Below are 56,491 nucleotides of genomic sequence, written 5' to 3' on the forward strand. Positions count from 1 at the left end.
GATTGGTCGCGGCACCTGCCATATAGCGGCGATGCGAGAACAGGTTTGCCGTGCCCCACAGCAGCTTGACGCCGGTTTCTTCCTGCTTGCGCGCAAAGATGTCGACGATCTCGTCGAGCCGCTTGGCGCTTTCCGCAAAGGTCTCGCCTTCCGGCCGAACATCAGCATCGTGGAAGCAATAGAACGGCGCGCCAAGCGCCGAGAACATCTCGAACGCAACATCGGCCTTCAGCCGCGCGCCGGCCATATCCGTCGTGAACCACGGCCGCTCGAACGTCTGCCCGCCAAACGGATCGCTGCCCTCCCAGGCAAAGGAGTGCCAGTAGGCCACGGCAAAGCGCAGATGGTCCTCCATCCGCTTGCCGGCGACCATCTCGTCCTTGTTGTAGTGGCGATAAGCCAGCGGATTGGTGCTGTCCGTTCCCTCGAAGCGCACCGGCGCAATGTCGCCGAAAAAGCCTGTCGTCATCGAAATTCCCTCAAATTATGCCCGCGATCAGCAACAAGAAAAAGGCAGCGCGTCAGGCCCCATCGACCCGCTGCAAGAAGATGTCCAGTTCAGCCGGATCCATCCGCACGACATGGCGGTCTTCTGGATAGGCAGTGCTGTTTACATCGGCGACGAACTCGGAAAAGGCGGCGATGCGCTCGGTCTGCAAGCGGTCATACTCCGCCGCGAAGTTGCGGTAGACCTTGGAGTGCCGGGGCATGTGACCGCGGTTGGCGCCTAGCACATCCTCCGCAAACAAATATTGCGCGTCGCACCCCGTGCCCGAGCCCATGGAGATCATGAACAGTGATGTCCGCTGCGAGATCGCCTCGGCAACCTCCACCGGCACGACCTCTATCTCGGCACCGACCGCGCCGGCCGCTTCGAGCTGGCGAACTTGTTCCAGCATGGCAAGCGCGCTGTCCGCTGTCTTACCCACAGCCTTCCATCCTCCGGTCCAGGTTCGTCGTGACGGGATCAGCCCGACATGGCCAATGACTGGAATGGCCTCGTCCGCCATGCGCTTGATCGTGGCGATACTCGCGCTGCAATAAACGGCGTCGGCGCTTGCCTTCACCATCTTGAACGACCAGCGCACGAAATCGTCCGCCGTGCCGATGTCGAAGAAGTTCTCGCCCGGCATGGAAAACAGGCTTGGCGCGGCGTCGCGATAGCGCGGATCGAGCATCAACTCCGGCGGGATAGACACGATGTCGACGTCGGCCCGTTCAGCGGCCTCGGCTTCCTCCAGCGTCATGACGCGCAGCATGGTGAGCTGCCGTTTGCCCTTGATGGCGCGCAGATCCGCAACGGTCGGCCTTGAACGGCTCATGAAATCCATCCCCTTCTTAGATCAGCTTTATGCGGCAAGCAGCGCCTTGAGCTTCGTGTCGGCGGCCGCAAGCTTGTCGACCGGCGGACAGGCTCGCTTGGCAATCAGCATTTCGGCCAAGCGTATATCGCGAGCGATCGCGTTACCCGGCCCGATACCCGACGCGGCCACCAGCCGACCATCTTCGGCGAGGTGGAACAGGATGAAAGCGACCTCGCCGACATCGCGCCGCACGGTCTGAGGGCCCTCATCACAAAGCCCTGCAATCTGCAGGCCAAGTCCATACTGATCCGACCAGAACCACGGCACGGCCTTGTGCCCCTCATGCCCACCCAGCATGTTGGCAGCTGCCAAGGCGCCTTGTTCCTGCGCATTGCGCCAGGCTTCCAGCCTGATGCGGCGGCCGCCATAAAGATCGAGCGGAAAGGAACAGCAGTCCCCGGCCGCAAAGATATGCGGATCATCCGTTCGCAACTCGGCATCCACTGCAATCCCATTGTCTACGCTGAGACCAGCCTCTTGGGCAAGGCCGACATGCGGCACGGCACCGATGCCGATGATGCAAAGGTCGGCCTCAACCGACGCACCATCCGCTAAGGCGATGCTGAGACCGTCCGGACCTTCCTCCATCGAAGCCAAACCCGTACCCGTGCGAATATCGACGCCATGCGCGACATGCTCCGCATGGATGATCGCCGCGATCTCGGCCGGGACCGCACGCGCCAGAATGCGTGGGAGACTTTCGATCACCGTCACCGGGCAGCCAAGCCGCCGCGCCGCGGCTGCCAGTTCCAGCCCAATGAAGCCGCCGCCGATCACCGCCACACGTATGCCGCGGGTAAGATGCGAACGGATCGCCAAAGCATCGTCAAAGGTTCGCAGGGTGACGCAGCGGCTCAAGCCTTCCGCCATTGGCAGACGCCGTGGCTCCGCACCGGTCGCAAGCAACAGCTTGTCATAAGGGATGCTCTCACCGGTCGAAAGCCGCACGAACCTGCCAGCGCGGTCGATCGCTCTCACCGTCACGCCGCTGATCAGGCTGATCCCCTGTGCATCAAGCACGTCACGGCTGGTGATCGTCTTCGGCGTTGGCAAAGTCTCGCCCGCCATGGCGTCTTTCGACAGTGGCGGTCGCTCATAAGGCAGATGGACTTCGGCGCCAATCAGCGTGACACGACCGTGGTATCCCTGTTCGCGCAAGCTCATCGCAGCGCGGAGACCGCATTCGCCAGCACCAACGATCACCATGCCCGCGTCCTGCATCACCCGAGCCTCAGCCGATATCGATCATGACGCGGCCGGCTTCCACCTTCACCGGATAAGTCTTCAGGTTTACGCAGACGGGCGCACCCTTGGCCTGACCGGTCTTGTAGTTGAAGCGGCCGTTGTGCTTGGGGCACTCGATAATGTCGTCCATCACCAGACCATCGGCCAGGTGGATCTTCTCATGCGTGCAAAGACCGTCGGTGGCGAAGTAGTCGTCGTCAGGCGACCGATAGATCGCGAAGGTGCGGCCCTCGTGGTCGAAGCGGATTACATCCTCCTCGTCCACGTCGTCGGCGCCGCAGGCGTCAACCCAACCGGCCATGAAAGTCCTCCAGAAGATGCAAGTTGCCTTGCGCGTCGCGTGAGGGCACGCGCGGGGTTGAAGGCGCGGCAGTACCGCCACGCCGGCTGGCGCGCCCCTACTCGGCAGCGGCCAGTTCGAAGTCGTGATACTCGCCGCGATAAGGCCGCGCCGTCGCCGGCAGGTCGCGCTTGAGATAATGATCCTCGTAGCGCAGCTGCTGGAGGAGCACGGGCCAGATTTCCTTGTAGGCGTGCCACATGGAGGGGTTCGGCGTCGGCAGATCGTGCTTGATCATCTCATGCAGCCTGGGCAGCGCATGATAAGGCACCATCGGGTACATGTGGTGTTCGACGTGGTAGTTCATGTTCCAATAGATGAAGCGGCTCACCGGGTTCATGTAGACGGTGCGCGTGTTCAGGCGATGATCTGTGACATTGTCGGCCAGGCCGAGATGCTGCAACAGACCGGTCAGTATCATGTGCCAGCTGCCGTAAAGGCGCGGCAGGCCCACCAGCATCAGCGGCAGGAACGACCAGGTGGCAACCGCAACGGCGATCGTCACGACATAGATCGCGACATGCCACTGAGCGGCCGTCTGCGCCTTGGCGAACTCCATTTCCGGCACATAGGACTTCTCTTCCGCGTTGAGGCCGAGGATCGCCTGGCGGAACAGCGTCGGCAGCGAATAGCGGAAGTCGAGCAGGCCGGTGAACATCAAACCAGCCTTCAGCAGATCCGGCGGGCGCATCACCGCGATCTCGGCGTCACGACCGACGATAATCGTATCGGTGTGATGGCGCGCATGGCTCCAGCGCCACGTCACCGGATTGCGCATCAGCATGAAGGAGGCGATCTGGTAAACGACATCGTTCATCCAGCGCGTCTTGAACGCCGTGCCATGGCTGCATTCATGCCAGCGCGAGTCGCTCGCCGAGCCATACAGCACGCCGTAAACAAGGAATAACGGCACGCACCACCAGCTGCCCCATGTCGCAATCGCGCCCGCTGCAGCCAGCACCATTACGCCTAGCCAGATGATCGTGTCGCGGATCGCAGGCTGATCGGAACGCTGCATCAGCGCCTTCATTTCCTTGCGGGAAACATCGGTATGGTACCACTCGGCGGCAGCCAGACCGTTCTCGACAGCTTCGCGGGCGCTGAGGCCAGTCAGGCTATAATCGCGAACAGTCTTCTTGGGCTGAAAGCCCTCAACAATGCTCATTCAAGCCTCCCGGATGATGCGGCCTGGCTCACAAAGCAAGCCAGTCTCCTCCGCATGTCGCACGCTTCAGCATATAGCATTCGCCTTGTTAAACATCAAGATAACAAAGCATTTTATCTCTTTTTACCTCATTTTCCGTCATTTCGTTACAGCGATCTGAAATGGCCGGAGGGCGTGGGGTAATCATCGGCAGGCTGAATGGCGATGCTGCGGATCGCGGCTTCGGCATCCGCAAGCGCTTCCCCGCCGTCCAGAACGCGGAATGAAACCTCGTATGCGCGGCTTTCGTCATGGTCGAGCCAGATCATCTCGCCGCGTTCGCGTGCTACGAGGTCGCCCAGCACATGGTGGGTCGAAGGCTCGATACCCAGCGCATAGTGTCCGGCCTGAAAGTTCTGCCATTGATAGGCGCAAGGCAGCTGATTTTTTCGGGTCGTGACCTGGAAGCCGAGGCCGAGAGCGTCGTTGAGCACGGCAACGGGAACATCGCCTTTCGCATCCGCCGCCATTTCGTGCTGCCAGACCTGCTCGCGAAAGCCGAGCTGTGGTTTGGGCAGCGTGCGGTAGCCGACCCCTTGCGCGCGATAGGCATCCCCCGCATGCGCCGCCCACACCACATCGGCGATCGGCGCAACGTAGCGCGCGCCTTCATCCACCAGGGGATGGCTGACATTGACGTGGTAGAAGAGCATATGCGGCGTGCGAACAAAGCCGTGATTGATCACCCGATCGCGGATGCGGATCTCGTTGCCGCCGACATCGGCTTCGATGCGGCGGATGAGATGCAGGTCCTCCCCGAACACGGCCGACTGCTGCACGATCCCTTCCGCCCACAACACGCATTCGTCGCCATCCCAGCTTTCGCCATAGCCTGTCAGCCGCGCAGGGATCGTACCGACGCGGCCGTGCAGGGAATGCGTGATGCCCTGCTTGCCGGGGTAGTTGTATTCGTCAGCCGGCACCTCGCCGGGCCCAAGGATATGGTCGAGCCCGCAAGTCACGAGCAGCCCGGAAAAGGACCGCGCCCAAGCCAGCCCTTTCTCGCCCTCATATTCATGCAGTCCGGGGTGCCGAAAGCCAGTCGGCGAATGCCACCCAATCGCCTGCCCCTTGTAGTCGCAATCCGCAATATCGAGCGCCCGATCCACCAGCGCCGTGAACCGCAGACCGGAGCCCGTACGAAACTCCAGCATCCGCACGCCACGCTCGACGCCATCGCCCAAGGTCATCAAGCGGACGCCAGCGAATTGCGACAGCATGCCCGACCGCTCCGCCACATCGCGGCGGGTGAGGGTTTGGCCGTAGAGCTTTACCATTGGGCCTTCCTCAATGCGCCCCGCCGTCTTGCGCGAGATCGGCCACATCGACACCCATGATCAGCGCTTCCACGGACAGAAGATCGGTATCGGCAACAGCACGCTCGGCCACTACTTCACCGCGCCGCATCACCACTAGGCGGTCGGCAACCTGAAAGACGTGATGGATGTTATGCGTGATGAAGAGCACGCTATGCCCGGCAGCCTTCACATCCCTCACGAAGCGCAGCACGCCGTGCGTTTCTTCCACGCCGAGATTGTTAGTCGGTTCGTCCAGAATAATCAGCTTGGCGGCGAACTGCATGGCGCGCGAAATGGCGATCGACTGCCGTTCACCGCCCGACAGCGTGTTGACCAGCACATCCGCGTCCAGTTTCTTTGATATGCCGACGCGCTTCAGAAGCGTTGTTGCGGCTTGGTTTAGGGCGCCGAAATCGAGCGGCGCGAAGACGCCGAGCCATGGCATCTTCACCGGCTCGCGACCGAGAAACAGGTTCCGCGCTATGGAAAGATCGGGAGCAAGCGACGTGTCCTGATGGATCGTCTCGATGCCGAGATCCATCGCATCGCGCGCAGTGCGGATCTCCGCCTTTTCCCCGCGCACACGGATCTCGCCACCATCGAAGGGATGCACGCCGGAGATTGCCTTGATCAAGGTGGACTTGCCGGCGCCATTATCGCCGAGCAGCGCGACTACCTCGCCTTCGCGCACGACCATCGAGGCGTTGCGTAGAGCATGAACATTGCCGAAGCTCTTGCGAACACGGTCGAGCCGCAGGATTTCCTGAGCCTCGTTCATCGCCGCCCGCCTCCCTTCTGGATCGTGGCATGGACGATGAGCATCACCAGGATGATCGCGCCGACGAAGATGTTGAAGGCGAGGCCCGGCACGCCGATGAGGACGATGCCGTTGCGGATCGCACGCAACATGAGGGCGCCGATGATCGTGCCCAGCACCGTTCCTCGTCCGCCCGTCAGAGCCGTTCCGCCGACCACCACCATCGCAATGACTTCCAGCTCATAACCGGTACCCGCCACAGGCGAGGCGTTGGAGATGCGAAACGCGCTGATCATGCCGGCAAGTCCGGCCAGAACCGAGGTCAGGATGAACAGGCCGATCTTGACCCGGTCAGCCGGCACGCCGCGCGCCACGGCCGCATTGCGGTTGGAGCCGATCGCGCTGATCCAGTTGCCAAGCTTGGAGTAGTTGAGAACATAGGCGGTGAGGATCGTCAGGCCGATGAACCACCAGAGCGAGGTGTAAAGCCGAAAGCCGCCGAGCGTGAAGCTCCCCGCCAGCATCGTCACGAACACGCCCGGTTCGTTCCACGCCTTCAGCGGAAAGCCCTGCGTGATATAGAGTGCCACGCCGCGCACGATCATCAGCATCGACAGCGTCACCAGAAAAGACGAGATGCCGATCTTGGTAACGATCAACCCGTTGATCGTGCCGATGGCAATGCAGACCAGAAGCCCGATCGCCAGCGCCGTGCCGATATCGACAACGCCGTTTTGCGCGAGCAGCATTACGATCACCGGCCCGAGCGCAAAGGTTGCGCCGACCGACAAATCGAACTCGCCTGCGGTGAGCAGCAGCGTCATGCCGAGCGCGATGATGCCGAGCTCCGGCAGAAACGCCATCATGTTGGAGACATTGAGCGGCGAAAGGAAAGCTGGCCGCGCAAGCGAGAAGCCGATCAGGACGATCGCCAGGATGATCAGCGAGGCAACTTCAGGTGATGCAGCGATCCCGCGCCAGCGGCGGCGAGGCAGCACATCAGGTTCGGTAACAACGGACATTTCGTCTTCCAGCAAGCGGCCGCCGACCTTCATGGCCAACGAAAGTTGGTCTACTTGGAATAAAGCTTGAGGATTGGATCGACGCTTGCCTGGTCGTAGAGGCTGAAGGTCTGGACATCATAGCCGATGGGCTCGCCCGATGCGGCGAGATTGAGTAGCGCCACCGGCATGAAACCCTGCGCCGACGGATATTGCCAGGCGGCGGCCTTGAAGTAGCCGTCGCGCACGGCTTCCGCCGTTTCCTTCGCGTTGCCCCAGCCCACCACCGGTAGAGAACCGGGCGCGATGCCCGCATTGTCGAACACCGGCTTGATGGCAGCGGCAACCGAGTCGCCTAGCGCGATGATCGCAGGCGGGTTGTTGGCGAGCATGTAATCGCTCATCTTGGCAATAATGCCGGCCGGATCGGTGCCGGCATCCACCACGTCATAGGTAATCCCCAGCGGGTCGAAGACCGAGGCAATGCCTGAAGTTTCCAGCTGCTGATAGCTTGCGCCCGGCACTTCCACCGGCAGGAAGACCTTATCCCCTTGCTTCACGAGCTTGTTTTCGACGAGGTATTTGGCCCATGTGACGCCAGCTTGCGTGAGATCGGCGCCGACATAGGCTTGCCGGCCGGTGTCGGGATCGTCGGTGTTGAAGAAGACGATCGGGATGCCAGCATCCTTGGCAGCCTTCACTTCTTGCGTCCAAAGGCCAGCCTGCGCTGACGTGGTGGCGATCCCATCCGGTGCAGCAGCGATGGCCGAGTTGAGGGCTTCCTTCTGGGCCGCCATATCGCCGCCCGAGAAAGAGATCTGGCAGGTCACGTTGAGCTGCTCGCAGGCGCTTTGCGCGCCCGCGTTCCAATCCAGCCAGAAAGCATCGGACGGGCCGCCATGCGACAGAAGGTAGAAAGTCTTCTTGCCTTCCTGCGCATGACCCTGCGCGACAAACCCGGCGCAGGCAATCAGCGTGACCCCAGCCAGTTTCAGGACCGTCTTCATCATCCGTGCCTCCCTCGGCCTCGTTCTTACAACCCGTTGTCGCGCAGCTTGCCGTCGAGGAATTTCTTGGCGCGCGGCACGTCGTCTTCCGATAGGTGCTCAATGATCATCGGGATGTTGGGGTGCTTTTCGGCGAGGCGCTGGAGGTAGAGGTCGTAGTTCAGCGAACCGAGACCCGGTGCCGGCAGTTCGATCTCGCCAACGCCGCGGAAAGTATGGCTTTCGGACGCCGTCTCATCTCCGATATCGGCGTGCTTTTCGGACTTGTCGTCGCCTGAACGCTTCACGTCCTTGGCGTGGGCAATCTTGATCTTGTCCGTGAGCGTGTCGAAGACCTGATTGAGGATCTGGTCCATCTTGTCGATGTTGTGGGTCTCGAAATAGTTGGTTGGATCCATCAGCAGACCCAGGCCGGGATGGTCGACCTGCGCGAACATCTTCACGGTTTCTTCCACCGAACCGACTACGTTGTTCACATAGGTTTCGAGCAGGAACACCGAACCGTGGTCGTAAGCAGTCTGGGCGAGGTCGGAGATCACCTTGCGGCATTCCTCAAAGCCCTCTTCCGTCTTGTTCTTCTCGTGGTGAACCCAGTCGGAATCGGTGTTGTAGGTGCCGGTTTCCGAGATAACGTAAGGCGTGCCGAAGTGGCGGGCGTTGCGGATGATCTCCTTGAGATAGCCGACGCGCTTTTCGCGCTCGCTCTTATCGGGATGGATGATGTTGGTATAGGCGGAGATGCAGGAGATCGGCAGGTGATGGTCGCGGAACGTGTCGCGCACCTTCTTTGCCTTCTCGGTCGTGATCTGGCCGGCCGAGAGATCGACATCCTTGAAATGCAGGTCGAGCTGGACCGTGTTGAAGTCCAACGCCCTGATTTTCTTGGCCGTTTCTTCAAGGCCGTACGGGAAATAGCCCGTGAAAATGCCGGCTTGCATCATGATTGTAATCCTCCCTGGATCTTCAATGCGTCGGTATTTCGGAAAGCTTGACCGTGCGCTCCTCCGTGATCGAGCGGTAACCCGCCTCGATCAGCGCCATGGTCTCGACATTGTCGGCAACGGACAAAGCGGGTGCTTCGCCGGTTTTGATGGCATGCTGCAACTGCTCCATGACGCCGATAAAGGCATGCGGGAACCACATCGTGTCCCAGGTCGGCGTCACCCACTCGCCCCCGGTCGTCTCGGTCGACGCATAGGTCAGCGTGGAGGCCGCACCGGTTGGCCAGCCGATCGTGCCCTTGGCGACACCCTTCGTACCGTCGACCCGCCAGTTGATGTGCTGGTCGTCTTTATAACCATCCTGCCGCGGACCAGACCACACATCCTCCAGCGAGACGGCCAAAGCGCCGGATGCAAAGCGCAGGGTCGAGACGGTGATGCCGTCGGAATGCTCGAATGTCGTGCGTGGGTCTTTGCGTGTTTGCGTTGTAATTTCAGTGGGTTGGCCGAGCAGGAAGCGCAGCACGTCGAGGTGGTGCACGCTCATGTTGGAGAGCGTCAGGCGGTCATAGTTTTCCAGGAACGGCTGCCAGTGCGGGATGGCGTGCATGTCGATCTGCGCGAAGACGATCTCGCCCAGCGCACCGCTGTCGATAATCTGCTTCAGCACGCGCATGGATTGGTCGTAGCGCATGTTCTGGTTGACGGAGAGGATCTTGCCGGCAGCCTTTGCCTCGTCGCGCAGCTTGATCGCTTCTTCGAGCGAAAGGGCGAGCGGCTTCTGCGCCAGGATACCTTTGATGTGTTGTTGCTGCAGCGCTTTGCGGATCAGATCAGGCTGCTGATCCGGCGGATAAGCCAGGTCGATGATCTCGATGCTGGAATCTTCGATCAGGGCATCCGGCGTGTCGTGAACAGTCGTAATCTCCCAGCGCTCAGCCACCTTCTGCGCATTGGCTTTGGTGCGAGAAGTGATGGCGGCAACGGTGAAGCCGGCTTGCTTGTAGGCGGCGAGATGGCACTCGGACATGATCATGCCGGCACCAATTGCGCCGATCCGATAGTCTTTCGTCCGAACAGTCACATCCGGTTCAAACTGTGTCACGGACAAACTCCCTTCCCGCTTCAAACTGGCTGCATCACCCATGACGCCTCACGCGGATTGCGCGTTTAACAGCGCAGAACGGGCAAATGGCAGCGCGCTTTGGGCGTCTTTCAGCAATATGGTGGAAGGAAATGGATGGCTAACAAACGTGCGGCGGCACGACTTCGCGGATCCGAAGGCAATGCCCCGGAGAACGCAATGGGTCAGACATGAGGTTCCTCCCTCAAACCGGCTCCTCAACCGATCCGCGATAATACTGACTTGCGATCGCTTCCGCTGTCAACATCATTTATAAGCATAAAACATCATTTTCAGTCAGACGACTTTTGCAGCTGTTTGATCGTCGATTTAAGGCTTGGTGTAAAAACCGTCGTGCTTGCGTTGCGATTACCAAGCGTTCATCAAATCCCATCGACAGGCCGCCACTTCGATACGATTCGCGGTATGAACGAGCCTGCAGGTTGGGGAGTGCTCTTGTTGCGCGCGACGTTGATCGATGTGGCCAGGGAAGCCGGCGTATCACCGGCCACGGTCGACCGCGTCCTGAACAACCGCTCCGGCGTACGATCGCGCACCCGCCAGATCGTCTTGGAAACGGCACAACGCCTTGGCTATATCGGAGACGAGGACGCAACTTCGCCCGCTGTACCGCGCTCCGCCGAAGCGCTCAACCTGCATTTTGCCCTGCCGGCCGGCACGAACCCCTTCATGAAGGCCCTGCGCCTGGAACTCGAAACACAGGCGAAAAGCCGGGCCGGCTTGACCGTCCATGTTGAAGCCATCGAGGGCTTCGATCCCGATGCGCTGGCGCGAACCCTTCACAGCCTCAATGGCAAGACGCAGGGCGTCGGCGTGATTGCGCTCGATCACCCCACGGTGCGCGAAGCGATCCGCTCGCTGTCGGCCAGCGGGGTCAAGGTCGTGACCATTGCGTCCGACATTCTCCATGTCCCACGCATCGCTTATGTCGGCATCGACAATCGCGCGGCGGGCAGGCTCGCAGGCTTTCTCGTGAAGCGCTTCGTCGGCAAGGGTGAGGCCAAGGTCGCGCTGTTTGCCGGCTCGCTGGCGTATCGCGGCCATGAAGAGCGCGAGATGGGCTTTCGCCACATCCTCAACGAGGAAGCGCAGAACCTCCACATCGTCGAAATGCGGGAAATGCTGGATGACCGCGAGAAGGCCTATGCGGAAGCCTGCGCGCTGCTCGACCGCCACCCGGATCTGGCCGCGATCTACAATGTCGGCGCGGGCAATACAGGTATCGCCAAGGCGCTGAAGGAACGCGGCCGCAGCGGCGACGTCATCTTCGTCGCCCATGATGTCACCGCCGGCACGCGCGAATTGCTGCTCGACGGCACGCTCGACGCGGTGATCGACCAGAACCCGCGCGTCGAAGCCCGCGAAGCCCTGAACATCCTCACCCACGCCATCCAGGGCACGGCCTACGAAGGCCACCTGCCGCGCTTGCAGGTGATCTTCAAGGAGAACATTCCCGAGCAGTAAGGTTCAGCGCTGAACCAGCACGTCGCGGTTCAGTTCGGCCGGCGACGAGCAGCCGAGATGGCCGAGCGTCGTCCAGAACTCGCGCTTCAGCAGTTCCAGTGTGCGGCGCACGCCATATTCCCCATCGGCAGCAAGGCCGAGCGCGATGAGGCGGCCGAGCGCTACGGCATTTGCGCCGAGCGCCAAGGCGGTCGCGATGTCGCTGCCGCGGCGGATGCCGGAATCTAGGATAATCGGCATATCAGGCCCGGCCGCTTCGCGCACGGCCGGCAAAACGTCGATCGTGGTCGGCGTCCGGTCGATGGTGCGCGCGCCGTAGTTCGAGACGTAAAGCGCGACGGCACCGGCATCGATCGAAGCCTTAGCATCGCGCACGCTCATCACGCCCTTGATCATGCAGGGCAGCGGCGATTTGGCGATGACGCGCGCGGCCTGTTCCCAGGTCCAGCGCGGTTGCGTGAAGTCGAGCAGCTCGCGCAGCATGGCGGGGTCGGACTTGCCCTCGCCGAAGTTCGACGGCGCTTTTTCGCCGCGCACGCTGAAGCGGTCTTCCATCATGCGCTCGCGCCATTGCCGGATCGGCGAATATGTGACGCAGATATATCGGTAGCCGGCATCCTTGGCGCGCGCGATCATGTCGAGCACCGCGCCTTCGTCGCCGGCAAAGGTCATCTGGAACACGGAAGCGACCGATGAGGCCGCCGCCACCTCTTCCAGAGAATGGAAGGCGGCAACCGGCACCATCTGGCTGATGCCGACGGCTTTCGCCGCACGGCCGATCGCCAGATGCGCATCCGGATGAAAAACGGATTCTCCGCCGCCAAAAGGTGCGATGAAGGCGGGGAAGCTGAGATCGAGGTCGAGGACGCGCGTATCCGTGCGCGGATTGCTGACGCCGGTGAACAAAGGCGCTTCGAACAGATGGCGGTCGAAGGCGGCCGTGTTTTCACGCAAGGTGACTTCGTCACCGGTGCCACACCACAGGTAGTTCCAATGAACGTCGGATAGATGCCGGCGGGCATCGGCATGGATGCCTTTCAGCGTGACGTATTTTTCGGACGTCACATAACGATCGTCCATGTGGTTCGGCTGCCTGGTCATGCCCGCCCTCCCTCGATCTGTCGGCTTTAGTCCTTAGCGGCGATCACGACGATCTCGATCAGCCGCTTGGGATCACCGAGATCCGCGCCGCCGATCGTGGCGCGCGAGGGCAAGTCGGCTTCATCGAGCCATTCCATCCAGGCTTCGTTCATTTCCTCCTTGCGTGACATATCGCTGAGATAGATGCGCGCCGACAGGAGCTTGGTCTTGTCGGAGCCGAGCTCCTTTAGGAGCGCCTCGATCTTGGCGCAGGTTTCGCGTGTCTGCTCCTTCATGCCGCCGTTAAGATCGGAGGCGGCGTGGCCGGCAAGGTAAAGCACGCCATTGTGCTCGACGGCGCCATAAAGGGTACGGGCCTTGCGGTGACGGGTAATCATGGATGGTTCCTTCTTGTTTGAATGCAGGGAGCCGCTCACCGGCACGGGGGTTTGTGCCGGCTCGAACGATGGTGATGGGTTTGGTTTTGGTTCAGGCGCGGCCCTGCGGAGCGTAGGCGTCCAGCGAGGCGGACAGGTTTTTGCCGGCAACCAGATCGGCCAGGCACTTGCCGGCAAACGGTCCGACGGTGAGGCCGGACGCGCCGAGGCCGTTGCCGACCGTCAGGCCTTGGATGCCCGGCACACGGCCGAGGATCGGGCGGATCGTCGGTGCCGCCGGCCGGAAGCCAATGCGCGTTTCGATGTGGGTTGCGTTGGCCAGACCCGGCGCGATCTTCAGGCCGGCCGACAGAACCTCATGCTCGCCGGCGGCCGTGACGCGATAATCGAAGCCGGAACTGTCTTCGCGCGTCGCGCCGATCACCACACGGGAATCGTCAAAGGACAGCATGTAATGGCTGCCCATCGGCAGGATCACCGGCCATTTGGCGGTGGCAACGCCGGGCAGCGACAGATGCACGATCTGCCCTTTTTGCGGCTGCACCGGGTGGTGAAGCCCAAGCGGCTGCAGGATGCGCGACGCCCAGGCGCCGGCCGTGACGATGATCTCGTCGGCTTCGATCACCTCGCCGCTGCTGCCAATGCAGACCGGCTTGTCATCTTTCATGGCGAGCGTGACATTGTCGCGCCGGAAGGTGGCGCCGAGCGATACAGCAGCACGCAGCATGGCGGCCGCCAGCAGCCTCGCATCGACGCGCGCCGCACCGGAGATATGGATCGCCGGCATGTCCTCGCGCAGCGGCGGAAAAAGCTTGCGCGCTTCTTCCGGCGTCAGTTTGGAGATGGTGCCGGCTTCCGGCACATCCTTCGTACGGCGCAGAACGCGTTCTTCCGCAGCATCGAACTCGGCTTCCTCTTCGGCCACCACAAGGGCGCCGACCTTGCCGTAGCCTATGCTGGTTTCGCCGCGCTCCTTCAGGCCTTCGATCAGCGTGTCGTAATAGCGAGCGCCGGCCGCATACATCTCATACCATTGCGGCTCGTCGGCCTTAGTCGCCCAGGGGCAAACAATGCCCGCACCGGCGAGCGTCGCCTTGCCCTGATGTTCCTCATCAACGATCTCGACCTCCGCGCCCAGCTGCGCGAGATGGTAGGCCGTGCTGGCGCCGAGCATTCCGGCGCCGATAATCAGAACGCGCATGCGCATCCCCTTCTTCTTCTGCCGCCCCGGCGCGCTACCCGCGCCGAAGCCCTGTTTCGTGGATGATCGGTTTATTCGACGCTGACGCCGGACAGGCGGTTCGCGCCGAAGATCGCCGGCACGAAGCCCTTCACCGACTTGTTCACGGCGGTGATCGTGTCGGCGCCGCCGAGGATCACGGCCGGTACTTCGGCGTGGAACACATCCTGCGCCTCCCGATAAAGCTTTTCGCGCTCGGCCTGATCGGTGATCTCGCCAGCCTTCTTCATCAGCGCATTGAACGCGTCATTGCACCACGCGCCGATGTTCGACGGGCTCGGCTTGCCGGTGGAATCGCAGCCGAAATAGTTGTTCGGGATCTGGCTTGGATCGGGGAAATCATAGATGCCGCCGAACATGCCGACCTGCGCTTCGCCTTGGCGCGAACGGGTGATGTATTCTGACCATTCATAGGAAATGATCTCGGCCTTGACGCCAATCGCCGCCCAATCCGCCTGGATGAACTCGGCCGCGCGGCGGCCGTGCGGCATGTAGGGCCGAGCCACCGGAATGGCCCAGAGCTGCGTCGAAAAACCATCGGGGTAGCCGGCTTCGGCGAGCAGCTTCTTGGCAAGTTCTGGATCGTAATCATAAGCGCCGAGATCGGCCGTGCCCCACAGCGCCGGCGGCACAAGGGAGCCCGTCACCTTGCCCTTGCCGTCATAAACGACATCCACCAGCGGCTTCATGTTGATGGCATGCGCGAGGGCTTCGCGGACCTTCTTGTCCTGAAACTCCTTCTGTTTGAAGTTGAAGGTGATGAAGCCGGAAGACGCAACAGGCGTCGGCACGGCATCCAGCGTGCCGCTGTCTTCGATCTGCTTGAGATCTGTGAGGTTGGGGTAGAGCGCGATGTGGCATTCGCCCGCCAAGGCCCGTTGCAGGCGTACGGAGGCATCGGCGCTGATCGCCATCACGACTGCATCGACCTTCGGGGTCCGCATGTCGTCGCCGATCGCCGCTCCCCAGGTTTCCGGGAACGCAGCCAAGCGCACGGCCGCGTCCTGCTGATAGGCTTCCAGCCGGAACGGACCAGTGCCTATTGGCTGGCGGTCGAACTGATCCTGCGCGCCGGCCTTCAAAAGCGTATCGGCATATTCGGCCGAAGTGATCGCCAGCGACTGGTGCGCCATGATGCCGATGAAGGGCGCGAGCGGTGCATCCAGCGTGAAGGCCACCGTGTGGTCGTCGATCTTCTCGACCTTTTCCAGCACGTCCGAAAGCTTGGTGTTGAAGGTGACAAAGGTGCCGCCGCCGACCTTGGCGTAAGGGTGATCGTCGCGCATCATGCGCTCGAAGGTGAACACGACATCATCGGCGTTGAAGTCACGGCTCGGCGTGAACTGGTCGTTGGCCTGCCACTTCACGCCCTGGCGCAGCTTGAACGTATAGGTCTTGGCGTCGTCCGAAACGCTCCAGCTTTCCGCCAGCGCCGGCTGGATCTCCGAGGAGCCCGCCTTCACGGAAACCAGATTGTCGTAGATCTGGCCAAGCACGGTCAGCGTCGTGCCGTTGCTCGACAGCTGTGGATTGAAGATCTCCGGCGCGCCTTCCAGGCACACGGACAGGTTGGCGGAATAGGCAGGCGCCGACATCAGCAGCGCGGCGGTGCAAAGGCCAAGAACGGTTCGCATCGGCAGGTTCCCTTGATCGATCCCGCGCTCCCCCGTGAGGCGCAGGTTAGACGCATAGGGGAAATCCCCAAGGTATGATTGTCAAATAGCTTGTTCTCCCATCAATATAACCAAAGCTCATATTGTGTTTGGATGACGCCATGAACGTTCGGCAGCTCGAAGCCTTTCAGGCCACGATCGAAACCGGCTCGGTCTCGCGCGCCGCACAGCGCCTGAATGTCAGCCAGCCCGCCGTCAGCAAGCTCCTGCGCGCCTTCTCAGAAAGCTGTGGATTTCCCTTGTTCGTGCGCAGCGGCGGCCGTCTGGTGCCGACCCAGGAAGCGCGCATGCTGGCAGGTGAAGTGGACCGCATGTTTTCAGGCACGGAGCGTGTCGCGCGCCTTGCCAAAGCCCTTAAGAACCGCGAATGGGGCGAGGTCAGCGTGGCAGCACCGGCAGCCCTCGCCACGCGCTATCTCGCCCATGCCCTTTCGCCGTTTCTAGCGTCCCAGCCCGACCTGCATTTCACGCTGAAAAGCCATCATTCTCCGCGCATTGCCGAACTGGTTGCAGCGCAACAGATCGATATTGGTTTAACCGTCGTGCCGTTCGACCATCCGCAGGTCGATGCCGAACTCATCATGCGCTTCGACATGGTCTGCGTGCTGCCGGCAGGCCACCCACTGGCGCGCAACAATGCGGTCAGCTTCGAGGATCTGCGCAGCGAGCCCTTCATTTCGCTGGCGCGCGACGATTGCTCGCTGATGACGATCGACAGCGCGTTTCGGGCACATGGCGTACAGAAGCGCACGACGATCGAAGTGCCGCTATCGGAAACGATCTGCGGCTTTGTCGCCAACGGCGTCGGCGTGTCAGTGGTGCCGCCCTTCGTCGGCCTCGATTATGGGGAAAGCCAGCTGGTGCGCCGGCCCTTGCTGCCCGCCACGCCTATGCAGGTGTGGATGCTCACCCCCAACACCCGCCCGCCTTCACTGGCCGCACAAAAGCTCGCCGACATGATCCGGCAAGCTGTAGGAGCGTTTGACCAGCGCGAGGCGGGTGGTGGGGGAGAAGGCGCGACGAACGAACAGCCGCGCAAGCCGGTGGACCTTGCTGTGCTGCAAGCCCTTACGGCCACGCTTCCTGTCCAGACTGAAGATGTTGGCGAATTCGTGCGCGCGCTGCGCGATGCCGATCGCTATTGATCGGGCGCTGGTTGGCAAGCAGCAACCCGAACGCCTCCTTCAGCGACCACTCATACACCTGTCATCCGGCTGACATGCGCAGGCGCTAGCGAGCGGCTTGTGTCTGATCCTCACCGGAGAACCAACCATGCGCGGCTTGCTCGCCCTTTTGACTGCAACGACCTGTTTGGCCACCGCCACGGTCGCCAGCGCCACCACCATCTATCCGCTCGATCGCGCAACGATCCTTTCCGGCTCGCCATTCGACATGAAGGTCGAGTTCGACGGCGTGGTTGCTGAAGGCGATGTGACGGTCACGATCAACGGCAAGCCGGCCAAGGACGTGCTCGGCGGCGAGATCGCGTTCATCGAAAAGGAAGCCGATGCCGATGCGTCCGCGATCCGCTTTAAGGGCGTGACCATCGCCAAGGCCGGCTCCTATGAGATCGTCGCCAAGGCCGGCGACGAGACCAAGACCGTCACCTGGGACGTTTACGGCACGGCCGAGACCCCGAAGGCCAAGAACGTCATCTTCCTCGTCGGCGACGGCCTGTCGGTTGCCCATCGCACCGCTGCCCGCATCATGTCGCACGGCATGACCGAGGGCAAGGCAAACGGCCGCCTCGCCATGGACGACCTCGACCGTATGGCCTTTATCGGCACGTCTTCCACCGAAGCGATCGCCACCGACAGCGCCAACACGATGTCGGCCTACATGACCGGCCATAAGACGGCCGTGAACGCGATCGGCGTTTATGCCGACCGCACGAAGGATTCCATGGACGACCCGAAGGTCGAGACCATGGCCGAGGCGCTGCGCCGCCAGACAAACAAGGCGATCGGCATCGTCACGACCTCGGAACTGCAGGACGCGACCCCGGCAGCCGTGGCCTCCCACACCCGCAAGCGCGGCGACAAGGCCGAAATCAATCAGATGATGTTCGATGTAAAGCCCGACGTCATCCTGGGCGGCGGTTCCGCCTACTTCCTGCCGCAGGCCACGCCGGGCTCGAAGCGCAAGGACGACAAGGACTTCGTCAAGATGTACCAGGACGCCGGTTACACGCTGGCGACCAACAAGGAAGAGCTCGAAAAGGCAACCGGCACCAATACCGGCAAGATCCTCGGCCTGTTCCACACCGGCAACATGGATTCCACGCTCGACCGCGAGTTCCTGAAGAAGGGCACGGTCGGCAAGTTCCCGAACCAGCCAGGCCTGGAAGAGATGACCAAGGTCGCGATCGACCAGCTGTCGAAGAACCAGGACGGCTTCTTCCTGATGGTGGAAGGCGCCAATATCGACAAGATGTCCCATCCGCTGGATTGGGATCGCGCGGTGATGGACACGATCGAGTTCGACAAGGCCATCCGCGTGGCGATGGACTTCGCCAAGAGCAACCCGGACACGATGATCGTCGTCACGGGCGACCATACGCATGGCGTTTCCATCATCGGCACGGTCGATGACGAGAAGGAAGGCACGGACATGCGCGAAAAGGTCGGCACCTACGCCGATGCCGGCTTCCCGAACTACACGGACGAGAACGGCGACGGCTATCCCGACAAGATCGACGTATCGCGCCGCCTGTTCCTGGCCGCCAACAACGGTCCGGATCATTACGAGACCTTCCGTCCGAAGCTCGACGGCCCGTTCGTTCCGGCGATCCAGAACGAGCAGAAGCAGTATATCGCCAACGAGCAGTACAAGGATGTTCCGGGCGCCGTTCTCGTGCAGGGCAACATCCCGCGCGATGGCGACACCGGCGTTCATGCCGTGGACGACGTCGTGCTGCAGTCGAACGGCCCGGGCTCGGAAGGCTTCAAGGGCTATATGGAACAGAGCGACGTTTACCGCGTGCTGGCCGACGCCTTTGCCTTGGGCACCAAGCAGGCCAAGTAAAAGCGGTCAAATCTGACCCAAGCGGGAGCCCGGGCGACAAGTCCGGGTTCCCTTCGCCTTTTCCGACTGACACCGGGGTCATGCCGTGACCATGGACGCTTCTTCCTTCATTCGCATCAGCCGCCGTCACGCGCTCGGGCTCATCGGGGGCGTCGCCCTGATGCTGCCGGCGCGACAGGCGCTCGCGGCTCCATCGAGCCTCACCTTTGATCAAATGTATGGCTCGGTGGGCGTGCTCGGCCTCACATTCTCCGACAAGCTGAATAGCCTTCAGGACAAGCCCGTTTCCATGCAGGGCTTCATGGCGCCGCCGCTGAAGGCCGAGGCCAACTTCTTCGTTCTGACCGAAATTCCGATGGCGCTTTGCCCCTTCTGCTCGTCGGATGCGGACTGGCCGGACAACATTGTCGTGGTTTATCTGAAGGAAGCCCAGACCTTCGAACAGGCAAACGCCACGATCGAGGTCACCGGCAAACTCGAAGTCGGTTCCTGGACCGATCCCGACACCGGCTTCGTCAGCCTGGTGCGGATCGTCGACGCCGCGTTCGAGACGGTCTGATCCATGCTGCCGCTTGTTGTCGAAGCGCTCGACGTGCGCTTTCCCGGTTTGGCACTGCCTGCCTTGGACATCCCCACCCTCCAGCTCAAGGCCGGCGAACGCCTTGCGCTGACCGGTCCATCGGGCTCCGGCAAGACGACCCTCATCAACATCCTGACCGGCCTTGAGCGCGTGCCGCATAACCGTGCCGCGAAGTCATCGGTGCGTTGGGGGGATACGGACCTCGCCAGTTTATCCGAGCGCCGCCGCGATCAATGGCGCGCCGCCAATGTCGGCTTGGTCATGCAGGACTTCCACCTCTTTCCCGGCCTGTCGGCGCTCGAAAACGTGTTGCTGCCGCAGCGCCTGGCGCATCTGAGATTGCCGGCCGGAATGTACGACGATGCCTTGCGCCTGTTGAGCCAGGTCGGCATCGAACGGCTCGATCAGGCGGTCGAAACCCTATCGCGCGGGCAGATGCAGCGTGTCGCGGTAGCGCGCGCGCTGCTTGGCCGGCCGGGCCTCATCGTGGCCGACGAGCCGACCGCCAGCCTCGATGCGCAATCGGGTGCCGCCGTCGCCGAACTCCTGCTCGACCTCGCCGCCGAGATCGGCGCGACCCTGATCGTCGCCAGCCACGACCACCGTCTGGTGGACCGCCTCGACCGCGTGCTGCGGCTGGAAGGCGGACGGGTGGTGCAGCCGGAGCTTGCAGCCGCATGATCCGCTTCATCGCCGCCGACCTGCGCCGCCACTGGATCGGCGTTCTGATCGTCATGCTGCTGATTGCGCTGGCCACCGCACTCGGTGTCGCCGTCACCTTGCAGGAACGCGCTTTGCGTCTCGGTAGCGCCCGCGCAGCGTCGGCCTTCGACCTCGTGATCGGCGCGGCCGGCAGCGAAACGCAGCTGATCCTGTCTTCCGTGTTTCTCCAGCCGGCACCCCTCCCCCTCGTGCCCGGTCAGGTTCTGGCCGAGTTGAACGCCGATCCGCGCGTCGCCTGGGCGGCACCCGTCGGCTTCGGCGATTTCGTTGCGGGCTATCCGATCATCGGCACCACACAGGCGGTGCTGGATGGTTTGAGCGGCGTTGCGGACGGCGAAAGCTTCAGCCATCTGGGCGATGCCGTGATCGGCTCGTCCGTGCGCCGCAAGATCGGCGACCGCTTTCATCCCTTCCACGGCACGGTCGGCGAAGCCGGGCATGTGCATGACGATGTGGACTATGAAGTCGTCGGCCGTATGAAGCCGACAGGCACGCCCTGGGACCGCGCCATCCTTGTGCCGATCGAAGCGGTGTGGGCGGTGCATGAGCATCATGATCATGAGGAAACCGCGCCGGCGGCTGCAGCCGGCGAGACTCCCGAGGAACAACACCACAATCATGCCGGCCACGATCATGATCACCACGGCCCCTTCGCAGCCCTGGTCGACCGCCACGCCGCCAGCACGAGCAACAATCCCGGCGTGCCGGCCATCGTGGTGAAGCCGAAATCGATCGCCGACGCCTATAATCTGCGCCAGCAATATCGCCGCGAGACGACCGTCGCCGTGTTTCCCGGCGAGGTGCTGACGCGCCTTTACGGCACGCTCGGCGATGCGCGCCAGATCCTGAGCGCGGTGTCGCTCGGTGCGCAGGCGCTGGTTGCGGCGTCGATCCTGCTGGTGATCGCCGTGCATGTGTTGCAGCGCCGCCGCCAGATCGGCGCGCTGCGCGCCTTCGGGGCACCGCGCGGCGTGGTTTTCACGATCGTTTGGCTGGAAGCCTTCGCCATGCTCGCCGCCGGCGTTCTTGCCGGCTTCGCGATCGGCTATGCCGCGGTTCGTGCCCTGTCGGCCCGCCTCGCTGAAGCCAGCGGTGTCGCCATGCCGGTCGAGTTCCGCAGCACGGATCTCGGCACGCTCGGCCTGCTGTTCGTTGCCGTGGCGATCGTGACGCTGATCCCCGCCTTGCTCGCTTACCGCCAATCGCCCGCGCAGGCGCTCAGGAGCTAGACGCTATTTGCGCAGCACATAATCCTTTAGCGTAAAGCCGGGGCTTGCGACCGCATCGGCACTTGGCCGAGCTAGCTCCGAGCCGAACAGCTTGCGCGCGGCCATATGGTTGCCGGCATGGTTAGCGGTTTCCACCGCGGCCAGCTGCCCGTCGCGGAAGGCGAACACCGACAGGCCCTTGTCGTCACGCTGTTCGATAAAGATGTCGCTGCCTGTTCCCAGACCCGCGATCTGCAGCTTCAACGGACCCTGATCCGACCAGAACCATGGAACGGCATCGTAAGGAACGCGCTCCTGGCTGGTGATGAGCGCCGCCAGCGCACGCGCCTGATCCGTCGCATTCTGCACAGATTCCAGCCGCAGCCGCGAGGCCAGCGCTTTGTCCGGGAAGTTGGCGCAATCGCCGATCGCGTAGATGTGGGGATCGCTCGTCGCCAGATGTTCGTCCACCACGATGCCGTTCTCGACAGCAAGCCCCGCATGGCGGGCGAGCTGATCGTTAGGGATGACGCCGATGCCGGCCACCACGAGATCTGTCTGGAGCCGGTCCCCATTGGTGGTGACGACATGGGTCACGTGACCGTCCTTGCCCTCCAGATGCGCAATGCCGGTCTCCAACAGGAATTGCACGCCGCTTTGCTCATGCGCCTGCTGGAAATAGATGGAGATCGCGGGGCTGACGGCGCGCGCCATGATGCGCGGCGCGAGGTCGAGAACCTTGACGTCGAAGCCGAAATGCCGCGCGCCCGCTGCGAATTCCAGGCCGATAAAACCGGCGCCGATCACCAGCGGCTGATGCCTCTCGTCTTCCAGCGCGCGCTTGAGACGATCGGCATCCGCGCGCGTCGCCAGTCCGTGCACGCCCTGCAGCGTGCCGCCCTCGACCGGCAACTCGCGACGCCGCGCGCCTGTTGCCAGCACCAGCGTGTCATAGGCGACCGGGGCATGACCCTCGACATGAACGCGCTGTGTTTGCCGGTCGATGCTCGTTGCCGTTCCGTCGATGCGCTCGATGCTTTGCTCGTCGAAGAAGCTGTCCGGCCGGAAAGTCAGACCCGAGGCATCGAGTTTGCCCATCAGGTAGGCTTTCGACAACGGCGGCCGCTGATAGGGCGCGCCGCCTTCGTCGCCGATCAGAGTGACACGGCCGCTGAAGCCGTTCTGCCTAAGCAAATGCGCAAGGTTGAAACCGGCATGGCCGGCGCCGATGATCACAACGGAAGACATAAGCGGCAAGCACCTGAAGAAACGCTGATCGGCCCGTTAGAGGGGCGGCAACGTTCATAAGCCACGCCTGATGGTCAAGCAACGCGCTGTTGCCGGATGATGGCCGTCAGGTCAGCCCGCCATCCGCAAGGATCGTGCGGCCGGTGATCCAGCGCGCATCGTCGGACGCCAGGAAAGCCACGATGCCCGCAATGTCATCAGGCTGGCCGATGCGGCCGAGCGGCGTTGTGGCGCGGATTTGCTCGCCGCGCTCGGCGATGATCTTCGTGGTCATGTCGGTTTCGATCACCCCAGGCGCCACCGCATTGACCGTGATGCCGCGCGATCCAAGCTCCTTGGCAAAGCCATGCACCAGCGCCTGAACGGCAGCCTTGGACGCAGCATAGACCGTGCTGGTCGGGATCGGGCTGAAGGCCAGGCGCGACGACACCTGGATGATCCGCCCGCCCTCCTGCATCACCGCAGCCGCAGCCTTGGTCAGCATGATCGCGCCGGTGACGTTGGTGTCGAACATCGTGCGGATATAGGCCTCATCCACCGCGTCCAGCGAACGGTAGGGTCCGATGCCTGCGGTGTTTACGAGAACGTCCAACTGACCGAAGCGCTCGACTGTTTCTGCCACCATCCGCGCGGGATCGCCGTCACGCCCGACATCGCCTTGAACGGCGAGGGCCTGGCCACCCGCAGCCTCAATGTCGCGCACGATTGCCTCGGCTTCCGCCGATGAGTTGCGGTAGCCGACGGCAATTGCCATCCCGTCCTTCGCAAGTCGGCGCGCAACGGCGGTGCCGATGCCGCGCGATCCGCCTGCAACGAGCGCAACCTTTCCTTTGTCCATGGTGCCCTCTCCTATCGCTGTTGCTTCCAGGCGCCGTCCGGCACGAGGTCGAGCGGGTTGGTGATCGTGAGGCTGCGGTCCACCGGCTTGGCGGCGGCGGCCAGAACGCGTTGCTCCAATTCATCGAGGTAGGCCAACCGCCCCGCATGGTCGGTGCGCGGCGCGCCGTAAGCAACGAAGGGCTCTTCGAGTTCGTAGCCCATATATTCGAGCCCAAGATGCTGCAGCTGCCACAGCACCTGGCTTTGAAGATCGCCATAAGCATTGCTCGCGCCGAACCGCGCCGTGGTGCCGCCCGAGGTCATCGACACCATCGCCCGCCGACCGCGAAACACGCCGGTTTCGTAGCGCAAGCCATCAGCATAGCCGAAGCCATAGGCGAGGACACGTTCGCCCCAGCCCTTGATGATTGCTGGGGGTCCACCCCACCACAGCGGGAATTGGAACAGGATGAGATCCGCATTCGCCACCCGCTCTTGTTCGCGAGCGATGTCTGGCGCGAAAGTGTCGTGGCGGGCCGCATGCGCCTGCTCGGTCTGGTAGTGGAAGATGGCGGGATCGGCGACGCTGGTGAAATCGTGCCGGCCGGCAAGCGGATTGAAGCCCTCCGCATAAAGATCCGACACGACAACCCTGTGCCCGGCTCTCTCCAACGCCGCCCGTGCACGATCGCGCAGCGCTGCGTTGAAGGAAGCGGGCTCGGGATGGGCGTAGACGATCAGGACGTTCTTGCCAGCCGCCACTAGAACGCCACCCGGTCCGCACCTTTGAGCTGCAGGATGTCGCGCGCTTCATCCGGCGTGGCGATCGACAGACCCAGCCCTTCGATGATGCCGCGAACCTTGGTGACCTGCTCGGCATTGGTTTTTGCCAGCTGGCCGGGTCCGATCCAGAGCGAATCTTCCAGACCGACCCGCACATTGCCGCCGATCGCCGCCGCCTGTGCAGCAATGCGCATCTGGTTCGAGCCCGCCCCCAGCACCGACCAGGAATACTGGTCGCCGAACAGCCGGTCGGCTGTTCTTTTCATGTGCATGACGTCTTCCGGATGCTGGCCGATGCCACCCAAAATGCCGAACACGCTTTGCACAAAGAAGGGCGGCTTGACGATGCCGCGATCCACGAAATGCGCGAGCGTATAAAGGTGGCCGATATCATAGCATTCCACCTCGAACCGCGTGCCGTTCTCCGCACAGGTGGTCAGGATGTTCTCAATATCCGCGAAGGTGTTCTTGAAGATGCGGTCGCGCGAGCCTTCCAGATAGTCGCGCTCCCATTCATGCTTGAACTCCTTGTAGCGGTTCAGCATCGGATAAAGGCCGAAATTCATCGAGCCCATGTTGAGCGAGGCCACTTCCGGCTTAAAGGTCGATACCGGCCGCAGCCGCTCCTCGATCGTCATGGTCGCGGCCCCACCGGTGGTGATGTTCACCACGCAATCCGAGCGCTGCTTGATCACCTTCAAGAACGGCTCGAACGCTTCCGGCGACTGGTCGGCCGAGCCATCCACCGGGTTGCGCGCATGCAGATGCACGATCGCCGCGCCCGCTTCCGCCGCCCCGATCGCGGCATCGGCGATTTCCTCGGCCGTCACCGGCAAATGCGGCGACATCGACGGCGTGTGGATCGAACCCGTCACCGCGCAGGTGATGATCACTTTGCGAGCAGCAGCCATCCCTTTTCCTCCTCGTTTGGTTCTGTTCAGGCCGCGAGATTGATCAGGCCGCTGGCATTGGTGGAGATGATCTTCTTGATGTCGGCCTTATCAACCTGATGGTCGAGCAGGTCGGACACGATCATGCGATAGCCATCCACCGGCTTCGGCGCCTGCGTCAGGCCGAGATCGGAGCCGAGCACGGTGCGGTCAACGCCCGCCACTTCCATCATGTGGATCAGGTCTTCCGTTTCATGCTGCTTGGCACGGCCTGGAATGAACATGCAGATCGAGTGCTCCATGTAAGCGCCGAGCCCGACCAATCCGCGGATGTCCTCGTCGGAACAGCCGATGATGTAGGAAGGGTGGTTCACCAGCATCTTCTTGACGCCGCGCTTTGCCGCTTCCTCGAAAAGCACGAACAGCTCGGCCGCCGAAAGGTGCCCGCCCGCCAGAATGATGTCGGCTTCGGCGATCAGGTCGCAGATCTGCTTGGCCTCGTCGATCAGCTTGCCGTTGGCATCGAGTACCGTGAGCGGGATCGGCGGCAGCATCGGCTTGGCCGTTTTGGGGAAGCTCTTCGAGGCATAGGCTTCGATATGGTTCTTGGCCGCAAAGGTCGGAAACCAAACGATCTTGCCGCCGAGCTTGATGTTGTGGTCCACCGCATGCGGGTTGATGCCGCCCGACGCGTTGTTGAGCGCCACGCCCGAGTAAAGCTCCACCTTCGAATCCGGGTAGATATCCTTCAGCACCGCGCAATGCGGCATGCCGACATAGTAATGATCCTTGTAAAGCAGCGCCTTGAAGCCTGCATCTTCCGCCATCTGGAAGGCTTCGGTGTGACCGAGGATACGCGGCATGGCGGCCGGGCCGGAATGGCAGTGCAGGTCAACCGCGTCGACCAGAAGCTCGGCCACTTCCGCGGTTCGCTCCGGCGACATTTCGGTCAGGGGTACGATGGTGGGATAGTTCGTGTTGTTGTCGGCCATTGTTCGTCTCCTCCTCAGGTTCGATCAGGCGCTTTTCGCGCCCACGGCTGATATTTCGGAATAGGCTTTCGACGCGGCCTGGCGCAGAAAGCCCTGGTCGGATGCGACGATGAAGGTGGTCGCACCCATGGCGTTGAAGCGTTTGGCGTCGTCGGCATTGGCCACCATCATGGCAACCGGCTTGCCCGCCTTCTTCGCCGCCGCGATGATCGTCTCGCAGGCGCTCATGATTTCCGGCGCATCCATGGCCGGCGCGCCCAGCGCCACCGTCAGGTCGCCGCGACCGATGAAGACGCCATCGAGGCCTTCCGTGCCGACGATCGCATCGATTTCGTCGAGCGCTTCCGGGTCCTCGATCATCGCGACAAAGGTCACGGCCGCGTCCTGCGCATCCACATGCGGCCACACACCCACGGCCCCGAAGTCGCCGGCCCGCGTCGTGTTGGAAAAGCCGCGCCGTCCGCCGCGGAAGCGGCAGGCCTGGACGATCTCCTTGGCCTTGGCCGGTGAACTCACATGCGGCACCAGCACGCCGGCCGCGCCATCGTCCAGCACGGCGAGGATCTTGGCCGGCGTCGGTTCGGCCACCCGCACGATGCCGGCGGTGCCACTGGCCCGCGCTGCCAACAGCGCCGCGTCGATCGTGCCGCGATCCCAGGGCGCGTGTTCCTCGTCGATCACCACGAAGTCGAAGCCGAGATTGCCGAGGATCTCGATCGGATGCGTGGTCGGCGTCTTCACGAAAGTTCCGACAAGCGTTTCACCTGCAATGAAGCGCTGGCGAAAGCCGGTTGGAGAAGTCGATGATGACATGGTCATTCCTTTTCAGATCGACCCGCTGCTTACGGCAGCGGGGTCATGAAGTTCGGCAGCCAGAGCGTCACGGCCGGGATGAGGGCGATGGCTGCTAGAAGCGCGATGCAGATGAAGAACATCGGCACGACTTCCCTACTGACCGCCCCCAGCGACTGGCCGGAGATGGCGCAGACCACGAAGAGGCAGACGCCCACCGGCGGCGTAACCATGCCGATCACCACGTTCAGCGTGACCATGACGCCGAACTGAACCAGATCCATGTCGATGACATCGGCCACCTTCAAGAGGATCGGCATGGTGACGATCATCACCGAGATCGGCTCCAGGAACTTGCCGAGGATCAGCAGCATGATGTTGACCATCAGCAGGATCACCAGCTTGTTGTCCGAGACGCCAAGCAGAAGATCGGCGAACTTGGTCGGCACCTGTTCGATGGTGAGCGCGAAGGCCACGATGCTCGCCATGGCAAGGATGAAGAGCAGCCCGGACGTCGCGATCGCGGTCGACACCAGCGATTGCCAGATCTTGTCCCAGGACAGTTCGCGGTGAAGCAGGCCGACCAGCAGCGCATAAGCCACGGCCACGGCAGCAGACTCGGTGACCGTGAAGATGCCGGTCTTGACGCCGCCCACGATGATCAGTGGCAGCATGAGCGCCGGAATGGCCTGCATCAGCAGCGGTCCGCGTTCCTTCCACGGCACTTTCGGCATACGAGGATAGTCGTGGCGCCAGGCCTTGAACCAGGCGTAGCCAAGCAAGCCCAGACCCAGCAGCAGGCCCGGCACGATGCCGGCGATAAACAGCTGGCCGATCGAGGCGCCCGACAGCACTCCAAAGATGATCATGGTGATGCTGGGCGGGATCAGCGGATCGATCACCGCGCTGATGGCCACGAGCGCCGCGCCGTAGGAAGCCGGAATGCCCTGCTTGGCCATGGCCGGGATCATAAAGGAACCGATGGCGGAAGCCTGTGCGATCGCGCTGCCGGAAATGCCCGCAAACAGCGTGCTCGCCAGAACCGTCACCAGAGAAAGGCCGCCACGGAAGTGGCCAACCAGCGCATTTGCAAAGCCGATCATGCGCCCGCTCAAGCCACCTAGATTCATCAGATTGCCGGCAAGGAGGAAGAGCGGGATGGTGAGCAGCACGAACTGGTCGACGCCCTGCAGCATGCGCTGCGGCAGCGCCATTACCAGCATGCCGTTGCCGGTGAGATAAAGGTAGAGCAGGCCGCCAGCGCCCAGCGCCAGCGAGATTGGAATGCCGATCACGAGGAAAACGGCAAAGATCCCGAGAAAGGCAATCACGTCGCGGTCTCCATCGTAGCAGGCGGCGCGAGCGGCTGGCCCTTGGCCACGCGCCAGGTGTCGTAGGCAAGGCGTGCGAGGAAGTGGATGAGCAGGATGGTGCAGCCGACCGGCACGGCGACATAGACCCAGAAGACCGGCACATGCAGGTCATTGCCGGTCAGCGAGTTCCAGATGAAGTCGAGCGCCGGGATCATCTGCCTGGCAAAGCGCGAAGCATGGGTCCAGCCCGCCACGATGATCATGTAAAGAAAGACGGAGATCGGGATCGCGGTCAGATAGCGGATCGCCATGTAGACGGCCGGCGACACATAGGCGCTGAACAGGTCGAGAATGACCAGCTCACCCCGGTGATAGGCGTAACCGACGAACAGGAAGGTCTGCCAGATCAGGATGTAGCGGCACAGTTCCTCCGCCCAGATCAGCGATGAATTGAAGACGTAGCGGGCGATGACCTGCACCACCATGACGGTGACGATGACGGCCATCGAGCCGCCGGCAAGCACCTTGATGACGCGCTCATAGGCACCAAACAGCCTGCCGAAACTTGATTGATTCATTCCCATGGCTTTCTTCGAGAATGCAGGGCGCAAGCCACGCGACCACCGTTAGCGGTGCGCGCTTGAAGCTTGCGATCGTTTCGCGATGATGCCGACCCAATCTACCGAGAGATCGGCTTGATCTGGGTTCAGCTCGCGTTGCGGGCTGCTGCCGCGAACTCGGCGATCAGCGGATCCTTGGCGCTCCAGGTGTCCACGATCGGCGCAACCTTGGCCTGCATCTCCTGCAGGTTTTCCAGTTCGTAGATCGTCACGCCCTTGGCCTTGAGCTGGTCGCGGCCTTCCATGTCCTGCTTGGCCGTGTAGTCCATGGTCGGCTTGATCGATTGCTTGCCGGCCTCGCGAACCGCCTGCTGCAGCTCCTGCGGCAGCCCATCGAACACCATCTTGTTCATGGCCGTGACATTGTGCCAGGGATAATGACCGGTGAGCGTGAAGTTCTTGCCGACTTCCCAGAGGTTTTCAGACAGCATCGAGGACACGTTGATCTCGACGGCGTCGATGACCTTGGTTTCCAGCGCGCCATAGACTTCGCCATAGGGCAGACCGACGGGCGATGTGCCCACCGCTTCCCAGATGGCCTTGTGCAACGGCACCGGCAGGATGCGGGTCTTCAAGCCGGCAAAATCGGGCAGCGACTTCACGACCTTGCCGGCCGACACGAAGTGGCGCTTGCCGATGTCCGTCGTCTGCAAGCCGACAAGGCCGGCTGGCTCCAGATCGTCCAGAAGCTTCTGGCCGACATCGCTGGTCGCGAGCTTAGTGAAGTGATCATAGTCGCGGATCAGGAAGGGCAGCTGATAGGCATCAAGCGCCTGCCGCCCGGTAACGAGCGGATACTGCACGCCCGAGCAGCCGCAAAGATCGACCACGCCCGCAATCGCGGATTCGAGGTTCTGCTTGTCTTCGCCGAGCTGGCGGTTCGGAAAGATGGTAATTTCAATGGCGCCGGGAACGAGCGTTTCCAGCGCCTTCTTGAACTCCAGCGCGGCGATGTGGCCGGGGTGAATTTCGTTGGCAGCATGAGCGTACCGCATCTGGATCGGTGCGGCGCGGGCAATATTGGGCATGGCAAGGGTAGCAGCCATTGCGCCAGTCGACGCAAGGACCTGTCGGCGAGTCAGCATGAACGTCTCCTCCGTTTCGTTATGCAGAACGCTGTTACGTAGAATAGTGTTTTGATTGCTTTCCGCTGTCAAGCGGGAGGTTGAAAGAATTTGCTAGCCCGCCCGTACGGGACGCACTTGACAATCCAGACGTTCAACACGCATCATTTTCGCTATCAACGTTCTGCTTGAGAGAACGACGGGAGGAAGACGATGTACGATCAAACAGATCCGCGTTCGCGCATGGCTGCCGCTTCCGCTGCACAGGCATCAGCGCCAACCAGCTTTTCCGGCGCCGACTACGGCCTGTTCTACCAGACGGATCCGCAGATCACCGCAGACGGTGCCCGCACATGGCTGACCCGCGGCCAGAACTTCCTCGTGGGTTATAGCGAGGTCGAGGCCGGCGGGTCCCTGTCGCGCACGGGCCAAGGCGACGAATATGTTCTTCTCCTGTCTGACCACGAAACGCCGGCAATCGTGGAAGCAAATGGCGAGCGGTTAGAGGTGGACGGCTTTTCGCTGGTGATCCTGCCGCCCGGCGACAGCCGCATAACCCTGCCCAACGGGGGCCGCGCAACCCGTATCTTCTCGACCCGGTCGGACGATCTCAACGCGCTTTGCGCCAATGCCGAGTCTTACACTGAGCGGCACCCGAATGTGACATTGCTCGAGCCCTGGCCCGATCCGGTTGGCGGCTTTCGCATCCGCGCCTACAGCCTGGACGTGCCGCCCAGCCAGGGCCGATTCGGACGCATTTTCCGCTGCACCACGCTGATGGTGAACTATCTCGACGAGCAGCACGGTCCGCGCGACATCGCGAAACTCTCGCCGCACCATCACGACGACTTCGAGCAGGGGTCGCTCGCCCTAGACGGCACTTACACGCATCATTTGCGCTGGCCCTGGACAACCAACCTCAACGCCTGGCGCGATGACGAGCATGCCCTGGTCAAGTCGCCGTCACTGACCGTGATCCCGCCGCCCGCCATCCACACCTCGCGCGGTATGGATGACGGGCTCAACCAGCTGGTCGACATCTTCTCCCCGCCCCGCACGGATTTTTCCAACCAGGGTTGGGTGCTAAACGCCGACGAATATCCTGCACCAGCCTCGCTCAGCTGACATCGGCGAGGTTGTCGCAGTGCGGCAGCCTTGCTCCAGAACGAAAATGGCGGTCTATCTGCCCAAAGCCCGCACCGGCCGGTTCGCGGCACGAGATGGGTCGGAAACGGTCAAAGCATGAATGAGGCACCCAAAGGCGGTTCGATCCAGGCGGTCGAGTTTGCGCTGGAAATCCTGGAATATGTCGCCCGAGGCCAGACCTCGGTCGGCGTGTCGGAAATGGCGCGTGCCTTCAACACCACCAAGAGCCGCATCCACCGCCACCTGCAAACGCTGGTGTCGGCCGGCTACCTCATCCGCAACGAGGAAACCGAGCGCTACTCGATCAGCGCCCGGCTGATGTCACTGGGCCAAGCTGTCAGCGAAAGCTTCGAGCTGGCAACCGCTGCCCGCGAAGTCGCCCGCGAGTTGCGCGACCAGACCGGTCATGCGGTCGCGATCAGCCAGCCGGAACCGGACGGCGTGCGCATCCTGCTGATCGTGCCGAGCCGCTCCAACATCGAGATCCACGTCAAGCCCGGCTCGCTTCTCCATTACCATGCCAGCGCCCAGGGCAAGGTCACGCTTGCCTTCGGCGATCGGCTGCTTCTGCCGCGCATCCTGTCCGAAGGGCTCGATATGCGGACCCCCTACACCGTCACCGATGCGGACCAGTTGCAGGCGGAAGTCGATGCCGTGCGCAAGCGTCGCTGGGCAACCGGACCCAACGAAGCCATGGTCGGGCTGAACGCGGTCGCCGCACCCATCTTCGATGCGCTCGGCGGCTTCGTCGGCGCGATCGCCATCAACGATTCCGTGCAGCACATCGCGCCCGATCCAAGCCTCGATCAGGTCCGCGCCGTGCTGGCGGCGGCTGATAAGATCTCCGCCAATCTGGGCTATCGGGCACGCAAGTAGCCGCTGTTTGGCGCAGTCTGCGCTACCACTCGGCCGCTATGTACTTCGCTTCCATGAATTCGAGCATGCCGTGATGGGCCCCTTCACGTCCCAGACCGCTCTGCTTGACGCCACCAAAGGGTGCGGCCGGATCTGACACAAGGCCGCGATTGAGCGCCACCATGCCCGCCTCGATGCGCTCGCTGACGCGTAATCCCTTGGCGAGATCGCGCGTGTAGACGTAAGCGACGAGGCCATATTCCGTGTCATTGGCAAGCGTCACGGCCTCATCTTCGGTGTCGAAAACATAGACCGGCGCCACCGGACCAAAAATCTCTTCATGCGCCATCTTGGCATGCGGCGGCACATCAACCAGCACGGTCGGTGGATAGAAGAAGCCGGCGCCCTCCCCGCGCTCACCCCCGCACAAGACGCGGCCTCCCTGTGAGACGGCGTCCTCGACCAGTTCGGTGATCTTGTTCACGGCAGCCGCATTAACCAGCGGGCCGCAGTCCGTCGTTGCTTCTGCGCCGGCGCCCACTTTCATCGCGCGCATGCGCTCCGCCAGTCTGGATGCAAAGGCCTCGGCGATGCCGCGCTGGGCGTAAAGTCGGTTGGCCGCCGTGCAAGCTTCACCGCCATTGCGCATCTTGGCGATCATGGCTCCATCGACAGCCTTGTCGAGATCGGCATCGTCGAACACAACGAAGGGCGCGTTGCCGCCGAGTTCCATCGAGCAATGGATGATCTGCTCCGCCGCCTTGCGCAGCAGGATGCGTCCCACTTCCGTCGAGCCGGTGAAGGAAAGCTTCCGCACGCGTGGATCTTCCAGCATGGCGTTGACGACGGCGGAGGTCTTGCTGGACGTAATGACGTTGACCACGCCATCGGGAACGCCTGCTTCCGCCAGAAGCTTGGCAACGGCGAAGGCGGTCAACGGCGTTTCGGTTGCCGGCTTCAGCACGCAGGTGCAGCCCGCCGCCAGCGCCGGTGCGATCTTGCGCGTGGCCATGGCGGCGGGAAAATTCCATGGCGTGATCAGCAAGGACACGCCGATCGGCTGATACTGCACAAGGATGCGATTCGTGCCCGAAGGTGCGGCGGACAGATCGCCATTGATGCGTACCGCTTCTTCCGCGAACCAGCGGAAGAACTCGGCGGCATAGGCAACCTCACCGCGCGCATCCCTCAGCGCCTTTCCATTTTCCAGCGAGATCAGCCGCGCCAGATCCTCGCTGTCGCGCATCATCAGCTCGTAACAACGGCGAAGGATTTCGGACCGTTGCCGTGCCGGCGTTTTCGCCCAGGCCGGCAAGGCAGCCGCTGCCGCATCCACCGCCGCAATCGCGTCGCCAACATCGGCATCCGCGACATGGTCGAGGACCGTACCGTCGGAAGGATTGATCACCGCAATCCGCTTATCCGATGAGCCTTGAGCCCAGGCGCCGTTGATGAAGAGGTCTGTCGGATGATTGGTCATCGTGTCTCAGCTCTTTCAGGTTCGTGTTATCGGCGACGCATCAAAGCGCGCGTTCGAGGATCGAGCGAATGGCGGCGGGATTGAGCGGGGCGGGATTGTTCTCGACGAGCCGAGCGGCGTTCATTGCGAGATCCGCCATTGCCGGCAGATCGGCCTCTTCGACACCGATCGCGCGCAGGTTCGACGGGATGCCGATGCGCCCGAACAGTGACCGCACCGCTTCGATCGCAGTCTTCGCTGCATGCGCATCGGTGTCTGTGCTCGAAGCCACATCGATCGCGCGGGCGATGTCGGCGTAGTCGGCGGCAGCGGCGCGCAGGTTGAAGTCCATCGTGTGCGGCAGGAGAACGCCGACACCCAGCCCATGCGCCGTGTGGGTGCGCGCGCCGACCGGATATTGGATGGCGTGCGCGGCCGCCGTGCCAGCGCTTCCGAAAGCAAGACCCGCATAGGTCGAGGCCAGCATCACGGCGGAGCGGGCGTCGAGATCGTCACCCTGCGACACCGCGTGCTCCAGATAGTCGAAGATCAGCTTGATTGCCTGCAAGGCGTAATGATCGCTAAGCCCGTTCTTGCCGACAAAGACGCGGGTCATGGCGAGATCCGGCTCGGCCTTCCTGGCAACAGCCGCAAAGGCTTCGATCGCATGCGCCAGAGCATCTGCCCCAGAGATCGCGGTCAAACCAGGTGGGCAGGACAGTGTCAGTTCAGGATCGCAGATGGCCGTATGCGGAATGAGGTAGGGACTGGAAATACCGACCTTCATGGCACGATCGGGGTCAGCCAGAACCGCCACCGGCGTGACTTCCGAGCCCGTGCCGGAGGTCGTCGGCACAGCGATTACAGGGCGGATCGGACCCGGGACCTTATATTCGCCGTAGTAGTCCGACAGGGGGCCGAGATGGCTGAGCAACAGGCTGACCAGCTTCGCCAGATCGAGGCAACTGCCGCCGCCGAGTCCGATCACGACATCCGGCTTGAAGTCCGCATAAGCGGCGACACACGCCTCGATGCCGTGCAGCGGCAACTCCGGCTGGGTGGCGTCGAACACAGCAACGTTCAGGTCAAAGGCCTTTAGATCTGCGATGATCTCGGCGAGCAAGGGCAGTTCGGCAATGCGTTTGTCGGTGCAAAGCAGGACGCTCCGCCCCAAAGCTGCCGCCACCCGCCCAAGGGCGCGGCGCTGGCCTGCTCCAAACAGAAGCTGGCTCGGCGCACGTGTGACCCCGTAGTCCTGTCGCATAATCAACCCTCCCCTCGCTGATCATTGGCCGAAACCCCGATCCGCCAGACATCAACTGCACAGCGAATAATCCGATACGATATCGGATTTAATATCGGATCGCTTTTGTCTATGCAAGGCAGTATGCTCGCCTGATGAACGCGCCTGCTTCGCCTCCATCCTCAGCACACCGTTTGTCACCGGCGACCCTGCCGTCCCGCCATTCAATCGGCGAGGATGTCTACGGCGCGCTGTTATCCGACCTTATCGCCCTGCGGATTCCGCCCGGCGAGCGGATGTCGGTGGATGCGCTGGCAAGGCACTTCGGCGTGTCGCAGACTCCGGTGCGCGCGGCCCTGATCCGGCTAGAAGCGGAAGGGCTGGTCGCCAAGAAGTTCAACTCGGGCTACAGCGCGGCTCCCATGCCAAGCGGCGCGTATTTTCGCGACACCTACGCCATGCGCCGCCTGATCGAGCCGGAAGCCGCAGCCTTGTCGGCAGGTCGAATGACATCAGCGCAGAAGAAAGATCTGGCTCGGCTTTGTTCGGAGATGGAAGCGCTGACGAAAGGCGACACCCTCGCCAACTACGGCCGCTTCGCCCAGCTGGACGGACAGTTCCACGCGCTCATCGCAGGCGCTTGCGGCAATGCGATCATCGCTGAAACGCTGGAGCGTCTCTACGCCCACATGCACCTCTTCCGCCTGCGCCACCACACGGCTGTCGCGGAAGAAGCGGTCAAGGAACACCTCCTGATTAGCCAAGCAATCGCGGATGGCGATGTGGAACATGCACGCTCGGCAATGCAGGCGCATATCGATGCATCCTGCCAGCGTATGGAGCCGTTCTTCCGCGTTCTCGCTTGAGAACGGGCCCCCGCGTTACGACCCCGCCACCTCGCCAGAAATACGATCGCGGCCGTCGATGATCACGGCCTGCATGGCCGACGCAGCCTTGCTGCCGTTGCCATTCGCGATCGCATCGACGATGGCGCGGTGGGCTTCGGAGGTTGCTTGCTGCCGGCTGGGTTCGCCATAGGGCGAGCTCAGGCGGAAGCTGGTGACGAGGGCGGCTTCGATGAGGGAGCCGACCGAAAACATGAAAGGGTTCTTCGAAATGTCGAGCAGAGTGAGGTGGAAGTCGAGATCGGCGAAGGCGAAGCTGTCCATCGCATCGGCCGTTTCCATGGCCTCGACACAGGCATAAAGCCGGGAAATTTCGGAAGGACTCGCCCGTTTTGCGGCCAAATCCGCCGCAAAAGGCTCGAAACTCAGGCGCATTTCGGCGAGATTTCCGATAAATTCCGGGTCAATTCCGCTTTCCAGATGCCAGATCAGCACATCGCCATCGAACAGGTTCCAGGTCGAACGCTCGGTCACCCGGGTGCCGATCCGGGCCTTGGCAACCACCAGCCCCTTCGCCGTAAGCGTCTTCATGGCTTCGCGCAGAACCGTGCGTGAGACGTCGAAACGCTCCGCTAGTTCCGCATCGCCGGGAAGCACGGTTCCGGTTGAATAGGTGCCGCCGACGATCGCCTTGCCGAGTTCGTCGACAACGCGCGCGTGACTGTTGCGCGTGACGCCCCCGGAAATCGCGGTCTTCAGCATCATACCCCGTTCAACCCTTCCCCGACGCCGCCTCCGCACGGCGTCCGCCCGCCCAGACCAGCGCCTTCTGCAGCACGATGAAGCCTAGCAGCAACATGCCGATCGCGATCTTGGTCCACCAGCTCGACAGCGAGCCATCGAAGGTGATGTAAGTCTGGATCAGACCCATGATCAGCACGCCGATGAGGGTGCCCGCCACAAAGCCGCTGCCGCCCGTCAGCAGCGTGCCGCCGATCACCACGGCGGCAATCGCATCGAGTTCGACGCCCACCGTGGCCAGCGAATAGCCGGCGGAGGTATAGATGGCAAAGACGATGCCCGAAAGGCCTGCGAGGAAACCGGATAGGGCATAAACCTGGATCGTGGTGCGGGCGACCGGCACGCCCATCAGCCGCGCCGTTTGGGCACCACCGCCAAGCGCATAGATGTTGGTGCCGAAGCGGGTGCGATGCGCAACGACGATGCCGACGAGAACGACAATCAGCATCAAGCCGCCGACCAGGGTCAGCCGTCCTTTGCCCGGCAGCAGCCAGTAGATGCGCTGCAAAGCACTTATCGTGTCATCGCTGATCGGCACGCTGTCGATCGACAGGACGTAAGCCATGCCGCGAGCCAGAAACATTCCGGCCAGGGTGACGATAAAGGGCGGCATTTGCAGGAAATGGATCGTGGCGCCCATCGCGGCGCCGAATAACGTGGTGATGATGAGGAGGAGCGCAAAGATTGGCCATGGTCCAAGGCCGGTATCGCGCAGCAGGACGGCGATGAACACACCGGAAAAGGCGATCACCGAGCCGACGGACAGGTCGATGCCGCCGGAGATGATGACGAAGGTCATGCCGACGGCAACGATGCCGAGAAAGGCGTTGTCGGTTAGGAGGTTGCCGACGACACGGGTCGAAAGGATCGCCGGGAACTGGAGATAGCAGAGGGCATAGGCGACGATGAAGATCAGCACCGTGGCGACGAGGGGCAGCGTGCGGGCATTCATCGCGCCGGCCTCCTTGTTGTGAAGAAGGTCATCATGATCTGGATGGCAGGTGATTGGACGACGAGGATGATGAGGATGATCACCGCCTTGATCACCAGGTTGAACTCGGGCGGGAAGCCGGACAGGAGAATGCCGGTGTTGACGGCCTGAATGATCATCGCGCCGATCAGGGAGGCAATCAGCGAGAAGCGGCCGCCAAGCAGCGAGGTGCCGCCGATCACCACAGCAAGAATGGCGTCGAGTTCCAGCCAGAGGCCGGCATTGTTGGCGTCGGCGCCGCGAATGTCGGCGGCGACGATGATGCCGGCGAGAGCCGCGCAAAGGCCCGAGGTCATATAAACGGCAATCAGCAGCACGCGCGCATTAATGCCCGACAGCATGGACGCACGCTGGTTGATGCCGACCGCTTCGATCAGCAGACCGAGCGCGCTGCGGCGGACAAGCAGCGTGACGAGCGCTCCCATGGCCAGCCACAGGATGACCGGCATTGGCAGACCGAGGAAACTGCCGGAACCCAGGAAGATCAGGCTTTCATCGTTGAAGGTGAGGATCGCGCCTTGCGTGACGAGCTGCGCGATGCCGCGACCGGCCACCATCAGGATGAGCGTCGCGACGATCGGTTGGATGCGTAGGACGGCGACCAGGATACCGTTCCACAAACCGCAGGCGAGGCCGGCGGCAAGGCTGATGGCGATCGTTGCCGGAAGCCCGTAGCCCTGTGTGATGCAGGATGCGGCCAGCGCTCCGCAGATCGCCATGACCGCGCCAACCGACAGGTCGATGCCGCCGGTGGCGATCACCAGGGTCATGCCGATCGCCAGCAAGGCGACCGGCGCGCCGCGATTGAGGATGTCGATCGGACTGCCGTAAAGACGGCCATTGGCAAAGCTGATGTCGAAAAAGCCGGGAAACACCACGGCAATCAGGCCGAGAACGGCGGCGAGCGCGATGATCTGCGGCAGGAGGCGTTGCGCCAGTCGTTTAACCGCGCTCATGCTGCTGCCTCCGCGCTATCAGGCGTTCCGGCGATGGCGTTGACGATCCGCGTCGTGGTGATGTCTTCGCCGACGAGTTCGGCGACATGGGCGCGATCGCGCACCACGATCACGCGGTGGCTGTAAACGACGAGCTCTTCCAGTTCGGAGGAGATGACGAGCAGCGACATGCCGCCTTCGCATAGTTCCTCGATGAGGCGGATGATCTCGGCATGGGCACCAACATCAATGCCGCGCGTGGGTTCATCAAGGATCAGGAATTCGGGATTGGTGGCAAGCCAGCGGGCGAGCATGACCTTCTGCTGATTGCCGCCGGAGAGCTGTCCGACCGGCTTTTCGGCGTCGGAGGTTCGGATGTCCAAGCGGCGGATGAAGTCGTCTGCCATGGCCCGCTGCCGCTTGGCGGAAAGCGGACGGGCCCAGCCGATGCGGGCTTGCAGCGCCAGTGCGATGTTTTCGCGGATCGAAAGCTCACCGATGATGCCGTCGGTCTTGCGGTCTTCGGGAAGGAAGCCGAAGCCGGCGGCAACAGCTGCGCGAGTCGAGCCAAGGGAAAGCGCCCTACCCTCCTTCGCCGCCGTGCCGCTGTCATGCGGGTAAACGCCGAACAGCACTTCCGCCGTTTCGGTGCGGCCGGAGCCGAGCAGGCCGGCCATACCAACCACCTCGCCACGCTGGATGGCGAGGTCGAAGGGCGCGATGCGCCCGCGCCGGCCGAAGCCTGAAAAACGCAAACGGGGCTCGGCATCATAGCGCATGCCCGACTTGCCGGTGCGGCGTGTTTCTTCGGCGAGCTCGCGGCCGAGCATCATGTTGACCAAGCGCAGACGGTCGAGCGAGACGGTGTCTTCCGTGCCCACCAGCTTTCCGTTGCGCAGAACCGTGATGCGGTCGGTAATGCGGAACACCTGATCCAGGAAATGCGAGATGAAGACGATGCCGAGACCGCGCTCTTTTAGGCCGCTGATGGCATCGAACAGGACATCGACCTCATGCGCATCGAGGCTGGCGGTGGGTTCGTCGAGGATCAGCACCTTGCCCGAGAGTCGCACGGCGCGGGCGATGGCAACGATCTGCTGGATGGCGACGGAATAGCTGCCGAGGCTGCGGGTGACGTCGATGTCGAGCCCGTATTGCGCCGTCAGGGCGCGGGCTTGCCTATTCATTCGGCGGGTAGAAACCAAGCCGAGCCATGTCGGCTGATGGCCGAGGAAGAGGTTCTCGGCAACCGTGAGATTGGTGAGGAGGTTGACCTCCTGGTACACCGTGCCGATGCCGAGGCGCTGCGCATCCAGCGTGTCGCGCGGATCGATCGAAACGCCATCCAGCTGGATCTCGCCACCGTCGCGGCGATAAGCGCCGGTAAGGCATTTCACCAGCGTGGACTTGCCGGCACCATTTTCACCAAGCAAAGCATGCACTTCGCCGGCGCGTAAGGTGAAATCCACGCCATCAAGTGCTTTCGTGCCGGGGAAACTCTTGGACACGGCCGCCGCGCGCAAAAGCGGGACGCGACCGGGGGTCGGGTCGAGCATTCAGGTCGTTCCTTGGAAGGTCGCAAGCTGATATCCGCCGCGCTTGAGTGCGGCGGATAGGTTTGAGCGCGCTGCCCGACTCCGGGCCGGGCAGCCGAAGGGGGCGGCTTAGTAGCCGAGGCCCTTCTTCTGCTCGTAAACGGCCTTCGGATCGTCAGCCTGGGTGTAGAGCTTGGACTCAGTCTGGATGAACTTCGGCGGCTCTTTCTTGTCGTCCATATAGGCCTTGAGCGCATCGAAGGCCGGGCCGGCCATGTTCGGGGTCAGTTCCACCGTGGCATTGGCCTCGCCTGCCGCCATGGCCTGGAAGATATCCGGCACGGCGTCGATCGATACGACCTTGATGTCCGTGCCGGGCTTCAGACCGGCTTCCTTGATCGCCTGGATGGCGCCGACGGCCATGTCGTCATTATGGGCATAAAGCGCGCAGATGTTCTTGCCGCCGCCTTCCGCCTTCAGGAAGCTTTCCATCACTTCCTTGCCCTTGGCGCGGGTGAAGTCGCCGGTCTGGCTGCGGGTGATCTTGATGTTGTCGTGGCCGGCAATGCCCTGCTCGAAGCCGGCCTTGCGCTTGATGGCCGGCGAGGAGCCGGTCGTGCCCTGGAGTTCAACGACGTTGCAGGGCTTGTCGCCAACATCTTTTGCCAGCCACTCGCCCGCAACCTTGCCTTCAAGCTCGAGATCCGAGCCGACGGCGGTGAGATAGAGGTCGTCCTTCGAATCGACTTGGCGATCAAGCAGGATCACCGGGATTTCGGCTTCCTTGGCTTCTTCCAGCACGGCATCCCAGCCGGTCGCGACAACCGGGGCGATCAGGATGGCATCGACGCCCTGCGCGATGAAGGAGCGCAGCGCCTTGATCTGATTTTCCTGTTTCTGCTGGGCATCGGCGAATTTGAGGTCGATGCCGCGCTTTTCGGCTTCCATCTTGGTGAGCGTGGTTTCAGCCGCGCGCCAGCCCGATTCCGAACCGATCTGCGAAAAGCCGATGGTCTGTGCCATGGCTGCGGACGACAAAAGGCTCACCGACGCGAGAAGGCTCGCGCCGAATACGATTTTGCTGATCATGTTTCTCCTCCACGAGAAGGGCTGCTGCCCTGAGGAGAAGAAAAATCATACTATATTACTTTTGTAAACGGGGGACCTGTTCCTGCGTTTGGCTTGCTTGCAGCCGGTCTTCCACGAGGTCCCAGATGGTCTGCGACGCCGGCGACAGGGGCCGATCCTTAGATCGCAGGAGCGAATAGGGTGAGACAGCGAGATCGGGCGCTGCCGGCAGGGTCGCGATGCGGGCGTTCAAGCCGTCGGGTTTGGAAAAGAAGTTCGCCACAGCCTCGGACAAGGCCGCGATCGCATTGGATTGCGAGATGATCGCCAGGGTCATCAGGGTCGATGAGGTGCTGAAAACGCGGTGCGGCAAAGACAGACCCTTGCTCAGGATGTAGGTTTCGACCGTCCTGCGCAGCAGACCGCCCGGTGCCTGCAGCACCCAGTCATATTCCACACAATCGGCCAGCGACGTGCTGCCGGTGCGGATCAGCGGATGGTCCTGGCGTACGATCAGGCTCATCGGCTCGGGGCCGACCGGGCGGGCAGCGAAGCGCCCGTGATCGACATCGGGGGGAATGCGGCCGACAAAGAAGTCGAGCCGCTCGCTCAAGAGCAGCTCGGCCAGCTTGTCGCTGGTATCCACAAAGATATTGCTGGCGATATTGGGATGGGTGACGCGCGTTTGGCGCAGAACCGGCAAAACGAGATCGAGTGCGGGGCCGGTCACCGAACCGATGGACACGAAGCCGCTTTGGCCGGCTTCCATTTCGCCGATCTCGCGGTCCGCCGCGTCGAGATCCCTGAGGATCTTGCCAGCCCAATCCGCGAGCTTGAGGCCGAACGGTGTGAGCACCACGCCGCGCGGATGGCGCTGGTAAAGCTTGGCCCCGGTGATCGTGTCGAGCTCAGCCAGGAGGCGCGACGCGGCAGGTTGGGTCATGGCGAGCTTGGTCGCCGCGGCGCGGATCTGGCCGGTTTCATTGAGCACCGCGAGCAGGCGCAGATGGGTGAGCTTCAAGCCACGACGGATCAGGCGATCGCGGATGGAACCGGGGTTGGACGAGGATGCCGAATTGATCATGATTATACGATATACCAAAAGCGCTATATCGCACAGCATCATTCTGAATTGACCGGCATACCGATGCGCCACTACCCATGCCTCACACCGATTGGGAGATCGGGTGGAGACGTTCGCACGCTTGTACGCGGCATCGTCTGGTCTGCGTCAAACGGATCCCTGGGAGGACCACATGCGATTTTTGAAAGCCGCCCTCGCGGCAACCCTGCTCACCGCCACCGTGCTGAGCGGATCTGCCTTTGCGCAGGAAAAGGGCACCGTCGGCGTTCTGATGCCGACCAAGGCTTCGGCCCGTTGGATCGCCGATGGCGACAACATGGTCAAGCAGCTGCAGGAACGCGGCTACAAGACCGATCTGCAGTATGCCGAGGACGATATTCCGACGCAGATCAGCCAGCTGGAAAACATGGTGGCTGCCGGCGTGCAGACGCTGGTGATCGCGTCGATCGACGGCACCACGCTGACGGACGTGCTGGAACAGGCCCATAACAAGGGCATCAAGGTCATCGCCTATGACCGCCTGATCCGCAATTCGCCGAATGTCGATTACTACACCACCTTCGACAACCAGCAGGTCGGCGTGCTGCAGGCGCAGTCGATCGTTCAAGGCCTGAAGCTCGAGACCGAAGCCGGTCCGTTCAACATCGAGCTGTTCGGCGGCTCGCCGGACGACAACAACGCTTTCTTCTTCTACAACGGCGCCATGAGCGTGCTGCAGCCTTATATCGACCAGGGCAAGCTGGTGGTGGTGTCGGGCGAAACCGGCATGGAGAAGGTCGGCACGCTGCGCTGGGATCCGGCCGTTGCACAGGCGCGCATGGACAACCTGCTGTCGTCCTATTACGGCGACAAGACCGTGAATGCCGTGCTGTCGCCCTATGACGGCCTGTCGATCGGCATCATTTCGGCCCTGAGCGCCGTGGGTTACGGCCAGGGCGACAAGCCGATGCCGATCGTGTCCGGTCAGGACGCCGAAGTGCCGTCGGTCAAGTCGATCCAGAACGGCCAGCAGTATTCCACGATCTTCAAGGACACCCGCGAGCTCGCCAAGGTCACGGTCAACATGATCGACGCCGTTGGCCAAAAGAAGGAGCCTGAGGTCAACGACACCAAGACCTACGACAATGGCGAGAAGGTCGTTCCGTCCTACCTGTTGAAGCCGGTTCTGGTGACCAAGGACAACATCGCGCCGGTTCTGGTCGACAGCGGCTACTACACGGCCGACCAGATCAAGCCTTGATCCCTTGATCCGGCGGGGCGTTGAATGCGCCCCGCTCTTCATGCCGGGCGGCCGCTCAAGGCCGTCCACGATCCCTCACGCCTGCGGGAGCGCGCTTTGGCACCGATCCTCGAGATGCGCGGCATCACCAAGACGTTTCCCGGCGTTCGCGCCCTGGACAACGTCAACCTCACGGTTCAACAGGGCGAAATCCACGCCATCTGCGGTGAAAACGGCGCCGGCAAGTCGACGCTGATGAAGGTCCTGTCGGGCGTTTATCCGCACGGTTCCTATGAGGGCGACATCGTTTACGATGGAAAGGTTCAGGCCTTTCGCGGCATCCGCGACAGCGAACATGCCGGCATCATCATTATCCATCAGGAGCTGGCTTTGGTGCCGCTCCTGTCGATCGCCGAGAACATCTTCCTCGGCAACGAGATTTCGCGCTTCGGCGTGATCGATTGGCCGGAAGCCTTCCGCCGATCGGAAAAGCTTCTCGCCCAAGTCGGCCTGTCCGAACCGCCGACCACGCTCATCAAGGATATGGGCGTCGGCAAACAGCAGCTGGTGGAAATCGCCAAGGCGCTGTCGAAGAAGGTCCGTTTGCTGATCCTGGACGAGCCGACCGCCAGCCTGAACGAGCGCGACAGCCAGGCGCTGCTCGATCTTCTGCTTGCGTTCAAGGCCGAGGGCATGACCTCGATCATGATCAGCCACAAGCTGAACGAGATTTCGCGCGTGGCCGATTCCATCACCGTGCTGCGCGACGGTTCCACCGTGTCCACGCTCGATGCCAAGAACGGCGTCAGCGAAGACCGCATCATCCGCGACATGGTCGGCCGTCAGCTGGACGACCGTTATCCGCCGCGCCAGCCCAATATTGGCGAGGTGCTGTTCGAGGTGAAAGGCTGGAATGCCTATCACCACCTGAATACCCAGCGCCACATCGTAAAGGACGTGTCCTTCAACGTGCGCAAAGGCGAGATCGTCGGCATTGCCGGCCTGATGGGCGCCGGCCGTACCGAGCTTGCGATGAGCATCTTCGGCCGCTCCTACGGGCGCAACGTTTCGGGCAAGGCCTTCATGCACGGCAAGCCGGTGGATGTCTCAACGATCACCAAGGCGATTGATACGGGGCTGGCTTACGTCACCGAGGACCGCAAGCAATATGGCCTGCTGCTCGAAGACGATATCCGCCAGAACGTATCACTCGCCAACCTGCCGGAAATCGCCAAGAGCGGCGTGATCGACGCCGAGCGCGAACGCTCGGTTGCCGAAGATTATCGCAACAATCTGCGCATCCGCTCGTCGGACATCTTCCATAAGACGCTGAACCTGTCCGGCGGAAACCAGCAGAAGGTTGTGCTGTCGAAATGGCTGTTCTCGGATCCCGAACTGCTGATCCTCGATGAGCCGACGCGCGGCATCGATGTCGGCGCCAAGTTCGAGATCTATTCCATCATCGAGCGGCTCGCATCCGAGGGCAAAGGCATCCTGATGATCTCGTCGGAAATGCCGGAATTGCTGGGGATGTGCGACCGCATCTACGTCATGAACGAAGGCCGCTTCGTGGCCGAAATGGCGCGGGGAGAAGCGACGCAGGAAAGCATCATGCGCGCCATCATCCGCACCGCAGGAAGGAGCGCCGCATGAGCACGAATACAATGGACGCGCCTGTTGTGAAAGCAACGGAGACGAGGAGCCTCGACTACTTCAAGGACCATTTGCGCGAATACGGCATGCTCGTCGCGCTGGTGGCGATCATCCTGTTCTTTGCCGTTTATTCGGCCGTGACCGGCCGACCGACCTTCGTGTCGGCTTCGAACCTGACCAACCTGTTCCTGCAGAACAGCTACGTGATCATCATGGCCATCGGCATGCTGATGATCATCATCACCGGCCATATCGACCTGTCGGTCGGCTCGGTGGTGGGCTTCATCGGCGCGGTGGGCGCCGTGTTGATGGTGCTTTACGATCTGCCGGTGGCATTCGCTGTGCTGGTCTGCTTGTGCGTCGGTGCCGCGATCGGGGCCACGCAAGGCTACTTCGTCGCTTATCTGCGCATCCCGTCCTTTATCGTGACGCTGGCGGGCATGCTGGTGTTTCGCGGCTTGACCTTCATGACGCTCGGTTCGTCATCCTCGATCTCGCCGATCCCGCCCTCCTTGCGCGCTCTTTCCACCGGCACGATCCCCGATCTCGCACCGGTTCTCGGCCTTGCCAATTCCACGACGATGATCATCGCGGTCGTGCTGACCGTCGGCTTCCTCCTTTTCGCCTTCCGCAAGCGCTCGCGCCAGAATGCGCTCGGTACGGCGCACGAGCCGCAATCCTTCTTCTTCGGCCGCGTCGCCATTGTGGCCGCTGCGATCCTTTACATGGGCTATCTGCTGTCCACCAATCGCGGCCTGCCCAACGTCCTGATCTTGATGGCGCTGTTGATCGCGATCTATGCCTTCGTGACCAGCCGCACGACCGTCGGCCGTCGCGTTTATGCCGTTGGCGGCAACGAGAAGGCTGCGAAGCTTTCGGGTGTGAAGACCGAGCGCATCGTGTTCCTGGCCTTCGTCAATATGGGCGTTCTGGCCGCTATCGCCGGTCTGGTGTTCTTTGCCCGCGTCGGCAGCGCCACCGCCAAGAACGGCACGGGCCTCGAGCTCGACGTGATCGCAGCCTGCTTCATCGGCGGCGCATCGGCTTATGGCGGCGTCGGAAAGGTGACGGGCGCGGTGATCGGCGCCTTCATCATGGGCGCGCTGAACATGGGCATGCAGAGCGCCATGCAGCTCAGCATCGACTACCAGCAGCTGGTGAAGGGTCTCGTGCTACTCGCTGCTGTTTCCTTCGACGTTTACAACCGCAACAAGGCCTGAGGAGCGCACCGATGCTGCTGTCGCAGATCAAGAAGCCGGATGGCGCGCTCGCCGTGGTCGCGCGTGAAGGCAAGGAAGCCTATGAAGTCCGGGGCGCGCAGAGTGTTTATGCTCTGGCCCTGGATTGTGCCCGCAACGGCAAGAGCCTGGCCGCCCATATCGGCAGCCTCGGCTTTGGCGGTGCGGTCGACCTTGAACAGGCCTATGAAGAAAATCGGCTCCTGTCGCCGATCCATCATCCCGATCCCGCGCATCTTCATCTCACCGGCACCGGCCTGACGCATCTCGGCTCCGCTTCCACCCGCAATGCCATGCATGCGAAAGTATCGGGCGCGGAAGAGGTGCTAACAGACTCCATGAAGATGTTCCGCATGGGGCTGGAGAACGGCAAACCTGCCGGTGAGGGTGTCGGCGTTCAGCCGGAATGGTTCTACAAGGGCAATGGCGCCAGCCTCGTTGCACCGGGTGCCGACCTCCCCTCCCCCGCTTTCGCGGATGATGCCGGCGAAGAGCCGGAGCTGGCGGGCATCTATGTGATCGGCGATGACGGTACGCCGTTCCGGCTGGGCTTCGCTTTGTCGAACGAGTTTTCCGACCACGTCATGGAGCGGGTGAACTATCTTTACCTCGCCCATTCCAAGCTGCGTCCGGCCTCGTTCGGCCCGGAAATCCGCATTGGCGCCCTGCCGGAAGATGTGCGCGGTGTCTCGCGCATCCGTCGCGGTGGCGAGGTGATCTTCGAAAAGCCGTTCCTTTCGGGCGAAGCGAACATGTCGCATTCCATCGCCAATCTGGAACATCACCACTTCAAATATCGCGTGTTCCGCCAGCCGGGCGACGTGCATGTGCATATGTTCGGCACCGCGACGCTGTCTTTTGCCGACGGCATCCGCACGGCACCGGGCGACCAGTTCGAGATCGAGGCGGCCGAGTTCGGCCTGCCTTTGCGCAACGGTCTTGCGATCGACGGCTTCACGCCGGCCGCTTCGCGCGTTGCCGTTCAAACTCTTTGATTGCAGGGAAAGGAGCGTCTTCCATGGCGTTCACCAAGGCCACATGGCCGCGTAAACTCCGCTCGCAGGAGTGGTTTGGCGGGACGGGCCGCGACCAGATCTATCATCGCGGCTGGATGAAGAACCAGGGCTTCCCGCACGACCTGTTCGATGGCCGTCCGGTGATCGGCATCATGAACACATGGTCCGAGCTGACTCCGTGCAACGCGCATTTGAACGTGCTCGCGGAATCCGTGAAACGCGGCGTGTATGAAGCCGGCGGCTTTCCGGTAGAAGTTCCGGCCTTTTCGGCCAGTGAATCCGGGTTCCGCCCGACGGCCATGATGTTCCGCAATCTCGCGGCGATGTCGGTGGAAGAACAGATCCGCGGCCAGCCGATGGATGGCTGCGTCCTGCTGGTTGGCTGCGACAAAACCACGCCAAGCCTGCTGATGGCTGCCGCTTCCACCGACATGCCGTCGATCGTGGTGACCGGCGGGCCGATGCTGAACGGTTATTACAAGGGCGAGCGTGTCGGTTCGGGCACGCATCTGTGGCGTTTCTCCGAAGCCGTGAAGGCTGGCGAGATGACGGCCGAGGAGTTTTCCGAAGCCGAAGCCTCCATGTCGCGCTCGGCCGGCTCCTGCAACACGATGGGAACGGCCTCGACGATGGCATCGATGGCAGAAGCTTTGGGCATGGCTCTGTCCGGCAATGCCGCGATCCCCGCCGTCGACAGCCGCCGCCGCGTAATGGCGCAGATGTCCGGTCGGCGCATCGTGGATATGGTCAAGGACGACCTGAAGCCGTCCGACGTGTTGACGAAGGAAGCCTTCGAGAACGCCATCCGCACCAATGCGGCGATCGGCGGCTCGACCAATGCGGTGATCCACCTTCTGGCAATTGCCGGCCGCGTCGGCATCGACCTGACGCTAGAGGATTGGGACCGTTGCGGGCGCGACGTGCCGACCATCGTCAACCTGATGCCATCCGGCAAATATCTGATGGAAGAGTTCTTCTATGCCGGCGGTCTGCCCGTTGTCATCAAGCGCCTGGGCGAAGCCGGTCTGCTGCACAAGGACGCCCTCACCGTTTCGGGCGAAACGATGTGGGAGCAAGTCAAGGACGTCACCAACCACGACGAGGACGTCATTCGTCCGGCCGAAAAGGCGCTGACGCAGTCCGGCGGAATCGTGGTGCTCAAGGGCAATCTAGCGCCCAAGGGTGCCGTGCTGAAGCCGTCCGCGTCCTCGGCGCATCTGCTGACGCATCGCGGCCGCGCCGTGGTGTTCGAGGACATCGACGACTACAAGGCGAAGATCAACGACGAGGCGCTCGACATCGACGAGACCTGCGTCATGGTGATGAAGAACTGCGGGCCGAAGGGTTATCCGGGCATGGCCGAGGTCGGTAATATGGGCCTGCCGCCCAAGGTGCTTCGCAAGGGCATCACCGACATGGTGCGCATTTCCGATGCGCGCATGTCTGGCACCGCCTATGGCACCGTCGTGCTCCACACCTCCCCGGAAGCCGCTGCCGGCGGCCCTCTGGCGGTGGTGCAAACCGGCGATTTCATCGAGCTCGACGTACCGAACCGCCGGCTGCATCTCGACATTTCCGATGAGGAGCTGACGCGCCGTCTCGCTGCTTGGCAGCCCAAGCATGAGCAGTATGACTCCGGCTATGCCTGGCTGCATCAGCAGCATGTGCAGGGTGCGGATACTGGCGCCGATCTCGACTTCCTGCGGGGCAATCGTGGAAAGGCGGTCGGTCGTGACAGCCACTGATATTGCTATCGTCGGCGTCGGCAAGATCGCGCGGGATCAGCATATCCCGTCGATCACCAAAAACGACGCGTTTCGACTGGCTGCGACGGTCAGCCGGCATTCTGAGGTCGACGGCGTCGAGAACTTTGCGACGATCGAGGAATTGCTCGAGCAGCGGCCTGATATTCCGGCTGTCGCTCTGTGCATGCCGCCGCAGAACCGCTTCGATGCGGCTTGGACGGCGATCAAGGCCGGCCGTCATGTCCTGCTGGAAAAGCCGCCTGGTGCCACGATCGCCGAAGTTCAGGCGCTGGTAGAGGCTGCGCGTGACAAGGGCGTTGCGCTGTTTGCCACCTGGCATTCACGTTATGCCGCTGCCGTGCCTTCGGCCAAGGCCTGGTTGGCGGAGCGAAAGGTAGAATCCGCCCGCATCACCTGGAAGGAAGATGTGCGGCGCTGGCATCCCGGCCAGGAATGGATTTGGCAGCCGGGCGGACTGGGCGTGTTCGATCCCGGCATCAATGCGCTGTCGATCCTAACCGAAATTCTGCCGCAGCCGGTTCGCGTGACATCCGCCGAACTGGAGTTTCCGGAAGGACGCGACGCGCCGATTGGGGCGCAGCTGCAGTTTGCGGGGGCGAGCGGCGAGACGGTGTCCGCAGACTTCGACTGGCGCCAGACCGGACCGCAGACTTGGGACATCGACGTCCTGACAAACGACGGGACGCTGAAGCTGTCTTCCGGCGGTGCCGAGATGACGGTCGACCAGAAGGTTGTCATACAAGAAGCCGACAGCGAGTATGACGGCATCTATGCACGCTTTGCCACCGTGGTTGCAGAGCGCGCGATCGACGTAGACCTTGCCCCGCTTGTGCATGTTGCCGATGCATTCATGTTGGGTCGCCGCATTGCGGTTGACGCCTTCGACATGTAATTCGGAACAAACACGCAATCGACGCAGGATAAGGACCCAACCATGTCTGACAACTTCAAGCCGCGCGGCCGCCATCTGATTGCCGGCGAATGGGTGGAAGGATCGCAGAGCTTCCAGTCCGATCCGGTTAGCGGCGAGCCGCAGACTTTCGCGCTGGGGACAGCGGCCGATATCGACCGCGCCGCCAAGGCCGCAGAAGACGCGTTCTGGGTGTTCGGTTCGTCAAGCCGGGAAAACCGCGCTGCGTTCCTCGACGCGATTGCCGATGCGATCGAAGCTCGCGGCGCTGCCATCACCGCCATCGGCACGCGCGAAAGCGGCCTGCCCGCCGGGCGTTTGGAAGGCGAGCGCGGGCGTACGACCGGCCAGTTGCGTCTGTTCGCCAGCCATATCCGGGACGGCGCTTATCTCGACAAGCGGCACGATCTGGCAATGCCCGACCGCAAGCCGGCGCCGCGTCCCGAGATCAAGCTGGTGCAGCGGCCGATCGGCCCGGTCGGCGTGTTCGGCGCCTCGAACTTCCCCCTCGCCTTCTCGACAGCCGGCGGCGATACGGCATCCGCGCTCGCGGCAGGCTGCCCGGTTGTGGTGAAGGGGCATCCCGGCCATCCCGGGACGGCGGAGATCGTTGCCGAAGCCATTCTCGAGGCGATCGAGAAGACCGGCCAGCATCCCGGCACCTTTTCCCTCGTGCAATCCAACACCAACGAGGCCGGCGAAGCGCTGGTGCGCCATCCGCTGATCAAGGCCATCGGCTTTACCGGCTCGCTGGGCGGCGGGCGTGCCTTGTTCGACATTGCCAACAGCCGCGAAGAGCCGATCCCGTTCTTCGGCGAGCTTGGCTCGGTCAATCCGGTATTCGTGTTGCCGGAAGCGGCAAAGGCTCGCGGCGAAACGATCGCGCGGGACTGGGCCGCGTCGCTGACCATGGGCGTCGGCCAGTTCTGCACCAATCCCGGCATCATCGTCGTGCCGGATGCGATTGCCGAAGGGTTCGAGAGACACGCTGCCGAGGCACTCGGCGCCGTCCAGGCGCAGCCGATGCTGTCCAAGGGTATCGCCGACGCGTTCCGCCGGGGTTCGGCGCGGATTGCCGGCAGCAATGCCGTGCGCCAGGCCCATGCCGCCGACGGCAATGGCCGCGAAGCCGCCCCTGCCCTTTTCGTGACGGATGGCGACACGTTCCTCGACAATCCCGAACTCGGCGAGGAAGTCTTTGGCCCGCTCGGCATCATGGTGCGCGCGGCCGGTCCCGAGCAGATGCTGGCAATCGCACACGGCCTGCGCGGCCAGCTCACGACAACGCTTCAACTCGATAGCGGCGACACCGATCTCGCAAAGCAGCTCGTGCCGGTGCTGGAGCGCAAGTCCGGCCGCATCCTCGCAAACGGATATCCCACCGGCGTGGAAGTGGCGGATGCGATGATGCATGGCGGCCCCTACCCTGCCAGCACCAATGTTTCGACGACATCGGTCGGCACACTGGCGATCCGGCGCTTCCTACGCCCGGTCGCCTACCAGAACCTGCCGGCCGACCTTCTGCCGCAAGATCTGGCATGATGCCGATGTCCCCGAGCAATGCGGAGCGCATTGACTGGATCGCCGTCGATTGGGGTACGAGCAATCTGCGCGCTTGGGGCATGGTGGATGATCGCGCGGTGGCAACGGTCACCGCGCCGACCGGAATGGGCGGGCTTGAGCGGCATCAGTTCGAGCCTGCCCTGCTTGCGGCTATCGAGCCATGGCTGTCCGCCGATCGCACGATCGAGGTCGTCGCCTGCGGCATGGTTGGCGCGCGGCAAGGCTGGCAGGAGGTGCCGTATGTCTCGGTGCCGACTGAGCCGATCGTGGCTTCGGCCATGCAGCAGGTCGCGACATCGGACTCGCGTATAAGCGTCAGCATCATTCACGGGCTGAGCCAGACTGAACCCGCCGATGTTATGCGCGGCGAGGAAACGCAGATCGCCGGCCTGCTTGCTCAGGAGCCTGATTTCACCGGCGTGGCTTGTCTGCCGGGAACGCATTCCAAATGGGCCCGGATCGAAGCCGGCCGCGTCGTCAGCTTTCGTACCTTCATGACCGGCGAGCTGTTTGCGCTGTTGGCGAAGCAGTCAGTACTGCGGCATTCGATGGCCGGGAGTGACAAGCTTCATGACGCGGTGTTCGATGATGCCGTGCGCGTCGTGGCCGAACGTCCTGCGGATCTGTCCTCCCTGCTGTTCGGCATCCGCGCCGCCGGTCTTGTCGGCGGCCCAAACAATCTGGATGCACGCTCCCGGCTATCTGGCCTGCTGATCGGCACCGAGCTGGTTGCCATGCAACAGGGATGGTCTGGCGGCGAAGTCGTTCTGATCGGTGCTGACCAGCTTGCCGACCGCTATTCGCGCGGTTTACAGGCGCTCGGAGGCACGGCCCGCATTGTCGATGCGCAGACTTGTACGCTCGCGGGCCTGGTTGCGTCCCGAAACCGACTGCTGGAGGCACGATGACCCTGCCCTTGATCGCGATTTTGCGTGGGCTCACGCCTGATAATGCCGAGGCCGTAGGCCACGCCTTGATCGACGCTGGTATTACGCGCATCGAAGTGCCGTTGAACTCGCCGGATGTTTTGGCGAGCATCACGGCCATGAGCCGCGCCTACGGGGATGTGGCTGAGATCGGCGCCGGCACGGTTTTGACGACTGACGAGGTCGATGCGGTTCGCCAAGCCGGCGCGACTTTCATCGTTTCGCCCAACTGCAACCCGGATGTCATCCGCTACAGCAAGCAACGCGGCTTGGGCTCTTATCCCGGCGTTTTCACGGCAACCGAATGTTTCGCGGCGCTGGCTGCCGGTGCAGATGCCCTGAAAATCTTCCCTGCGAGCCTCATGGGTCCAGAAGCACTCAAGGCTTTGCGCGCTGTGCTTCCTTTCGAGACACAGATCTATCCCGTCGGTGGCGTCGGACCGGATGATTTCGCGGTGTGGCGCGCGGCCGGTGCAAACGGTTTCGGCTTGGGATCGTCGCTGTTCAAGCCGGATTGGTCAGCTGACCGCGTCGGCGAAGAGGCAAAACGCAGTGTCGCCGCGTGGATGGCCGGGAAGTAAGCATGATTCAGGCGGAGCTTTACGACGATCGCGCTTGCCTGCTTGGTGAAGGGCCGCTCTGGCACCCTGAGCGTAAGCAGCTGTTTTGGTTCGACATTCTGAACCACAAGCTGCTTTCGCGCGACGGTGACGAACCGCTTGAATGGCAGTTCGATCGCACAGTCTCGGCGGCCGGATGGATCGATCGCGACACGCTGTTGGTCGCGGCGGCCGACGCCTTGCTCCGCTTCGATCTCGTGAGCGGGCACTATGAGCCAATCGTTGAGCTGGAGAACGATCAGCCCGACAACCGATCAAACGATGGCGGCACTGATCCGTGGGGCGGCTTTTGGATCGGCACGATGGGCCGCAAAGGCCAGCACAAACGCGGGTCGATCTATCGCTACTATCGCGGCCAACTTAGGCGGCTCGTGCCTGATGTAACCATTACGAACGCGATTTCCTTCGCGCCTGATGGAAGCTACGCGTTTTTCGCCGATACACGTGAGCAGTTCGTGTGGAAGCAGGTGCTTGATGAGCACGGTTGGCCGAAGGGCGAGCCGTCCGTATTCCTGGATCTGCGTGCTGAAGACCTTAATCCGGACGGTGCTGCCGTGGATGCCGAAGGGCGTTTGTGGGTGGCGCAATGGGGTGCAAGCCGGGTTGCCTGCTATGACCAGGGCGGAACGCTAACCGAAGTCGTGACCGCGCCGGCGTCACAAACCTCTTGCCCAGCCTTCGGCGGGGCGGATTTGTCGACGCTGTTTATGACGACTGCGAGGGAAAATCTTGCTCCCGAAGCGCTGGCAAACGAGGGGCTCGCCGGCTCCGTCTTCAAAGCAGAGCTTGGCATCCGGGGACAGGCCGCGCATCGCGTCGTCGTATAGACGCAGTTCGACTATGAAGCCGAAAACAGGTGATGACGGCAGCGATCAGGCTGCCTTTTTACCACCATCGAACGGCACTTCAATATCGACGGCTAGCGTCGAAACCGATGCGCCTCGTTCCATCTTCACGCTGACCTTATCGCCATCCACCTGCATGTGCTTGGCGATGACGGCCATGATCTCGTCGCGCAGCGTTTTCAGAAGATCGGAATCGCCGTTCGCGACACGCTCATGCGCAAGGAGCACCTGCAGGCGCTCGCGCGCGGCGGGCGCGGAGGCTGGACGGGAGAAAAAACGCTTGAAGTTCATGCCGCCTTCCTTCCGAAGATTTTGCCAAAGAAACCGCGCTTGTCGCCAGGCACGGTGACGGGAATGGTCTCGCCCTTCAACCGGCGTGCGGCATCGAAATAGGCGACGGCCGGCGCGCTCTTGTTGTCGGCAAGCGTGACCGGAGCGCCGACGTTCGAAGCGCGCAGAACGTCCATACTTTCAGGAATGATGCCGAGGAGCGGGATCGACAGTATTTCGAGAACATCCTCGACCTTCAGCATATCGCCGCGCTCTGCGCGAGCTGGATCGAACCGAGTAAGGAGCAGATGCTTTTCCATCCGTTCGCCCTGCTCCGCCTTCAAGGTCTTGGAATCGAGCAGACCGATGATGCGATCAGAATCGCGGACCGAAGAGACTTCCGGATTGGTCACGACGATGGCGACGTCGGCATGGCGCATGGCCAAGGTCGCGCCACGCTCGATACCGGCCGGGCTGTCGCAGATGACCCAGTCAAAGGCTTTGCGCAAAGCGGTGATGACCTTCTCGACACCTTCTGGCGTCAGATTATCCTTGTCGCGGGTCTGTGAGGCCGGAAGGAGATAAAGCGTTTCCAAGCGCTTGTCGCGGATCAGCGCCTGAGCAAGCTTGGCTTCGCCCTGGATAACGTTGACCAGATCGTAAACCACGCGGCGCTCGGCGCCCATGACGAGATCGAGATTGCGCAGGCCGACGTCGAAGTCCACGACCACGACCTTGTCGCCGTTCTGCGCCAAAGCAGCACCGAGTGCGGCGCTCGACGTCGTCTTGCCAACGCCGCCCTTGCCCGATGTGACTACAATAACTTTGCCCATCGTTGTCTCCTGTGTTTCGTTTGCCCGCTTTCGCGTCAGCTTAGAGTTTCCGCGACGATTGCCTCGCCTTCGAGCCAAATCTGTACGGCTTGGCCACGCAGTTCCGACTCCATGTCTTCCGCCGTCTTGTAGAAGCCGTCGATGGCAATCAGTTCTGCCTCAAGTTTGCGGCAAAAAATGCGGGCCGAAGCATTGCCCATCGTTCCGGCAAGCGCCCTCCCCCGCAAAGCGCCATAGATATGGATCGAACCGCCCGCGATGATTTCCGCGCCGGACGCGACAGAGCCGACCACGGTGACGTCGCCGTCCGGAAACACCAGCGACTGTCCGGACCGTACTGGTTCGGTGACGGTAAGCGACGGCATGGCCGTTGCAAAGTGGTTATGCGACGGCTCGCGTTCATAGGCAGGTTGAGGCTGGCTCGTCTGAGATGTTTCGCCGGAAGCACTTTGCGCGGGTGGCTCGAAGTCGGACGCCGCGCGACCATCGGTCAAGGCAGGCGGTAGATCGGGCGCCAGCATCGACGCGCGGGCATTTTCGAGGCCCATGATGCGAACGTTGCGCGCCGTAAGCTGGTCGATCATCGTCCGCAACTGCGCCCGATCGACATCCAGGTTCTGAACATCAAGCACGATAGGACGACGCAGGAAGAATCCAGCCGAACGAGCGGCGAGATCATCGAGGCGCGCTAGCCAATCTTCGAAGGGCAGCTCAGGCGTGAGAACAAGGGCCAGGAAGGAACGTCCCTTCAGCCGGATCGCCTTGGACTCACTTACTACGTCAGTCATTTTCTACAGTTCCGTTGCTGGCGGCTGCCACGAGCATGGTTAACCAGTGGTTAGCAGGCGAAGCTTGCAGGAGGATGGATACGTTAATTCCTGCTGGGTTCATGGTCGGATGAGGTTGCGGCGCATCTTGCTGCCGAGCGTTTGGGACTGAGCCAGACTACGCAGGAGCAGGTCGCTGACCTGAAGATCTTCGATCATCGGTACGTGCTCTGTCGGTTCGATTGCCTGTTGATCCGAAGACCTAGCAGTGCCGATCAGCTCGGTTCCGTTCCTGCGCAAAGCCATGATCATGGGCGCTGGCGTGAAATGTCCCGTCTTAGCCCTGCGGCTCAGCGTGCGGAGATATCCGCCGGGATTTCCGATCTGCTCAGAGCGCTGGTAGATGGCGCCGAGTGTGATCGCCGCCTGATGCTCGCCGAGGCTGCCACAGGCATCCTGCCAGGTGGTTGGCGTGATCTGGAGCATGGATCGGACCACGGTTATTGCGGCGGAGAATTCACGCCACTCCCGGATCTCGCCACCTTGAGCTAAGCCCCGCAGGTTCGAGCAAGCGTCTAGAACGACGGTAAGCGGCAGAACCGGTTTGCTGGGGTTCTTGGGGCGAGGGCTGGTCCGGGGTTCAAGCGAAGCTTCAATCCTCTTCCGAAAATCGATCTTTGATTCAGATTGG

Annotated in this window: 54 protein-coding genes and 1 pseudogene (1 of these 55 cut by a window edge); 19 read left to right on the plus strand and 36 right to left on the minus strand. The window is 62.3% G+C overall.

All coding sequences use genetic code 11. The features are described 5' to 3' along the window. The 11 genes and pseudogenes from IE166_RS18495 to IE166_RS18545 form a co-directional block, all read right to left on the minus strand. Positions 1–469 (minus strand): annotated as a pseudogene (locus IE166_RS18495) (xylose isomerase); the annotation flags it as partial. 52 nt (positions 470–521) lie between these two features. Further along, positions 522–1,322 (minus strand): 3-methyl-2-oxobutanoate hydroxymethyltransferase, encoded by an 801-nt coding sequence (locus IE166_RS18500; protein WP_189506896.1) that lies wholly within the window; start codon positions 1,320–1,322, stop codon positions 522–524. A gap of 27 nt (positions 1,323–1,349) precedes the next feature. Further along, entirely contained in the window at positions 1,350–2,585 is a 1,236-nt protein-coding gene (locus tag IE166_RS18505) for an NAD(P)/FAD-dependent oxidoreductase (RefSeq protein ID WP_244641584.1), read from the minus strand. A 10-nt stretch (positions 2,586–2,595) separates the two neighbouring features. After that, on the minus strand, positions 2,596–2,910 hold the full coding sequence (locus IE166_RS18510) for a MocE family 2Fe-2S type ferredoxin (RefSeq protein ID WP_189506905.1): 315 nt from the start codon (positions 2,908–2,910) through the stop codon (positions 2,596–2,598). 97 nt (positions 2,911–3,007) lie between these two features. Next, on the minus strand, positions 3,008–4,114 hold the full coding sequence (locus tag IE166_RS18515) for a fatty acid desaturase family protein (RefSeq protein WP_189506907.1): 1,107 nt from the start codon (positions 4,112–4,114) through the stop codon (positions 3,008–3,010). Between the two features lie 146 nt (positions 4,115–4,260). Beyond that, entirely contained in the window at positions 4,261–5,430 is a 1,170-nt protein-coding gene (locus IE166_RS18520) for an aldose 1-epimerase family protein (protein WP_189506909.1), read from the minus strand. 10 nt (positions 5,431–5,440) lie between these two features. After that, positions 5,441–6,229 (minus strand): ATP-binding cassette domain-containing protein, encoded by a 789-nt coding sequence (locus tag IE166_RS18525; protein WP_189506911.1) that lies wholly within the window; start codon positions 6,227–6,229, stop codon positions 5,441–5,443. Continuing rightward, positions 6,226–7,230: an ABC transporter permease gene (locus IE166_RS18530; protein WP_189507216.1), complete on the minus strand. Its 1,005-nt coding sequence runs from the start codon at positions 7,228–7,230 to the stop codon at positions 6,226–6,228. Before IE166_RS18530 ends, IE166_RS18525 begins: the two co-directional genes overlap by 4 nt. Before the next feature lie 50 nt (positions 7,231–7,280). Continuing rightward, positions 7,281–8,219 (minus strand): sugar ABC transporter substrate-binding protein, encoded by a 939-nt coding sequence (locus tag IE166_RS18535; protein WP_189506912.1) that lies wholly within the window; start codon positions 8,217–8,219, stop codon positions 7,281–7,283. A gap of 23 nt (positions 8,220–8,242) precedes the next feature. Then, positions 8,243–9,157, minus strand: a complete 915-nt coding sequence (locus IE166_RS18540; RefSeq protein WP_189506914.1) for a sugar phosphate isomerase/epimerase family protein — start codon at positions 9,155–9,157, stop codon at positions 8,243–8,245. A 22-nt stretch (positions 9,158–9,179) separates the two neighbouring features. Beyond that, entirely contained in the window at positions 9,180–10,304 is a 1,125-nt protein-coding gene (locus IE166_RS18545; protein WP_189506916.1) for a Gfo/Idh/MocA family protein, read from the minus strand. 435 nt (positions 10,305–10,739) lie between these two features. Between IE166_RS18545 and IE166_RS18550 the strand changes: the two genes are divergently transcribed. Beyond that, positions 10,740–11,765, plus strand: a complete 1,026-nt coding sequence (locus tag IE166_RS18550; RefSeq protein WP_189507218.1) for a LacI family DNA-binding transcriptional regulator — start codon at positions 10,740–10,742, stop codon at positions 11,763–11,765. Positions 11,766–11,768: 3 nt separating this feature from the next. Here the strand turns inward: IE166_RS18550 and IE166_RS18555 are convergent, their stop codons facing one another. From IE166_RS18555 to IE166_RS18570, 4 genes are all read right to left on the minus strand, one after another. After that, a complete protein-coding gene (locus IE166_RS18555; protein WP_189506918.1) occupies positions 11,769–12,866 on the minus strand; it encodes an alpha-hydroxy acid oxidase in 1,098 nt (365 codons plus the stop codon). A gap of 26 nt (positions 12,867–12,892) precedes the next feature. After that, complete coding sequence (locus tag IE166_RS18560) at positions 12,893–13,243, minus strand: RidA family protein (protein ID WP_189506920.1); 351 nt, start codon at positions 13,241–13,243, stop codon at positions 12,893–12,895. 91 nt (positions 13,244–13,334) lie between these two features. Beyond that, positions 13,335–14,444 carry an NAD(P)/FAD-dependent oxidoreductase gene (locus tag IE166_RS18565; protein ID WP_189506922.1) on the minus strand — a complete coding sequence of 370 codons (1,110 nt, stop codon included), beginning with the start codon at positions 14,442–14,444 and terminating at the stop codon, positions 13,335–13,337. 71 nt (positions 14,445–14,515) lie between these two features. Further along, positions 14,516–16,117: an ABC transporter substrate-binding protein gene (locus IE166_RS18570; protein ID WP_189506924.1), complete on the minus strand. Its 1,602-nt coding sequence runs from the start codon at positions 16,115–16,117 to the stop codon at positions 14,516–14,518. 140 nt (positions 16,118–16,257) lie between these two features. Here IE166_RS18570 and IE166_RS18575 point away from each other — a divergent pair, with 140 nt between their 5' ends. The 5 genes from IE166_RS18575 (at position 16,258) to IE166_RS18595 (ending at position 21,712) form a co-directional block, all read left to right on the plus strand. Beyond that, positions 16,258–17,301 carry a LysR substrate-binding domain-containing protein gene (locus IE166_RS18575; RefSeq protein WP_189506926.1) on the plus strand — a complete coding sequence of 348 codons (1,044 nt, stop codon included), beginning with the start codon at positions 16,258–16,260 and terminating at the stop codon, positions 17,299–17,301. A 127-nt stretch (positions 17,302–17,428) separates the two neighbouring features. Next, positions 17,429–19,180: an alkaline phosphatase gene (locus IE166_RS18580; protein ID WP_189506927.1), complete on the plus strand. Its 1,752-nt coding sequence runs from the start codon at positions 17,429–17,431 to the stop codon at positions 19,178–19,180. Between the two features lie 91 nt (positions 19,181–19,271). After that, complete coding sequence (locus IE166_RS18585; RefSeq protein ID WP_189506929.1) at positions 19,272–19,739, plus strand: hypothetical protein; 468 nt, start codon at positions 19,272–19,274, stop codon at positions 19,737–19,739. A gap of 3 nt (positions 19,740–19,742) precedes the next feature. Continuing rightward, positions 19,743–20,441, plus strand: a complete 699-nt coding sequence (locus IE166_RS18590) for an ABC transporter ATP-binding protein (protein ID WP_189506932.1) — start codon at positions 19,743–19,745, stop codon at positions 20,439–20,441. Next, a complete protein-coding gene (locus tag IE166_RS18595; protein ID WP_189506934.1) occupies positions 20,438–21,712 on the plus strand; it encodes an ABC transporter permease in 1,275 nt (424 codons plus the stop codon). The genes IE166_RS18590 and IE166_RS18595 overlap by 4 nt, the downstream gene beginning before the upstream one ends. Positions 21,713–21,715: 3 nt before the next feature. Here the strand turns inward: IE166_RS18595 and IE166_RS18600 are convergent, their stop codons facing one another. The 9 genes from IE166_RS18600 to IE166_RS18640 all read right to left on the minus strand — a co-directional run bounded on the left by IE166_RS18600 (position 21,716) and on the right by IE166_RS18640 (position 30,233). Further along, positions 21,716–22,939, minus strand: a complete 1,224-nt coding sequence (locus IE166_RS18600) for an NAD(P)/FAD-dependent oxidoreductase (protein ID WP_189506936.1) — start codon at positions 22,937–22,939, stop codon at positions 21,716–21,718. A gap of 106 nt (positions 22,940–23,045) precedes the next feature. Next, on the minus strand, positions 23,046–23,777 hold the full coding sequence (locus IE166_RS18605) for an SDR family NAD(P)-dependent oxidoreductase (RefSeq protein ID WP_189506938.1): 732 nt from the start codon (positions 23,775–23,777) through the stop codon (positions 23,046–23,048). 11 nt (positions 23,778–23,788) lie between these two features. Further along, positions 23,789–24,520 carry an NAD(P)H-dependent oxidoreductase gene (locus IE166_RS18610; RefSeq protein WP_189506940.1) on the minus strand — a complete coding sequence of 244 codons (732 nt, stop codon included), beginning with the start codon at positions 24,518–24,520 and terminating at the stop codon, positions 23,789–23,791. Continuing rightward, positions 24,520–25,452 carry a BKACE family enzyme gene (locus IE166_RS18615; RefSeq protein ID WP_189506942.1) on the minus strand — a complete coding sequence of 311 codons (933 nt, stop codon included), beginning with the start codon at positions 25,450–25,452 and terminating at the stop codon, positions 24,520–24,522. Before IE166_RS18615 ends, IE166_RS18610 begins: the two co-directional genes overlap by 1 nt. 26 nt (positions 25,453–25,478) lie before the next feature. Continuing rightward, on the minus strand, positions 25,479–26,423 hold the full coding sequence (locus IE166_RS18620) for a DUF6282 family protein (protein WP_244641586.1): 945 nt from the start codon (positions 26,421–26,423) through the stop codon (positions 25,479–25,481). Between the two features lie 24 nt (positions 26,424–26,447). After that, positions 26,448–27,242 (minus strand): HpcH/HpaI aldolase family protein, encoded by a 795-nt coding sequence (locus IE166_RS18625; RefSeq protein ID WP_244641587.1) that lies wholly within the window; start codon positions 27,240–27,242, stop codon positions 26,448–26,450. Positions 27,243–27,265: 23 nt separating this feature from the next. Then, positions 27,266–28,546, minus strand: a complete 1,281-nt coding sequence (locus tag IE166_RS18630) for a TRAP transporter large permease (protein WP_189506944.1) — start codon at positions 28,544–28,546, stop codon at positions 27,266–27,268. Continuing rightward, the gene (locus tag IE166_RS18635) at positions 28,543–29,106 is read right to left on the minus strand and encodes a TRAP transporter small permease (protein WP_189506945.1); all 564 of its coding nucleotides are present in this window, start codon (positions 29,104–29,106) and stop codon (positions 28,543–28,545) included. Before IE166_RS18635 ends, IE166_RS18630 begins: the two co-directional genes overlap by 4 nt. A gap of 128 nt (positions 29,107–29,234) precedes the next feature. Continuing rightward, positions 29,235–30,233: a TRAP transporter substrate-binding protein gene (locus tag IE166_RS18640; protein WP_189506947.1), complete on the minus strand. Its 999-nt coding sequence runs from the start codon at positions 30,231–30,233 to the stop codon at positions 29,235–29,237. A gap of 192 nt (positions 30,234–30,425) precedes the next feature. Between IE166_RS18640 and IE166_RS18645 the strand changes: the two genes are divergently transcribed. Together IE166_RS18645 and IE166_RS18650 are read left to right on the plus strand one after the other, a co-directional pair. Continuing rightward, a complete protein-coding gene (locus tag IE166_RS18645) occupies positions 30,426–31,337 on the plus strand; it encodes a cupin domain-containing protein (RefSeq protein ID WP_189506949.1) in 912 nt (303 codons plus the stop codon). A 117-nt stretch (positions 31,338–31,454) separates the two neighbouring features. Next, complete coding sequence (locus tag IE166_RS18650; RefSeq protein ID WP_189506951.1) at positions 31,455–32,234, plus strand: IclR family transcriptional regulator; 780 nt, start codon at positions 31,455–31,457, stop codon at positions 32,232–32,234. Positions 32,235–32,256: 22 nt separating this feature from the next. Here IE166_RS18650 and IE166_RS18655 read toward each other — a convergent pair whose 3' ends face one another. After that, positions 32,257–33,693 carry an NAD-dependent succinate-semialdehyde dehydrogenase gene (locus IE166_RS18655; protein WP_189506953.1) on the minus strand — a complete coding sequence of 479 codons (1,437 nt, stop codon included), beginning with the start codon at positions 33,691–33,693 and terminating at the stop codon, positions 32,257–32,259. Positions 33,694–33,733: 40 nt separating this feature from the next. Further along, the gene (locus IE166_RS18660; RefSeq protein WP_189506955.1) at positions 33,734–34,936 is read right to left on the minus strand and encodes an iron-containing alcohol dehydrogenase; all 1,203 of its coding nucleotides are present in this window, start codon (positions 34,934–34,936) and stop codon (positions 33,734–33,736) included. Positions 34,937–35,070: 134 nt separating this feature from the next. Here IE166_RS18660 and IE166_RS18665 point away from each other — a divergent pair, with 134 nt between their 5' ends. Continuing rightward, positions 35,071–35,781, plus strand: coding sequence for a GntR family transcriptional regulator (locus IE166_RS18665; RefSeq protein ID WP_189506957.1), 711 nt, complete (start codon positions 35,071–35,073; stop codon positions 35,779–35,781). 15 nt (positions 35,782–35,796) lie between these two features. Here the strand turns inward: IE166_RS18665 and IE166_RS18670 are convergent, their stop codons facing one another. From IE166_RS18670 to IE166_RS18695, 6 genes are all read right to left on the minus strand, one after another. Beyond that, the gene (locus tag IE166_RS18670; RefSeq protein WP_244641588.1) at positions 35,797–36,525 is read right to left on the minus strand and encodes a FadR/GntR family transcriptional regulator; all 729 of its coding nucleotides are present in this window, start codon (positions 36,523–36,525) and stop codon (positions 35,797–35,799) included. Positions 36,526–36,532: 7 nt separating this feature from the next. Further along, positions 36,533–37,513 carry a galactofuranose ABC transporter, permease protein YjfF gene (gene yjfF, locus IE166_RS18675; RefSeq protein ID WP_189506959.1) on the minus strand — a complete coding sequence of 327 codons (981 nt, stop codon included), beginning with the start codon at positions 37,511–37,513 and terminating at the stop codon, positions 36,533–36,535. Further along, positions 37,510–38,508 (minus strand): ABC transporter permease, encoded by a 999-nt coding sequence (locus tag IE166_RS18680; protein WP_189506961.1) that lies wholly within the window; start codon positions 38,506–38,508, stop codon positions 37,510–37,512. The genes yjfF and IE166_RS18680 overlap by 4 nt, the downstream gene beginning before the upstream one ends. Further along, positions 38,505–40,043 carry a sugar ABC transporter ATP-binding protein gene (locus IE166_RS18685; protein ID WP_189506963.1) on the minus strand — a complete coding sequence of 513 codons (1,539 nt, stop codon included), beginning with the start codon at positions 40,041–40,043 and terminating at the stop codon, positions 38,505–38,507. Before IE166_RS18685 ends, IE166_RS18680 begins: the two co-directional genes overlap by 4 nt. Before the next feature lie 108 nt (positions 40,044–40,151). Further along, the gene (ytfQ, locus tag IE166_RS18690; protein WP_189506965.1) at positions 40,152–41,111 is read right to left on the minus strand and encodes a galactofuranose ABC transporter, galactofuranose-binding protein YtfQ; all 960 of its coding nucleotides are present in this window, start codon (positions 41,109–41,111) and stop codon (positions 40,152–40,154) included. A gap of 55 nt (positions 41,112–41,166) precedes the next feature. Beyond that, on the minus strand, positions 41,167–42,174 hold the full coding sequence (locus IE166_RS18695) for a LysR family transcriptional regulator (protein WP_189506967.1): 1,008 nt from the start codon (positions 42,172–42,174) through the stop codon (positions 41,167–41,169). A 172-nt stretch (positions 42,175–42,346) separates the two neighbouring features. On the opposite strand from IE166_RS18695, the gene chvE reads away from it, so the two are divergent. The 10 genes from chvE (at position 42,347) to IE166_RS18745 (ending at position 53,912) form a co-directional block, all read left to right on the plus strand. Further along, positions 42,347–43,414: a multiple monosaccharide ABC transporter substrate-binding protein gene (gene chvE / locus IE166_RS18700; protein ID WP_189506969.1), complete on the plus strand. Its 1,068-nt coding sequence runs from the start codon at positions 42,347–42,349 to the stop codon at positions 43,412–43,414. A gap of 114 nt (positions 43,415–43,528) precedes the next feature. After that, complete coding sequence (mmsA, locus tag IE166_RS18705; RefSeq protein WP_189507232.1) at positions 43,529–45,046, plus strand: multiple monosaccharide ABC transporter ATP-binding protein; 1,518 nt, start codon at positions 43,529–43,531, stop codon at positions 45,044–45,046. Continuing rightward, positions 45,043–46,266, plus strand: coding sequence for a multiple monosaccharide ABC transporter permease (mmsB, locus tag IE166_RS18710; RefSeq protein WP_385965343.1), 1,224 nt, complete (start codon positions 45,043–45,045; stop codon positions 46,264–46,266). Before mmsA ends, mmsB begins: the two co-directional genes overlap by 4 nt. 11 nt (positions 46,267–46,277) lie before the next feature. Beyond that, complete coding sequence (gene araD1 / locus IE166_RS18715) at positions 46,278–47,279, plus strand: AraD1 family protein (RefSeq protein WP_189506971.1); 1,002 nt, start codon at positions 46,278–46,280, stop codon at positions 47,277–47,279. Positions 47,280–47,302: 23 nt separating this feature from the next. Then, complete coding sequence (araD, locus tag IE166_RS18720; protein ID WP_189506973.1) at positions 47,303–49,045, plus strand: L-arabinonate dehydratase; 1,743 nt, start codon at positions 47,303–47,305, stop codon at positions 49,043–49,045. Further along, entirely contained in the window at positions 49,032–49,958 is a 927-nt protein-coding gene (locus IE166_RS18725; RefSeq protein WP_189506975.1) for a Gfo/Idh/MocA family protein, read from the plus strand. The genes araD and IE166_RS18725 overlap by 14 nt, the downstream gene beginning before the upstream one ends. A gap of 42 nt (positions 49,959–50,000) precedes the next feature. Continuing rightward, the gene (locus tag IE166_RS18730; RefSeq protein ID WP_189506977.1) at positions 50,001–51,518 is read left to right on the plus strand and encodes an aldehyde dehydrogenase (NADP(+)); all 1,518 of its coding nucleotides are present in this window, start codon (positions 50,001–50,003) and stop codon (positions 51,516–51,518) included. Then, entirely contained in the window at positions 51,515–52,447 is a 933-nt protein-coding gene (locus IE166_RS18735; protein WP_244641589.1) for a 2-dehydro-3-deoxygalactonokinase, read from the plus strand. Before IE166_RS18730 ends, IE166_RS18735 begins: the two co-directional genes overlap by 4 nt. Continuing rightward, on the plus strand, positions 52,444–53,046 hold the full coding sequence (locus IE166_RS18740; protein ID WP_189506979.1) for a 2-dehydro-3-deoxy-6-phosphogalactonate aldolase: 603 nt from the start codon (positions 52,444–52,446) through the stop codon (positions 53,044–53,046). The genes IE166_RS18735 and IE166_RS18740 overlap by 4 nt, the downstream gene beginning before the upstream one ends. Before the next feature lie 2 nt (positions 53,047–53,048). Continuing rightward, positions 53,049–53,912 carry an SMP-30/gluconolactonase/LRE family protein gene (locus IE166_RS18745; RefSeq protein WP_189506981.1) on the plus strand — a complete coding sequence of 288 codons (864 nt, stop codon included), beginning with the start codon at positions 53,049–53,051 and terminating at the stop codon, positions 53,910–53,912. 45 nt (positions 53,913–53,957) lie between these two features. On the opposite strand, the gene minE is transcribed toward IE166_RS18745, so the two are convergent. The 4 genes from minE to repC form a co-directional block, all read right to left on the minus strand. Next, positions 53,958–54,221 (minus strand): cell division topological specificity factor MinE, encoded by a 264-nt coding sequence (gene minE / locus IE166_RS18750; protein ID WP_189506983.1) that lies wholly within the window; start codon positions 54,219–54,221, stop codon positions 53,958–53,960. Next, positions 54,218–55,033 carry a septum site-determining protein MinD gene (minD, locus tag IE166_RS18755; protein WP_189506985.1) on the minus strand — a complete coding sequence of 272 codons (816 nt, stop codon included), beginning with the start codon at positions 55,031–55,033 and terminating at the stop codon, positions 54,218–54,220. Before minD ends, minE begins: the two co-directional genes overlap by 4 nt. Before the next feature lie 35 nt (positions 55,034–55,068). Further along, positions 55,069–55,821 carry a septum site-determining protein MinC gene (gene minC / locus IE166_RS18760; RefSeq protein ID WP_189506987.1) on the minus strand — a complete coding sequence of 251 codons (753 nt, stop codon included), beginning with the start codon at positions 55,819–55,821 and terminating at the stop codon, positions 55,069–55,071. A 99-nt stretch (positions 55,822–55,920) separates the two neighbouring features. Beyond that, positions 55,921–56,491: the 3' end of a plasmid replication protein RepC gene (gene repC / locus IE166_RS18765; RefSeq protein WP_189506989.1), read on the minus strand. The gene runs 785 nt beyond the window's last position; only the last 571 of its 1,356 coding nucleotides appear in the window; its start codon lies off the right edge, out of view; it ends in the stop codon at positions 55,921–55,923.

Source organism: Tianweitania populi (genome assembly GCF_014652875.1).
Lineage (GTDB): Bacteria > Pseudomonadota > Alphaproteobacteria > Rhizobiales > Rhizobiaceae > Tianweitania > Tianweitania populi.

What these genes read in the sequence shown, in the direction of transcription:
- mmsB (WP_385965343.1), top strand. Translation starts at nt 45,043, where the DNA reads ATGAGCACGAATACAATGGACGCGCCTGTTGTGAAAGCAACGGAGACG.
- IE166_RS18500 (WP_189506896.1), bottom strand. Translation starts at nt 1,322, where the DNA reads ATGAGCCGTTCAAGGCCGACCGTTGCGGATCTGCGCGCCATCAAGGGC.
- IE166_RS18535 (WP_189506912.1), bottom strand. Translation starts at nt 8,219, where the DNA reads ATGATGAAGACGGTCCTGAAACTGGCTGGGGTCACGCTGATTGCCTGC.
- IE166_RS18575 (WP_189506926.1), top strand. Translation starts at nt 16,258, where the DNA reads ATGAACGTTCGGCAGCTCGAAGCCTTTCAGGCCACGATCGAAACCGGC.
- IE166_RS18505 (WP_244641584.1), bottom strand. Translation starts at nt 2,585, where the DNA reads ATGCAGGACGCGGGCATGGTGATCGTTGGTGCTGGCGAATGCGGTCTC.
- IE166_RS18645 (WP_189506949.1), top strand. Translation starts at nt 30,426, where the DNA reads ATGTACGATCAAACAGATCCGCGTTCGCGCATGGCTGCCGCTTCCGCT.
- ytfQ (WP_189506965.1), bottom strand. Translation starts at nt 41,111, where the DNA reads ATGATCAGCAAAATCGTATTCGGCGCGAGCCTTCTCGCGTCGGTGAGC.
- IE166_RS18510 (WP_189506905.1), bottom strand. Translation starts at nt 2,910, where the DNA reads ATGGCCGGTTGGGTTGACGCCTGCGGCGCCGACGACGTGGACGAGGAG.
- IE166_RS18615 (WP_189506942.1), bottom strand. Translation starts at nt 25,452, where the DNA reads ATGGCTGCTGCTCGCAAAGTGATCATCACCTGCGCGGTGACGGGTTCG.
- IE166_RS18580 (WP_189506927.1), top strand. Translation starts at nt 17,429, where the DNA reads ATGCGCGGCTTGCTCGCCCTTTTGACTGCAACGACCTGTTTGGCCACC.
- IE166_RS18640 (WP_189506947.1), bottom strand. Translation starts at nt 30,233, where the DNA reads ATGCTGACTCGCCGACAGGTCCTTGCGTCGACTGGCGCAATGGCTGCT.
- IE166_RS18730 (WP_189506977.1), top strand. Translation starts at nt 50,001, where the DNA reads ATGTCTGACAACTTCAAGCCGCGCGGCCGCCATCTGATTGCCGGCGAA.
- minC (WP_189506987.1), bottom strand. Translation starts at nt 55,821, where the DNA reads ATGACTGACGTAGTAAGTGAGTCCAAGGCGATCCGGCTGAAGGGACGT.
- IE166_RS18685 (WP_189506963.1), bottom strand. Translation starts at nt 40,043, where the DNA reads ATGCTCGACCCGACCCCCGGTCGCGTCCCGCTTTTGCGCGCGGCGGCC.
- IE166_RS18620 (WP_244641586.1), bottom strand. Translation starts at nt 26,423, where the DNA reads ATGGCCGACAACAACACGAACTATCCCACCATCGTACCCCTGACCGAA.
- IE166_RS18665 (WP_189506957.1), top strand. Translation starts at nt 35,071, where the DNA reads ATGAACGCGCCTGCTTCGCCTCCATCCTCAGCACACCGTTTGTCACCG.
- IE166_RS18515 (WP_189506907.1), bottom strand. Translation starts at nt 4,114, where the DNA reads ATGAGCATTGTTGAGGGCTTTCAGCCCAAGAAGACTGTTCGCGATTAT.
- IE166_RS18585 (WP_189506929.1), top strand. Translation starts at nt 19,272, where the DNA reads ATGGACGCTTCTTCCTTCATTCGCATCAGCCGCCGTCACGCGCTCGGG.
- IE166_RS18735 (WP_244641589.1), top strand. Translation starts at nt 51,515, where the DNA reads ATGATGCCGATGTCCCCGAGCAATGCGGAGCGCATTGACTGGATCGCC.
- IE166_RS18520 (WP_189506909.1), bottom strand. Translation starts at nt 5,430, where the DNA reads ATGGTAAAGCTCTACGGCCAAACCCTCACCCGCCGCGATGTGGCGGAG.
- IE166_RS18540 (WP_189506914.1), bottom strand. Translation starts at nt 9,157, where the DNA reads ATGATGCAAGCCGGCATTTTCACGGGCTATTTCCCGTACGGCCTTGAA.
- IE166_RS18525 (WP_189506911.1), bottom strand. Translation starts at nt 6,229, where the DNA reads ATGAACGAGGCTCAGGAAATCCTGCGGCTCGACCGTGTTCGCAAGAGC.
- minD (WP_189506985.1), bottom strand. Translation starts at nt 55,033, where the DNA reads ATGGGCAAAGTTATTGTAGTCACATCGGGCAAGGGCGGCGTTGGCAAG.
- IE166_RS18595 (WP_189506934.1), top strand. Translation starts at nt 20,438, where the DNA reads ATGATCCGCTTCATCGCCGCCGACCTGCGCCGCCACTGGATCGGCGTT.
- minE (WP_189506983.1), bottom strand. Translation starts at nt 54,221, where the DNA reads ATGAACTTCAAGCGTTTTTTCTCCCGTCCAGCCTCCGCGCCCGCCGCG.
- IE166_RS18600 (WP_189506936.1), bottom strand. Translation starts at nt 22,939, where the DNA reads ATGTCTTCCGTTGTGATCATCGGCGCCGGCCATGCCGGTTTCAACCTT.
- araD1 (WP_189506971.1), top strand. Translation starts at nt 46,278, where the DNA reads ATGCTGCTGTCGCAGATCAAGAAGCCGGATGGCGCGCTCGCCGTGGTC.
- IE166_RS18545 (WP_189506916.1), bottom strand. Translation starts at nt 10,304, where the DNA reads ATGGGTGATGCAGCCAGTTTGAAGCGGGAAGGGAGTTTGTCCGTGACA.
- IE166_RS18530 (WP_189507216.1), bottom strand. Translation starts at nt 7,230, where the DNA reads ATGTCCGTTGTTACCGAACCTGATGTGCTGCCTCGCCGCCGCTGGCGC.
- IE166_RS18560 (WP_189506920.1), bottom strand. Translation starts at nt 13,243, where the DNA reads ATGATTACCCGTCACCGCAAGGCCCGTACCCTTTATGGCGCCGTCGAG.
- IE166_RS18655 (WP_189506953.1), bottom strand. Translation starts at nt 33,693, where the DNA reads ATGACCAATCATCCGACAGACCTCTTCATCAACGGCGCCTGGGCTCAA.
- IE166_RS18650 (WP_189506951.1), top strand. Translation starts at nt 31,455, where the DNA reads ATGAATGAGGCACCCAAAGGCGGTTCGATCCAGGCGGTCGAGTTTGCG.
- IE166_RS18660 (WP_189506955.1), bottom strand. Translation starts at nt 34,936, where the DNA reads ATGCGACAGGACTACGGGGTCACACGTGCGCCGAGCCAGCTTCTGTTT.
- IE166_RS18625 (WP_244641587.1), bottom strand. Translation starts at nt 27,242, where the DNA reads ATGACCATGTCATCATCGACTTCTCCAACCGGCTTTCGCCAGCGCTTC.
- IE166_RS18555 (WP_189506918.1), bottom strand. Translation starts at nt 12,866, where the DNA reads ATGACCAGGCAGCCGAACCACATGGACGATCGTTATGTGACGTCCGAA.
- IE166_RS18570 (WP_189506924.1), bottom strand. Translation starts at nt 16,117, where the DNA reads ATGCGAACCGTTCTTGGCCTTTGCACCGCCGCGCTGCTGATGTCGGCG.
- yjfF (WP_189506959.1), bottom strand. Translation starts at nt 37,513, where the DNA reads ATGAATGCCCGCACGCTGCCCCTCGTCGCCACGGTGCTGATCTTCATC.
- IE166_RS18740 (WP_189506979.1), top strand. Translation starts at nt 52,444, where the DNA reads ATGACCCTGCCCTTGATCGCGATTTTGCGTGGGCTCACGCCTGATAAT.
- araD (WP_189506973.1), top strand. Translation starts at nt 47,303, where the DNA reads ATGGCGTTCACCAAGGCCACATGGCCGCGTAAACTCCGCTCGCAGGAG.
- IE166_RS18670 (WP_244641588.1), bottom strand. Translation starts at nt 36,525, where the DNA reads ATGATGCTGAAGACCGCGATTTCCGGGGGCGTCACGCGCAACAGTCAC.
- IE166_RS18605 (WP_189506938.1), bottom strand. Translation starts at nt 23,777, where the DNA reads ATGGACAAAGGAAAGGTTGCGCTCGTTGCAGGCGGATCGCGCGGCATC.
- mmsA (WP_189507232.1), top strand. Translation starts at nt 43,529, where the DNA reads ATGCGCGGCATCACCAAGACGTTTCCCGGCGTTCGCGCCCTGGACAAC.
- IE166_RS18695 (WP_189506967.1), bottom strand. Translation starts at nt 42,174, where the DNA reads ATGATCAATTCGGCATCCTCGTCCAACCCCGGTTCCATCCGCGATCGC.
- IE166_RS18590 (WP_189506932.1), top strand. Translation starts at nt 19,743, where the DNA reads ATGCTGCCGCTTGTTGTCGAAGCGCTCGACGTGCGCTTTCCCGGTTTG.
- IE166_RS18565 (WP_189506922.1), bottom strand. Translation starts at nt 14,444, where the DNA reads ATGCGCGTTCTGATTATCGGCGCCGGAATGCTCGGCGCCAGCACGGCC.
- IE166_RS18745 (WP_189506981.1), top strand. Translation starts at nt 53,049, where the DNA reads ATGATTCAGGCGGAGCTTTACGACGATCGCGCTTGCCTGCTTGGTGAA.
- chvE (WP_189506969.1), top strand. Translation starts at nt 42,347, where the DNA reads ATGCGATTTTTGAAAGCCGCCCTCGCGGCAACCCTGCTCACCGCCACC.
- IE166_RS18635 (WP_189506945.1), bottom strand. Translation starts at nt 29,106, where the DNA reads ATGAATCAATCAAGTTTCGGCAGGCTGTTTGGTGCCTATGAGCGCGTC.
- IE166_RS18680 (WP_189506961.1), bottom strand. Translation starts at nt 38,508, where the DNA reads ATGAGCGCGGTTAAACGACTGGCGCAACGCCTCCTGCCGCAGATCATC.